This is a genomic window from Streptomyces sp. NBC_00442 (genome assembly GCF_036014195.1).
In the GTDB taxonomy this organism is placed as follows: domain Bacteria; phylum Actinomycetota; class Actinomycetes; order Streptomycetales; family Streptomycetaceae; genus Streptomyces.
The window spans coordinates 5,706,129-5,762,384 of sequence record NZ_CP107918.1; the positions used below are offsets into that span (position 1 = coordinate 5,706,129).

Consider the following 56,256-nt stretch of genomic DNA (forward strand, 5'->3'; position numbering starts at 1 on the left):
CCTCGCCCTGGCGGGGTGAGAAGGGCGCGCTCTGGGACGTCGGTCCGCACGCCCTTGCCGTGCTCGCCGGGGTGCTCGGCGAGGTGACCGCCCTGACGGCGGCGGCCGGGCCCGGCGACACCGCGCATCTGATCCTGCGGCACGCCTCGGGCACCTCCAGCACCGCCGACCTCAGCTTCACCGCGCCGCCGGCCGCCGCGGGCGTCGAGGTGGAGCTGCTCGGCGAGGGCGGCGCCGCGAGGATGCCGGAGTGGGGTGGTGCGCTCGACGCGTTCGGCGCCGCGATCGACGCCCTCCTCGAAGCCGCCCGCTCCGGAGCGCCGCACCCGTGCGACGCCCGGTTCGGGGCGCGGATCACCGAGCTGCTCGCCGACGCCGAGGCCCAGCTCGGCCGGGTTTGACGACGGGCCGACTGCCGTGTGGGACAGGCTACTTGCGCGTCAGCGCGTCCCGTACGGCGTCGTCGGTGCGGCCCACCACGGCCGTGCCGTCGTCCGCCGTGATGATCGGGCGCTGGATCAGCTTGGGGTGCTCGGCGAGCGCCGTCACCCAGCGCTCGCGGGCATCCGCGTCTCGCGGCCAGTCCTTCAGGCCGAGTTCCTTGGCGGCGGCCTCCTGGGTGCGCGTGATGTCCCAGGGTTCGAGACCGAGCCGGCCGAGGACGGCCCGGATCTCCTCGGGGGAGGGCACGTCTTCGAGGTAGCGGCGCACCGTGTAGTCGGCGCCCTCCGCGTCCAGCAGACTCACCGCGCTGCGGCACTTCGAACAGGCCGGGTTGATCCAGATCTCCATGCCCGCCAGGCTACCCGCGACGCCGCATCAAAGCCCGGCTGGCCAGGGGCGATTGTCAGTGGTCCCCAGTAAAATCGAGGCAGTAAGTGAGGGTTCCCGACCGCCCAGGAGGATGCCCATGACCGCTGCCGTACTGACCTCGCACGCCCCGAAACAGCTGTCCCTCCAGCCCCTCCGCAAGGTGCCGCTGCCCGCCGGGCGTCCGCGTGTGTGGTACGAGTCCCACAACCGGCGTCTGAAGGCCATGCGCCTGGCCATCGCCCTGCTCGACACCGGGGTGTACCGGCCCGAGCAGGCACCCGACCGCACCATACGTACCGTGGCCGCGCTCATCGGCGTACACCAGCCGTCGGAGGCGACCTGCCGGATGGTGCGCGCGCTGATCTACGACGGCCGCTGATCCGTGAAATCGCCCGGCCCCGCTCATGCCGTCGAGGCGTGGCCGGGGTCGGGCCCCGACGTCGTCACCGCGGGCCGGTCCGCGGGCCGGCCCGCATGCCGGTCCGCGTACTGGCCCGCGTACTGGTCGAGGAGGCGTGCGGTCGCCTCGTCCACCAGCCGGTAGCGCACCACCCGTCCCTCCTTCTCCCCAGCGACCGTCCCGGCGGCCCGCAGCAGCCGCAGGGCCTGCGAGACGGCCGGGTCGCGCATGCCCGTCGCCACCGCCAGGTCGGAGACGGCGAGCGGCCCGGTCCGGTGCAGGGCTATCAGCAGCGCGAGCCGATTGGGGTCGGCGAGCAGGGAGAACCGCTCGGCCCAGTCGCGTACGCGCTCGGGGTCGCCGATCGCGGCGATGGCGTCGCAGACCCGGTGGCCGTCGATGATGCGGTGGCCGGCGCGCTCGGCGGGGACGAGATGCATGCCCGCATCTTCGCAGGAGTGGGCCGGAGCGCTCCGTGTGATCTTCGATACCTGCACAGCTGTGCAGCTGTGCGGGCAACTGCGCAGCGTCTAGGGTGACCTGGCCGTGGTGTTCGGGAAGCCGGTGCGAAACCGGAGCGGCCCTCGCCACTGTGATCGGGCTCCCCGTCAAGCCTTTCCGGGGAGCGGCCGTTCCCCTGCGACGCCACTGGCCAGGATCCACCTGGCTGGGAAGGCCGGGGCGGCCGCATCCGCCCGTCAGCCAGGAGACCGGCCGCGGCATCTCACGAAGTGATCCACGAGGTGCTGGAGCGTGACCCTTATGACCCTGTCCACCCGCACGCCTTCCGAGGCGGGCTCCGCCACGCCGACGTTCCGCTGGCGCCGCGAGGACACCGTCCGTACCGGTGCCCTGCTCGCGGTCATAGCCGCCCTGCATGTCGTCGCCTTCGGCATCCTGTTCCTGCTGGTGGCCCCCGCCCACTACGCCGTCGGCACCAAGACGTACGGCATCGGCCTCGGCGTCACCGCCTACACGCTCGGCATGCGGCACGCCTTCGACGCCGACCACATCGCCGCCATCGACAACACCACCCGCAAGCTGATGGCCGACGGCAAGCGCCCGGTCTCCGTGGGCTTCTGGTTCGCGCTCGGCCACTCCAGCGTCGTCGTCGTCATGGCGGGCCTGGTGGCGGGCGGCGCCCACCTCGCGGGCACCCTCATGAACGAGGACTCCAGCACCCACCAGGTCCTCGGTGTCGTCGGCACCACCGCCTCCGGCGGGTTCCTCTACCTCATCGCCGCGCTCAACCTCGTTGCCCTGTTCGGCATTTTGAAGGTGTTCCGCGCGATGCGGGCGGGCGCGTACGACGAGAAGGAACTCGAAGCCCACCTGGACTCGCGGGGGTTCATGAACCGCATCCTGGGCCGCTTCACCAAGTCCATATCCCGGCCGGGCCAGATGTTCCCGCTGGGCTTCCTCTTCGGCCTCGGCTTCGACACCGCCACCGAGGTCACCCTGATGGTGATGGCCGGCACGGGCGCCGCGGCCGGGCTGCCCTGGTACGCCATCCTGTGCCTGCCGCTGCTGTTCGCCGCCGGCATGAGCCTGTTCGACACCCTCGACGGCACGTTCATGAACTTCGCCTACCAGTGGGCGTTCTCCAACCCCGTGCGCAAGGTCTACTACAACCTCACCATCACGGGCCTCTCGATCGCGGTGGCCTTCTTCATCGGCACCATCGAACTGGTCGGGGTCATGCACGAGAAGTTCGACCTCACCGACCCGGTCAGCGGCTGGATCGCCGACCTCGACCTGGACAACGTCGGCTTCGTCATCGTCGGCCTGTTCGTCGTGGTGTGGGCGGCGGCCCTGGCGTACTGGCGGCTGGGCAAGGTGGAGCAGAAGTGGGCGGCTTCGGGGGTGTGAGGCGTCCGTGGGCAGGGCGGGGGTGCCGGGCCCGCTCTCAGCGGCCCTCTCCCGCCGGGCCCGCCCCAACTCCCGCCGCCGGCCCGGCCATGCCGAACGCCCGCCGTCCGTACGCGAGCAACTCCCGTACCGCAGGGCCCTCGTTGGGCTTCCACACGAGGGAGAGGAAGGCAGGCGCGTCGACGTCGTCGATGGCACGGGCGGTGAGCAGGTCGCGGTAGTGCGCGGCCATCGAGTCGCTGAGCACGGCGACACCGAGGCCGCGTGCCGCGAGGCCGGCGATGGCGTCGGCGGCGCTCGCCTGAAGCGCGATCACGGGCTGGACGCCGCGCGCCGCGCAGGCCCGGTCGAAGACCGTACGCAGCCCCGTACCCGGCGGCATGCACACGATCGGGTACGCGCTCAGATCGCTCAGGGCGACCCGGCGCCGCTTCGCCAGCGGATGGCCGGCCGGGACCGCCGCGACCAGCCCCTCCTCGATGATCGTCAGCGAGTCGAGGCCGTCGTGGGCGGCGGTCGACGTCCCGATGAGGGCGAGATCGAGGGTCCCGGCGCGAACCCCGTCGACCAACCGGCCGGAGTTGTCCTCGAGGAGTGAGATCTCCACGCCGGGGTGGGCCCGGTGGAAGGCGGCGAGAGCGTCGAACAGCGGCGTGATGGTGCAGCCGATGACCATCCCGATGCTCAGCCGGCCCCGGATCAGGCCGGTGACCTCGTCCACCGACTGACCGACCGCCGCGGCGGCCAGGAGTGCGGCGCGGGCGTGGTCGAGCGCGGCCCGCCCCGCGGCGGTGAGGGTGGCAGCGCGGGCCGACCGGTCGAACAGCTCGGCACCGAGCTCCCGTTCCAGCTGGCGGATCTGCGCGCTGACGCCGGACTGGCTGATGTGCACCCGCTCGGCGGCCCGCGTGAAGTTCCGCTCCTCGGCGACCGCGACGAAGTATTCGAGCTGTCTCAGATCCATGACTGTGGATTCTACTTCCGATCAGTTCCATCTGTTGGACTTCTGATCGGGACGGGATCAGGCTGGGCAGTGCCGGAACACGAACGAGGGCGAACATGACCGCGGACGTGACCGCCACCGCCACCGTGGACGTGACCGGGAACGTGACCGCTCCGCAACCACAACCGCACGCCCGCAACCCCGACCGCACGCCCGCAACCCCGACCGCCAGGAGGAACCCATGCCGGAGTACACGCCGGAGCACACGCCGGAGTACGAGAAGGCCCTGCGGCCCGAGGACATCACCCGCCTGTTCGTCGAGCGCTCCAACGCCGGTGACGCCGCCGGGGTCGCCGCCCTCTACGAGGAGGACGCGGTCCTCGCCTACCCGCCGGGCAGCCGGACGGAGGGCCGCGAGGCGATCCGTGAGCTGTGGGCGAAGGTCCTCGCCAACCGTCCCCACTTCGAGCAGGAGCAGCCGCTGCCGACGCTGGTCAGCGGCGACATCGCCCTGACGTCGACGCCGCCGAAGGACGGTACGGGCGCCCGCGCCCAGGTGGTCCGCCGCCAGCCCGACGGCAGCTGGCTCCGCGTCCTGGACCAGCCGGAGTTCGTCCCGCCGGAGGGGTGAGCGGGGGCCCGCCGGCCCCACCCGCCAGGCCGGCGTCCGGGCCGTGCATCCGAGCTGCGGCAGGCGCGCCGGGCGGGGTGCGGTGGGGCCGGGTTAAGATCAACTGCCGTATCTCCGGGGGGAGGCACGGCAGTTGACGCCTGGGGGGGGCGATGTGATGAAGGACAACAGGCCTGCGCGCAGAACAGCGGGAGCGGTGTGGCGGGGGGCTCTGCTCGTCGTCGCGTCCGGGATGGTCATCGGGTTCGCGGTGGCCTTCCACTGGTTGGGCTGGACGTCGATGCCCGGCAACTCGTGCGGCGGCCGGTACGGCGCCTGCCCCGACGGGACCACCCCCACCATCCTGCTCGCGTTCCTGTGCACCTTCGCGGCACTGCCCCTCGTCAGCTGGCGCGTCGAGAGACTGACCAGGATCCGGCCCGGCAAGGCTCTGCCCGCCGTGCTCCTGGTGACGGGCACCGTCCTCGCTCTGTGGCCGGGGTGGCAGGCGTATGTCTGGATGCGCGAACCCGTCCTCGACCGTGCCTGGGACACGCCGCTCGACCGGCCGAACACCGTCAGGGGTGTGGGGAACTGGACCCTTGACGGGGCCGTCGTCCGGGTCCACACCACCGGGCTGAACAGCTACGACCTCGCCGACGGACGTCGGCGCTGGAGCATGGACGCCCCCGCGCGCGGATCGGCCTGCGCGATGAGCGACACCGTCGTCGACGGCACCGGCGTGATCGCCTTCGGCCGCGCGGGCCAGGCGTGCGACACGGTCTGGGGTGTGGACACCGCGAGCGGCCGCAAGCTCTGGGAGCAGAAGATCAGCGGCGATGCCGAGTTCGGGCCGGTCACCGACGGCAGGGTGGCCGCGGACACCGGCACCGCCGTCGCCCTGGAAGACACCGCCGTACGGGGCTTCGCCCTGCGCACCGGCGTCCCGCGCTGGTCACTGGCGCTCGACAAGGGCTGCACGCCGGTCCTCGTCTCCGCCGCGGCAGGCCGTACCCGCGTGGTCGTCCAGTGCATGACCGGCTCCGCCTTCAGCTCACTGAATCTGGTGTCGCTCGACACCGCGACCGGCACGCACGTACGCCGCACCGCGCTGCCGGCCGAGAGCCGCTGGGTGACGATCATGGCCGTGTCGGCGCGGCCGTTCGCGCTCTGGGTCAAGGAGAAGGACGACCGGGGAATCAACGCGGTGCTGGCCTTCGACGACCAGGACCGTCCGCGCGGATCGGTGGCGGTCTCGGGGCACGAGGAGGATCTGCGCATGCCCCCGGACATCATGCGGGGCTTCGCCGCGCGGCCCGCACTCCGTGCCGTGGTCGTCGGGGACGTGCTGGTGACGGCCGTGGCGAAGCCGGGGGATACCGTCCCCGACGGGGTGTCCGGATACGCGCTCGGCAGCGGACGACGGCTGTGGCACACCGGCGCGAGCGGGGCGGTCACGGCCCTCGCGCCACTGCCCGGAAACCGGCTCGCCGTCCTCGCGGGCGGCCGCATCGGGTCCCTCGACCCCCGCACCGGCCACCTCACCGAAGGCCCGCTGATCCGCGAGGGCATCGACGAGGTGGCCGAAGCCGCGCAACTCGTCCCCGGCCGCAACGCCGACTGGCTCCTGGTGAACCCCGATGGCACCGGCCCCACCCCACCCCTCCTCAAGGTCGCCCCCTGACGCTCGGACGTCGTCTCGGGGGCGGGGGATGGTGGCCCGGCGGGCAACCTCGTCGGTGAGGGCCGACGCCCTGCCGCTCGCCGCGCCGGCCGCCTGGCCGGCGCAGGCACGCCACCGGCCGGCGACGGAAGCGGCGAGCCCCGCCGCCCTGGAGGGGGCAGCGGGGCTCGGGGTGGCGCGGGGCCGGGGGCCTAGAGGTCGAAGTACAGCTCGAACTCGTGCGGGTGCGGGCGGAGCTGGATCGGGGCGATCTCGTGGGTGCGCTTGTAGTCGATCCACGTCTCGATCAGGTCGGAGGTGAAGACACCGCCGGCCTGGAGGTACTCGTTGTCCGCCTCAAGCGCGTCCAGGACGGCCGGGAGCGAGGTCGGGACCTGCTGGACGTTGGCGTGCTCCTCGGGAGCCAGCTCGTAGAGGTCCTTGTCGATCGGCTCGGCCGGCTCGATCTTGTTCTTGATGCCGTCCAGGCCCGCGAGCAGCAGCGCGGAGAACGCGAGGTACGGGTTCGACGACGGGTCCGGGGCGCGGAACTCGACGCGCTTGGCCTTCGGGTTGGAGCCCGTGATCGGGATGCGCATCGCGGCGGAGCGGTTGCGCTGCGAGTACACCATGTTGACCGGGGCCTCGAAGCCGGGGACCAGGCGGTGGTAGGAGTTCACCGTCGGGTTGGTGAAGGCGAGCAGCGACGGGGCGTGCTTGAGGATGCCGCCGATGTAGTAGCGCGCCATGTCCGAGAGGCCCGCGTAGCCCTGCTCGTCGTAGAACAGCGGGTCGCCGCCGGACCACAGGGACTGGTGGACGTGCATGCCCGAGCCGTTGTCGCCGAAGATCGGCTTCGGCATGAAGGTCGCGGTCTTGCCGTTGCGCCACGCGACGTTCTTCACGATGTACTTGAAGAGCATCAGGTCGTCGGCCGCGGCGAGCAGCGTGTTGAACTTGTAGTTGATCTCGGCCTGGCCGGCGGTGCCGACCTCGTGGTGCTGGCGCTCGACCTGGAGGCCGGAGTTCTCCAGCTCCAGGGAGATCTCGGCACGCAGGTCGGCGAAGTGGTCGACCGGCGGGGCCGGGAAGTAGCCGCCCTTGTAGCGGACCTTGTAGCCGCGGTTGTTCTCCTCGGACCCGGTGTTCCAGGCGCCGGCCTCGGAGTCGATGTGGTAGAAGGACTGGTTCGCGGACGTCTCGAACCGTACCGAGTCGAAGACGTAGAACTCGGCCTCGGGGCCGAAGTACGCGGTGTCCGCGATGCCGGTGGAGGCGAGGTAGGCCTCGGCCTTCTTGGCGATGTTGCGCGGGTCGCGGCTGTACTGCTCACCCGTGATCGGGTCATGGATGAAGAAGTTGATGTTGACCGTCTTGTCCCGCCGGAACGGGTCGACGCGCGCCGTCGACAGGTCCGCGCGGAGCGCCATGTCGGACTCGTGGATGGCCTGGAAGCCGCGGATCGACGAACCGTCGAAGGCGAGCTCCTCGGTGGGGTCGAACGCCTTCGCGGGGATCGTGAAGTGCTGCATCACGCCCGGCAGGTCGCAGAACCGGACGTCGACGAACTTCACGTCGTTGTCCGCGATGAACTTCTTCGCGTCGTCGGCGTTCTGGAACATCCAACTCCTCCTACTCCCACCCGGGAGGGGCGGGGTTGCAGCTCGGTCGTGCGGCCAGTGCGGTGGCACACGCTGGACCCGACCATAGGCAGACGGGATTTCTCCGGCGTGACCCGTTTGTTTCACCCAAGTTAACCGGCCTGGTGGTGAACGTGCCAAGGCCGACCCGGGCCGAAGTGATCGAAAACGGGCACAGTACCGTGGGACCGTGGACAACAGGCAAGCAATGGGATCGTGGCTCTCGGGGCCCCGCGCGGCCGCCGAAGACATGGGTGTCGACTTCGGCTACCGGGGCGAACGGCTCGGTCTGCCCAAGGACGGGCCCGGCTCGGTGGCCCCGCTCGGCCGCCGCTTCGGCGCCATCTTCATCGACTGGGCCCTGTGCGCCCTGATCGCCTACCAGCTGATCGCCCACGGCAATACGCACGCCGCGAACAACTGGGCGCTCCTCGTCTTCCTCGTGCTCGGCGTGCTGACGGTGGGAACCGTCGGCTTCACCCCCGGCAAGCGGCTGCTCGGCCTGCGCGTGGTCGCCGAGGAGGGTGGCCGGCTCGGAATCGTCCGGGTCGTCGTCCGCACCGTGCTGCTGTGCCTGGCGATCCCCGCGCTGATCTGGGACCGCGACGGCCGCGGCCTGCACGACCGCCTCGCCCGCGCGGTGCAGGTCAGGATCTGACCCGGATCCCTCCCGAACCTGCCCGGCACACGGAAAGGCGGCCCGGACCATCTCGGTCCGGGCCGCCTTCGTATGCGTGCGTTATGCGTACGAGGTGAGGGGGGTCAGCGCGTCTTTCCGCCGCGCGGCATCCGCATGCCCTTGGGCATCGGACCCTTCGGCAGCGGCATGTTGCTCATCAGGTCGCCCATGGCGCGCAGCCGGTCGTTGGCCGCGGTGACCTGCGGGCCGGACAGGACGCGGGGGAGCTTCAGGAGCGTGGTGCGCACCTTCTTCAGCGGCACCTGGCCCTCGCCGTCGCCGACGATCACGTCGTGGACGGGAACGTCCACCACGATGCGGGCCATCTTCTTCTTCTCGGCGGCCAGCAGGGACTTCACCCGGTTCGGGTTGCCCTCGGCCACGAGGACGACGCCGGCCCGGCCGACGGCCCGGTGGACGACGTCCTGGCTGCGGTTCATCGCCACCGCCGGGGTGGTGGTCCAGCCGCGCCCGATGTTCTGGAGCACGGCGGCGGCCGCACCCGGCTGGCCCTCCATCTGGCCGAAGGCCGCCCGCTCGGCTCGCCGTCCGAAGACGATCGCCATCGCGAGCACGGCCACAAGGAGGCCGAGAATGCCCAGGTAGATCGGGTGCCCGAGCAGGAAACCGATCGCGAGGAAGACGCCGATGACGACGATTCCCACGCCAGCGATGACAAGCCCGATCTTGGAATCGGCCTTGCGGGTCATCTTGTAGGTCAGGGCGATCTGCTTCAGTCGCCCCGCATTCGCATCGTTCGCAGCGCTCTCTGCGGTTGCCTTCCTCGCCATAGCAGGAAGTTTACGTGGCCTAGGAGCGACGGGTGGCCACGGCCTCCAGTACGTGCTGCGCCTCGACCCGGTCCTTGGCCCGGCGCCGGTCCTCGAGGACGGCGGTCCAGGCGTTGCGTCGGGCGGTGCGCTGGCCGGAACCCATGATCAGCGACTCCATGGCGCGCAGCGCGCCGGTGACGGACGGAAGCGTGGTGGCTCGCACGGTCTGCGGAGCGGTAGCGGCCTGCATCGTCGAGGTCCCCCCTCGGGACGGGATCGGGAACGGATTCGGAAACGGGCGAACGGGCGTGGGGGCATGCGCGGTGCGTAAAGCCATCGTCACTGATGGGTGTTACCAGGGCGTGTCCGAGCGGTCAAACCCCAATGAAACCTTGACGCGGGCGTGAAAAACGCCAACGCGGCCCGTACCCGCGCCCCGACCTGCGGGGACGGTACGAGCCGCGTCGTCGAGGCCATTACCGATCAGTAGCCGCTTGTGAGCGGCTTCACGCGCACTGCGCCCCGGTCAGGCGGTGGCGGCGGCGCTCCGGGCTTCCATCGCCTGCTGGTACAGGCGGCCGGCCCGGTAGGAGGAGCGGACCAGCGGGCCCGACATCACACCGGAGAAGCCGATCTCGTCGGCCTCCTCCTTCAGCTCCACGAACTCCTGCGGCTTCACCCAGCGCTCGACCGGGTGGTGCCGCACGGAGGGGCGCAGGTACTGCGTGATCGTGATGAGTTCGCAACCCGCGTCGTGCAGGTGCTGGAGCGCCTCGCTGACCTCCTCGCGGGTCTCGCCCATGCCGAGGATCAGGTTGGACTTGGTGATCAGGCCGTAGTCGCGGGCCTTGGTGATCACGTCGAGGGAGCGCTCGTAACGGAAGCCGGGGCGGATCCGCTTGAAGATCCGCGGCACGGTCTCGACGTTGTGCGCGAAGACCTCGGGGCGGGAGGAGAAGACCTCTTCCAGCTGCTCGGGGACCGCGTTGAAGTCGGGGGCCAGGAGCTCGACCTTGGTGCGGCCCTCGCCGCGCCCGGCGGTCTGCGCGTGGATCTGGCGCACCGTCTCCGCGTACAGCCAGGCGCCGCCGTCGGCCAGGTCGTCGCGGGCGACGCCGGTGATGGTGGCGTAGTTCAGGTCCATTGTGACGACGGACTCGCCGACGCGGCGGGGCTCGTCGCGGTCCAGCGCCTCGGGCTTGCCCGTGTCGATCTGGCAGAAGTCGCAGCGCCGGGTGCACTGGTCGCCGCCGATGAGGAAGGTCGCCTCGCGGTCCTCCCAGCACTCGAAGATGTTGGGACAGCCCGCCTCCTGGCAGACCGTGTGCAGCCCTTCGCTCTTCACCAGCTTCTGCAGCTGGTTGTACTCGGGGCCCATCTTCGCCCGGGTCTTGATCCACTCGGGCTTGCGCTCGATGGGGGTCTGGCTGTTCCGGACCTCCAGGCGCAGCATCTTGCGTCCGTCGGGTGCGACTGCGGACACGTCCGGCTCCCTGTGACTTCGATTCTTCGGCGGACCCTAGGGTACGCCCGTTGATTGAACGGCTGAGGTGCGGCCCACTGCCGTGGGGGCAACCCGCGCGGGCGCGCGGGCATTCCCCCCGCCGCCGGGTGGTCAGGCGGACGCGCGCTCGATCTCGCGAGGGGCCAGCTCCGCGTGCTCAAGGATGTCCTTGAGGTGGCGCTCCACCACGGGGAGCACCTCCTCGATCGTGACCTCGCGGCCCAGCTCGTACGAGAGCGACGTCACACCCGCGTCACGGATCCCGCAGGGCACGATCCGGTCGAACCAGGTGTTGTCCGGATTCACGTTGAACGAGAAGCCGTGCATCGTGACGCCCTTGGCGACGCGGATGCCGATCGCGGCCAGCTTGCGGTCCTCGCGGCGCTGGCCGGCGTTGGAGGGCGCGTACTCGGGGCCGTTGAGGCGGGCGTCGAACTCGTCGTCGCCCAGGCGCGGATCGAAGTCGAGGGACAGACCGCCGAGCTTGGGGCGCTGCTCCACCGGGTCGCCGAGCACCCACACCCCGCTGCGGCCCTCGATCCGGGTGGTCGCGAGGCCGAAATCGGCGGCGGTGCGGATCAGGGCCTCTTCGAGGCGGCGTACGTGCGCGACGACGTCGACGGGGCGGGGCAGTTTCTGGATCGGGTAGCCGACGAGCTGGCCGGGACCGTGCCAGGTGATCTTGCCGCCGCGGTCGACGTCGATGACCGGAGTGCCGTCGAGGGGGCGCTCGCTGGCCTCGGTGCGCCGGCCCGCCGTGTAGACCGGCTGGTGCTCAAGGAGCAGACAGGTGTCGGTGATCTCGTCGGCGAACCGGGCCGCGTGCACCCGGCGCTGCTCGTCCCAGGCCTCCTGGTACTCGACCGCGTCCTCGCCGAAACCCAGCCGGACAAATCGCAGCTCGTTCACGCCAGCTCCCCTGTCGAACCTCGTCGAACCTCTTGGACCGAACCTCTTGGATCCCCGTGGATGCGACCGGTGCGCGTCCTCATTCACTGTACGACCGTGTTCGACACCCCTCGCACGCCCCCTGGAGCCGGCAGAAACGGCACGTCACCACACGATCGGATGAATGCGGGGCGAAGGCGGCGGCACCGGCCGTATTGACCGCTAAATTCTCGCCGTTCCATGAGGGCTGCACGCTTTGGCCCGGAAGGCAGGAGAACGCAGAGCTGATGACGGAACGACCCTCGCAGCGCACCCCCAACCGCCAGCTCGCCGCACTCATCGCAGAAGCCGGGTTCTCCAATGCCGGGCTCGCCCGACGCGTTGACCAGCTCGGACTTGAGCACGGCCTGGACCTGCGCTACGACAAGACCTCGGTCACGCGGTGGCTGCGCGGCCAGCAACCGCGCGGCACCACACCCGCGCTGATCGCCGAGGTGTTCACCCGGCGGCTCGGCCGCCGGCTCTCCGCCCAGGACCTCGGGCTCGACGCCTGCGCGCCGGTGTACGCGGGCCTGGAGTTCGCGGCGACGCCGGAGGAGGCCGTCGACATCGTCAGCGGGCTCTGGCGCAAGGACTCGGGCAGCCACGCCGAACTCCGCAAGATCGCCTTCACCCCGGCAGGCCTGGTGGTCCCGAGCAGGGACTGGCTCATCGGGCGGGCCGACGACCGGGTGGGACGAGGCGAACCGAACCCCTCGGCGGGCGTGACCCGCATCCCGGTCCAGGGGCGCCCCTCCGTACCCCGCCAGCGGACCACCGACAGAGGCCCGGGACAGCGCGTGACCAGCGGGGACATCGCGGCGCTCCGCTCCGTCGGCGAACTGTTCCGCACGCTCGACCACGCCTATGGCGGCGGCCACGCGCGCCAGGCCCTGGTGCGCTATCTGGAACACGAGGCCGAGCCGATGCTGCGCGGCACCTACGGCGAGAACGTGGGGCGGCGCCTGTTCGCGGCCGCCGCGGACCTGACGAGACTGGCCGGCTGGACCTCGTACGACATCGCCGCACACGGGCTCGCCCAGCGGTACTTCGTGCAGGCGCTGCGGCTCTCGCAGGCCGCGGGCGACCGGGCGTACGGCAGTTACGTCCTGGTCACCATGAGCCGTCAGGCCGTCTACCTCGGGCACGGCCGCGAGGCGGTCCAGCTGGCCCGGGTCGCCCAGCAGGGCGTGGGAGCCGCGGCGCCGCCCGTCGTGCAGTCCCTCCTCAACGCCGTGGAGGCACGCGGGCACGGCGTGCTCGGCGAGGTCCGGGCGTGCACCGCCTCGCTCGTGCGGGCCGAGCGGGCCTTGGAAAGCGCCCGGCCCGGCGACGACGTGCCGCACTGGGGGCGCTTCTTCGACGAGGCGCAGCTCGCCGACGAGTTCGGCCACTGCCACCGCGACCTCCAGCAGTACCGCGCCTGCGCCCAGCACGCGGAGCGCTCCCTGCAGCTGCGCGCCCCCGGCTACGCCCGCTCGCGCCTGTTCAGCCGGATCGTGCTGGCCACGGCCCGGCTCGGCCTCGGCGAACTCGACCAGGCGTGCGCCCTCGGCGCGGAGGCGGCCCAGCAGGCCAGCGAGATGCGGTCGGCCCGAGCGGTCGAGTACGTACGCGACTTCGAGCGCCGCCTGGAGCCGTACCGCGACGCCGCCGCCGTCCGCACCTACCGGGACCGGGTGGCCGCGTTGGGGTGAGTCGGGGTGAGTCGGGGTGGGGCGAGGGGGAGGCCGGCCGGGACACGGTGACTGTCAGTGGGCGCCGCTAGCGTCTTCGTATGGGTATCACCTCGGCCTGGTCCATCACCGCCCACGACGACGCCTTCGTCGCGTCCCTGGCCCCCTGGCTGCTCCCGTTGATCGCAGCGGACCGGGACGCGCCGGGGGCGCGTGCGCGCTGGGAGCGCTGGCAGCGCGAGCCGCTGCCGGACTTCCGTACCTGGTGGGAGCCCTTCGGCTCGTCGGGCGGAGCGGAGGCGGACGCGCTGGACTCCTTCCATCAACTGACCCTGGCCGGTGACCATGTGCAGAAGCTGTACGACGGTCTCGGGCAGGGGCAGGGGGACACCTTCTCCCTGTTCACGGACGTGTGGGACCGGGTGGAGGGGGAGGAGGACATCTTCCTCTCGGTCCAGAGCAAGGAGTTCGCGCTCCGGGCCTTCCTCCACGCGACGGGCCCCCGGCGGGCGGGCCTGCTGCCCGGCTGGTGCGGCTGCTTCCTGCTCACCTCGGGTCAGGTGCGCGCGACGCTGCCCGCGGTCGAGCGCGCCCTTGGCTTCACCCCGCGCGAGCGCGCCGAAGCCGATGACCAGGACTGGCTGTTCTACGGCGACGGCGAGGAGAGCGTGCTGGACGGGCCACTGCGGATGTGGCGGCAGGCCGCGGCGGACGGCCGCGGCCTGTGCGGGGCGTCCGTGATCATCTACTGAGGCGTGGCGTCCACCGGGGCGGGCGCCACGGGTCGGCTCCGGGCTCGGGCCGCGTTGCTCCGGCCGCGTTGCTCAGGCCACGTTGCGCATCACCTCCGCCGTCGCCTGCCACGGGCGGACGCCCAGGTCGGAGAGGATCGCCTCGGCCGCGCGCCGGCCCGAGTACAGGGCGCCCTGCACGGTGCTGGTGTCGCGGTGGTCACCGCAGACGTACAGGCCGGCGAGCAGCCGGACCGGTCGGCGCAGATCGTGCGGGGCGGGCATCGAAGGAACGGCCTGGGGCGTGTGGTGGAGGGCGAGCAGCTCCCAGTCCGACGTGGACGTGGCGTACAGGGACGCCAGTTGGCGGCGTACGGCACGCTCCACGTCGTCGGGCGGGGTGCCGAGCACGGCCGAGGTGATCAGCGCCCGGCCGTGCGGGGCCCGGCTCGGGTCGACCTCGCTCATCACCGAGGTGTACGCGACGGGGCCGCTGCGGTCCGCGTCCAGGAGCAGCGCGGGGTCGGCGAGCGGGGAGCGGGGCGCGGTGTGGTGCAGCACGGTCAGCGGGTGGAAGGCGGGGATCCTGAGCCCCGGCAGGAGCTCGGCGGCGGCGGGCGCGTCGGTGGCCAGGAGGACGGAACGGCAGCCGAACACGCCGTGGTCGGCGGTGGTGACCGAGGTCGTGGCGACCGACGTCACCTTCACATCCGTACGTACCGTGCCGGGCGGCAGGGCGGCGGCGAGCAGCTCCGGCAGGGTGGCCGCGCCACCGGCCGGCACGCACAGCCGGCCGCGGGCGAAGCCGCGCAGCGCGAGGTCGGCGCAGCGGCTCGACGTGGTCAGGTCCGGGTCGCAGAGCAGGGCCGAGAGCAGGGGGCGTACGAATCCGTCGAGGGTGCGGGCGGGCAGGCCGCGGTCCAACAGGGCCTGTCCAATGGGGAGTTCGGGACGGGTGGCGATGCGCTCCAGGGAGGTGGCGGCCAGCTTGGCGAGCGCCTTGCCGAGCCGGGCCTGGTCCAGTGCGCCGCCGAGCGGGGTGACGGTGCCGCGGGGGGCGCTCGCTCGGGCGCGCGCCGCGGCCAGTGCGCCCCTGGCGCTCCCGGTGGCCCCCGCCCGGTAGTGCCGGCCCTCGCTGTGCACGAGGACGCCCGGCGAGAAGGGGCGCAGCGGCAGCTGTTCGAGGCCGGGGGTGCGGGTCAGTTCCGGGTACGACGTCGAAAGGAGCTGTCCGATCCGGTCGAGCCGGAACCCGTCGACCGAGCGGGTCGACATGCGGCCGCCCACGCGGGGGGCCGCCTCCAGGACGCTGACCGTGACTCCCGCGCCGGTCAGCCGATGAGCGGCTGACAGGCCCGCGAGCCCGGCTCCCACGATGAGTACGTCCGCATGGTGTGCGGTGCTGAGCACGTGGTCCTCCCCGAGGTAGGCGCGGTAGGTGGAGGCCTCATGCCCCCAACTGGCCCACGGAATGCCGGAGTTCGAGGAGAGAGTAGGGATGTTCTGCGGGGTGGCCCCGCGCGCAGGGGGGTGGACGTTGGGGCACGACGGGCGCACGGCTTCCCTCCGGGGGAGGTGGGCGTGGACATCCCGGGTGCCTCCCTCCCGGGGGGAGGTGGGTATGTACATCCCGGTGCCCGCGCAGTTCCCCGCGCCCCTGAAAACCCCGGTCCGCTTTCGGGCGCGGGCCCGTGCGTGGCTGGTCGCGCAGTTCCCCGCGCCCCCCAAACCCCCTTTCGTCTGCGGATCGTGCCCGCTTCTCGCGCAGTTCTTCGCGCCCCTAAAACCCGCTGTCGTCTGCGGATCGTGCCCGCTTCTCGCGCAGTTCCTCGCGCCCCTTAGGTATCCGGTGCCGGCCCGCATGGGCATCCTCAGCCCGTCATGGGGGTCCCCCCTGGCCCTTAAGGCCTTGGGGGAGTTTGAGGACGAGCGCCCTTCAGGCGCGAACCGGGGTCTGGGGCGGAGCCCCAGGGGAGCCGTGCGCTCAACGTGCCGCGCGGACCGCCGTCTCCACGTCGGGGAAGGCGAAGCCGAACCCCGCCGAGAGGAGCCGCGCCGGCACGACCCGCTGGCCGGCCAGCACATCCCCCGCCGCCTCGCCCAGAGCGACCCGCAGCGCCGCCGCCGGCACCGGCAGAAGTGCCGGGCGCCGCAGCACCCGGGACATCGCCGCCGTCACCTCCTGGTTCGTGACCGGCTCCGGCGCCGTCAGGTTCACCGGACCGGAAAGGGACTCCGTGTCCAGCAGGAACCGCAGCGCCGCCACCTCGTCGTGCAGCGCGATGAACGACCAGTACTGGCGCCCGCTGCCGAGCCGCCCGCCGAGCCCCGCCCGGAACAGCGGGATCAGCTTCGCCCACGCTCCCCCCTCGCGGGACACCACGAGACCCGTACGGGCGAACACGGTGCGGATGCCCGCCTCCTGGGCCGGGGCCGCGGCCTCCTCCCACTCCACGCACACCGAGGGGAGGAAACCGTCGCCCGGCGGCGCCGACTCGTCCACCACCCGTTCGCCCGTGTCGCCGTAGTAGCCGATCGCCGACCCGCTCACCAGCACCTTCGGCGGGACGTCGAGGGAGGCCAGCGCCTCGGCGAGCGCGGCCGTGCCGAGCACCCTGCTGTCCCGGATCTCCTTCTTGTACGCGGCGGTCCAGCGGTGCGAAGCCACCCCCGCCCCGGCCAGATGCACCACCGCCCCGCACCCGGCGAGGCCCGCCGTGTCCACGTACTGGCGCGCCGGGTCCCACGCGACCTCGTCGGGCGCCTCCGCCCCGCGCCGCACGAGGCGCAGCACCTCGTGGCCGTCCGCCCGCAGCGAGCGCACCAGCTCCGTACCGATCAGTCCTGTCGAACCCGTCACCGCGATCTTCATGGAACCCATCCTCGCCTCGTCCGCCGCACGTGGCACAGTGGCGGCATGGACGAGTCGTACCCCGAACCCCGTACTTCTCCGCCTCCGCTCATACGGGCCGCACGGCGGTCCGACGGTGACCGGCTCGCCGTGCTCACCCGTGAGGCGTGGTCACCGCTGCACGCCGTGGGGCCGCGGCCGGATCCGCCGTTCGAGCCCTTCTTCGACGATCTGCACCTGCCGTCGCACTTCCTCGTCGCCGAGCTGGACGGCGAGGTGGCGGGGTTCATCCGGCTGGTGCCGGCCACCTCGCTCGCCACCAACCGCCATGTGCGGCAGATCCAGGGGCTCGAAATCGCCGAGTCCGCGCGCCGCCGCGGCGTGGGCCGCGCCCTGTTGCGCGGCGCGTACGAGGCGGCCCGCCGCCAGGGCGCCACCCGGATCACGCTGCACGTCCTCGGCCACAACACGCCGGCCCGGTCGCTGTACGAGGCGGAGGGGTTCGCCGTCGAGGGCGTCCTGCCGGGAGAGTTCCTCATCGAGGGCGCGTACGTGGACGACGTCCTCATGGGCCGGTCCCTCACCGACGGCTGACACCTCCACCGCACCTCCCACCACATCTCGCACCGCACCCCCGAGACGAGAGCAGGGCAGGCACCGTGTCCCCTTCCACCCCCTCCGCCCAGGCCGCGGCCGGCACCGCCCGCACCGTCCTGCGCGGGCTCGACGCGATCCACGCCGACCTCGCCGGCCTGTACCGCGATCTGCACGCCCACCCCGAGCTGTCCTTCGCCGAGCACCGCACCGCCGCCGAAGTCGCCCGCAGGGCACGGGAGTACGGGTGTGAGGTGACCACGGGCGTCGGGCGCACCGGGGTCGTCGCCGTCCTGAGGAACGGGTCGGGCCCCACCGTGCTGCTGCGGGCCGACTTCGACGCGCTTCCGGTGACCGAGCGGACCGGGCTCGGCCACGCCTCCACCGTCGAGGGCGTCATGCACGCCTGCGGGCACGACATGCACACCACCTGTCTGCTCGGCACGCTCAAGCTGCTCGCCGACGCCCGCGCGCTGTGGAGCGGCACCGTCCTCGGGGTCTTCCAGCCCGCCGAGGAGATCGGCCGTGGCGCGCGGGCCATGCTCGACGACGGGCTCTACGAGCGGTTCGGCACGCCCGACGTCGTACTGGGCCAGCACGTGGGACCGTTCCCGGCCGGGATGGTCGGCGCGCACGCGGGCCCCGCCTTCGCCGGCGCGGATTCGCTCAGGGTCGTCCTGTACGGCAAGGGCGCGCACGGATCGCGGCCCGAGGCGTCCGTCGATCCGGTGGTGATGGCCGCCTCCACCGTGCTGCGGCTCCAGACGATCGTCTCGCGCGAGCTCCCGGCCAGTGAGACGGCGGTCGTCACCGTCGGCGCCCTGAACGCGGGGACCAAGGACAACATCATCCCGGACGAGGCCGAGCTGAAGCTCAACATCCGCACGTACAAGCAGGACGTACGCGAGAAGGTGCTCGCCGCCGTCGGGCGGATCGTGCGCGGCGAGGCGGCCGTCGCCGGGGCCGGGCGCGAACCCGACATCGAGACGGTCGACTCCTTCCCGGTGCTGGTCAACGACGACGACGCGGTGGCACGCACCATGGCCGCCGTCGGCGCGGTCGTCGGCGACGACCGGGTGTTCGACCCGGGCGCCGTGACGGGCAGCGAGGACGTCGGTCTGTTCGGCGAAGACGCCCAGGTCCCGCTCTGCTACTGGCTGTTCGGGGGAGCGGACCCCGAGGCGTTCGGCGCCGCGTTCGCCGCCGGCACCCTCGACAGGGACATCCCCTCCAATCACTCGCCCTTCTTCGCACCGGTGGTCGACCCCACGCTGACCACCGGCGTCACCGCCCTCACCACGGCGGCGCTGGCCTGGCTCGACGTCCGGTAAGCGCGGGGGGTCAGTGGCCCAACAGGCGCATGCCGCCGGTGAGTTCGCGCAGGCAGCGGACCGCGAGCTCGGCGGGGGAGCCGGGGCCCGAGGCCGGGGCGTCGGTGGCGGCCCACGCTTCGAGGGCCACCCGGATCGCGTCGGTGGCAGCGGCCGCGGCCAGGCGCACCTCAAGGGCGTCCGCCCCCGGGCCCACGAGGCGGGCGAGCACGGGCAGCAGCCGCTCCTCGGAGTCCTGGTTGACCCGGTACCAGACCGCGCGCAGGGCCGCGTCGTGCTCGGCCGCGCGCAGCAGCCCCCTGGTCCAGCGCAGCTGCTCCGCGGCGTGCGCGTCGGGCACCGCGAGGGCCTCGCGGACGGCGGCCTCCAGGGTCTTGGAGAGGGGGCCCGGCTCGGCGGCTTCGAGCAGCGCCCGCCAGCGTTCGGCGCCGCCCGAAAGGAGCGGGGCGACCGCGTCCTGCTTGGAGCGGAAGTAGCGGTAGAAGGTGCGCAGGGCGACCCCGGCGTGCCGGGCGATGGCCTCGGCGGTGGTGCCGTCGGGCCCGTGCTCGGCGAAGAGCGCGGCCGCGGCGCGGGCGATGTCGAGCTGGGTCGCGGCCTTGCGGCGCTCGGTCAGGGACGGCTTGGGCGGCGGGGCGGGCTGCGCGGCGGGCTGGATCACTGCGCAAGCGTACGCCCGCACCCTCCCCGTATGCGCGAATTGACGTCATGGCAAAACGTGCCATTCAGGCGTACGGTGGTTGCCGTTGCTCCCTGAACCCACCGGCCCGGCCCTCCCCCTCCCTGGACCCGCCGGCCCGATCTCAAGAAAGCTGGACCGCGATGAGCGTGCACACCGTCACCGACCGCTACGAAGGACGCCGGGCGCTGGTCACCGGTGGCGGCTCCGGCATCGGGCAGGCCACCGTGCTGCGCCTGCTGGCGGAGGGCGGCCACGTCGTCGCCGCGGACGTCAGCGAGGCCGGCCTGAAGGACACCGCGGACCGGGCGGGCGCCGGCATCGGACGGCTGACCACGCTCGTCGTCGACATAGCCGACGAGGCCTCGGTGCGCGAGGGCGTCGCCGCCGCGGTCTCCGCGCTCGGCGGCCTCGACGTGCTCGTCAACGCGGCCGGCATCCTGCGCTCCTGGCACACCCACGAGACGAGCCTGGCCGACTTCAACCGGGTCGTCGCGGTCAATCTGACCGGCACCTTCCTGATGATCCGCGAGGCGATCCCGGCGCTGCTCGAAGGCAACGGCGCGGCCGTCGTCAACTTCAGCTCGACCTCGGCGGTGTTCGCCCACCCGTACATGGCCGCGTACGCGGCCAGCAAGGGCGGCATCCAGTCGATGACGCACGCGCTCGCCGCCGAGTACGCGAAGCAGGGCATCCGGTTCACCGCGGTGCAGCCCGGCTCGATCTCCTCCGGCATGACCGACGGGAGCGGTGCCTCCCGCTCCAGCGTGGGCCCCGGCCTGCCCGCCGACGCCGACATGTCGCTCTTCACGAAGCTCGCCCCGGCCATCGGAGCGGGCTTCGCGGGACCGGAGACGGTGGCCTCGGTGGTCGCGATGCTCGCCAGCGACGACGGCCGCTTCATCACCGGCACCGAGGTCCGTGTCGACGGCGGCACGCACTTCTGAGCCCGGACCCCGTTCCGGCCGCAGGCCGGCTCAGGCCGTGCCGAACCGCTCCCACAGGCGGGGGTAGCGGTCCGCGAGCGCCGACTCGTCCTCGAAGTCCAGCGGAGTGCCCTCCGGCTCCTCGGGCTGGGGCGGGATGCCGAGGTCGGGCGCCACGACGCCGGTGAGCTGCTCGTACGCCTCGTCCGCCGCGTAGCCCAGCTCCTCGCCGTCGCCGTCGACCTCGTCGTCGAACTCGCCGAGGAGGCCGGCGAGGGCGTCGGGGTCGTGCACCGCGCCCTCGAAGACCTCGCGGCCCTGGCCGATGAGCCAGCAGCGGAAGTAGTCGAAGGCGTCGTCGCTCGCGCCGCCGAGCAGCACGGCGGCGGCGCCCCACAGGTCCCAGCGGTACGCGCGGTTGTAGCGCGCCTCGAAGTGCCGTGCGAAGTCGAGCACGGAGTCGGGGTCCAGCTGCAGCAGCCGGTCCACGAGCAGGTCGGCCTGTTCCTCGGGGTCGCCGTCGGCGGCCTCGCGGGTACGGTCGACGATCTCCCAGAACTCCGTCTCGTCCATCACGGAACCAGCATCGTGGGTAGGGGGTTGCGGCGCACGCGGAGCGGCGCTTTTCGTCCGGTTGCCGCCGATCGCCACCCCTGGCACAACTGTTGCCATCGGGCCCGGTGGCCCGTCGTGGCGGGGCCCGTCACTCGTCGAGCGGGCGCAGTGGCGTGGCGACCGTTTCCCAGCGCGAGTCGAACCAGGCCTGCACCTGCTGGAACTCCGCGCGCTCCAGGGAGCGTGCCCCGCCCCCTTCCGCCGTGGCCGGGAACAGGGTGTCGCTGTGCAGTTCGAGGACCTCTATCGAGGCGGCGTCGACCAGGATGCGGGTCGTGCGCAGGACGTAGTAGCCGGTCAGCATCTGGGTGCCGTTGATGAGGTAGCGCTTCTCGCCCGGCACCGTGGGCAGGCTGCGGATCTCCACGGACACCGAGCCCACCGTGCCCTCCTCGGCCAGCTGGGTGAGCGAGTGGTGCAGCGCCTCCGCGTACATCCGGATGACGCGGCGCAGCCTGCGCAGGGGGCGCAGGTCCTGCGGGTCGTCGACGTGGCGCGGATAGGGGTGGTGGGTCTCCAGGTCCGGGACCAGCACGCGCACCCGCACCGAACGCGGGGCGGCGCGGTCGCCGAGCCTGATGAGTTCGGCCTGCTGCTGGACGGCCCGGGAGAGCTCCTCGGTGTGCAGCGACCAGACGTCGAGCGAGACGTGGGGCGCCTCGAAGGCGCGGGAGATGTAATGGCCCAATGGCCGTCCGATGGCAGCCTGCCGGGCCACCCGGGCGCCCCGCCCCGACACCCCCGCCTCCAGGAGCTGCTCCTCGCGCAGCAGTTGCAGCGCCTTCTGTACGGTGCCGCGACCGCAGCGAAAACGCCGCATGAGCTGCTCCTGTTTGGGCAGCGCCTCACCGGGCGCCGGGACGCCGTTCTGGATGTCCTGGCGCAGCGCGTCGGCCACGAGGCGGTAGCGGGGGGTCTCCCCGGCGTCGTCCCGGTCCGCCCCCGAGGTGTGGGTCGTCACCCGGAGAGGCTACAACTCGCGTTCAGGACAGGACAGATGGCTGCGCGAAGCGGTCAACTTCGCTGCTTGACCCGTTGGTTGACCGCGCTGATCGCACAACTCGCCATTGGCATAGTCGTGTTGCTCAATATGCAGTCGGTTGGCCATAGATGGCAGCCATTCACGACGGGTAGGAGGAGGGAACACAATCGCCGGCCGATGAGGACACCGATCGTCCGTGTGTCCGGTCCGCGGCGGCGACTTCCCAAGGAGGTGTTCCATGGGCCTGGAGACGCGTGTGCGGATCGTCCTCGAACTGCTGTCGAACGCGGGCGTGGTGTCCCTGTTCGGCCCGTCGGGCCTGCTGGTGCTGGCCCTCGGGGTGCTGCTCACGAAGGGCGGCGGCGCGGAGCCCCGGGAGCCGGGGCCGGTTCCGGCCGGGCCGCGCACCAACCTGGTGTGCGTGGCCGCCGTGCTCGTGGTGCTCCTGCTGATCGCCGCGGTGTGAGCCGCCGGAGGGGCCCGGGGTGCCGGGCGGGGCCCAGCCGCCGGGCCGGGCCGAGCCGCCGGGCGGGGCGGGCGCGGCCCCGGGCGGGCTCAGTCCCCGTTCGGATCCAGGGGGCGGGCGATCGTGTTCCACAGCGAGTCGAACCACTGCTGGGTCTGCTCGACATAGCCGCGGGTCACATGGTCGTCGTCGACCACGGTGTGCCGGAAGAGCATGCCTTCGACGCCGAGCAGGTCGTAGATCTCGATCGGGCTCCGGTCGAGGTCCACCGTGCGCTCCGTCACCTGGTAGTGGCCGGCCAGGACCTCGCGGCCGTTGAGGATGTACACCTTCTGCGTCGGGGTGATCGACACCTTGCGCGCCTCGACGCTCACCTCGGGGACCAGGTCGCGGACCTTGAGCATGCGCAGCGAATGGCGCAGTGAGCCGTAGATGTGGTTGCTGGTGATCCGCAGCCGTTCGCGCGGCCGGAGATTGCCCAGGTCGCCGACGACCTGGGGGAGGGCCAGCGGGGCCTCGGCGTCCGGCAGCAGGATGCGCACCGCGACCCTGCGCGGGCCCGATCCCTCGGCCTGCACGGCGACGAGGGGGCCCGCGAGCGCGGAGGCGAGCGTCTCGCCATTGAGGCAGTACGCGTCGATGGTGACCTCGTCCTCACGGAAGCACTGCGCCACCCGTTCCCCCAGGAAGACCCCGGCGGGGCGGGGCGAGTGCCGGCGCGGACCCGGAACCCCGCGCCGGGGCGCGGGCGCCGCGGTCGGGCGGGCGACCATCGGCGGTGTGCCCTGCTGAGCCCGCCTGATCAGGCCTTCCCGCTCCAGGAGCTCGACGGCGCCACGGACCGCGCCCCGCGGCACGGCGAACCGCTCGCCGAGCTCCGCCTGGGTCGGCAGCCGCTCCCCGACCCGCAGCTCGCCCCCGGCGATCAGGGCGCGCAGGCCGTCGGCGACCACATCCCGCGGACGACGCCGTCCCTCGGTCGAAGCGCTGTTACCAGGCACGGCCCCAGCGTACAACGAGCTGCCAATGAGGGCGAGTTGTCCGCAGCAACCTGCCAATGCGGCACCCTACTCGTACAGTTCGCGCAGAGCGCGCGCGTTCCGCGCGAACCGTGCGCGGAGTTCGGGCGGCTCCAGCACCTCCAACTCGGCTCCGAGTCCCAGAAGTTGACCGAAGGCGACGTCCTGCGACTCGACGGGAAGGGTGAGGGTGAGCCAGCCGTTCACGTCCGGGGCGCCGGTCTGCTCCAGGGCTTCGCGCACCGCACCGTGGTCGGCGACGGCGTACGGCAGCCGTGCGGCGCCCGCGGGTGAGACCCGTACCCGGACGGTCTCGCGGAGCACCGAGCGCGCGAACTCCTGAGCCCGCTCCGCCCAGAACCGGGGCAGGTCGAACGCCGGGTCCCGTACGAAGCGGTCCTCGCCGGCGGCGACCGCCGTGAACCGGTCGAGCCGGTACACGCGGAAGCCGGCCCGCTCCCCGGGGTCCGCGGGGACACCCGGCCGCCCGGTGGCGGCCCGCGCGCACAGGTACCAGACGCCGGCCTTCAGAATCAGGCCGTACGGTTCGAGGTCGCGCTCCACCTCGGGGCGGTCGGGCCGCCGGTAGCCGACCCGCACCCGCCGGTCGTCCCACACCGCCTCGGCGACGGCGGGCAGCAGCTCGGGCGCCTCGGGCTCCTGCCACCAGCCGGGGGCGTCGAGATGGAAGCGCTGGGCGGCGGCGGACGGGGCATCCCTGAGGGAGGGGAGCAGCGCCGCCGACACCTTCAGGCGGGCGGCCGACGCGGCGTCCTCAAGTCCCATCTCCCGCAGAGCGCCCGGTACTCCGGACAGGAAGAGAACCTCGGCCTCGGAACGGGCCAGGCCCGTCAGGCGGGTGCGGTAACCGCCGACGAGACGGTAGCCGCCCGCCCGTCCCCGATCGGCGTGGACCGGCACTCCCGCCTCGGCCAGGGCCTGCGCGTCCCGGGTGACCGTCCGCTCCGAAACCTCCAGCTCGCGGCCCAGCTCGGCGGCGGTCATGACGGGCCGCGCCTGAAGCAGAAGCACCATCTTGATGAGGCGGGCGGCACGCATGTGCCCCATGATGCCGCCCCGGCCCGCTCCAGCCCCCTGGGCGGGGTGGCGTACCCGCACGAGAGCCGTCGTTGTCGCGTGCGGGTCGTCCCGGGCCGGTCGCGCAGTTCCCCGCGCCCCTTTGTGGCGGCGCGGTGCCGCACAGGGGCGCCCCGCGCCTCCGAGCGGCACGGGGCGGAGCCCGGGTGGAGCAGTGGCTACTCGGTCACCGCGATGACCGAGAACACCCCGCCCTGCGGGTCCCGCAGCAGTGCGAAGCGGCCCGGCGGGATCGAGGTGGGGGGAACGTGGACCTCGCCGCCCAGCTCACGCGCCCGCCGGGCCGTCGCGTCGCAGTCCTCGACCTGGACGTACACCATCCAGTGCGACGGCACCTCCGGCGGGAAGTCCGAGCCCATCCGCATCATGCCGCTGAAGCTCTCCCCGTCGAGCTTCCACTCTGTGTACGCGGAGGACGAGCCGTACGGGTTGGCTTCGCTGCCTTCCCAGCCGAAGACCGAGCGGTAGAACGTCTTCGCCCGGTCGTCGTCACGGGTGAGGAGTTCGAACCAGCACATGCCGCCCGGCCGGTCCACGACGCCGAAGCCCTTGTGTTCCTTGGGCTGCCAGACGGCGAACACCGCACCCCCTGGGTCGGCGAACACCGCGAGGCGGCCGGAGTCGAAGACGTCCATGGGGCCGGCCACGACGGAGCCGCCGTTGTCGGTCACCGTCGCCGCCGTCGCGTCGGCCGACTCGACCTGGAAGTACACCTGCCACGCCACCCGCTGCCCGGCCGCCATGAGGGGCCCGTACCCGCCGACGTACTGATCACCGAGCAGCCACATCCCGTACCCGCCGGCCTCCTCCATCGGCGCGTCCGCGCCCTGCCAGCCGAAGAGGCCCCCGTAGAAGGCCTTGGCGGCGGAGATGTCGGTCGTCGACAGGTCGGCCCAGGCCGGCGCCGAGGTGCTGTTGTAGATCTTCATGCGGTGCTCCCGGAGTCGTGCCGCCCCCGGTCGACCATTCACGCACGCGTGCCCCGCCCCGGCAATCGGGACGGGGCACGCGTGCGTGACGCCGGCGGCCTACAGGCCGTAGCGCTCGCGCGCTTCCTTCACGGCCGTGACCGGGACCTCGCCGCGCCGGGCGAGCTGGGCCAGCGCCGCGACGACGATCGACCGCGCGTCGACGCCGAAGTGGCGACGGGCCGCCTCACGGGTGTCGGACAGGCCGAAGCCGTCCGCACCGAGCGAGGACCAGTCCTGCTCGACCCACTGCGCGATCTGGTCCGGGACCTGGCGCATGTAGTCGGACACCGCGAGGACGGGGGAGTCCACGCCCTCAAGTGCCGTGCGGATGAAGGGAGTCCGCTCCTCGCCGCGCAGCAGGGCAGCGTCGGCTTCCAGCGCGTCGCGGCGCAGCTCGGTCCAGGAGGTGGCGGACCACACGTCGGCGGCCACGCCCCACTCCTCGGCGAGCAGCTTCTGTGCTTCGAGCGTCCAGTGGATCGCCGTGCCGGAGCCCAGGAGCTGGATGCGCGAGGCGTTCGCCGGGACCGTGTGGCCCGCGGACTCCGCCGTGTTGAAGCGGTACAGGCCCTTGACGATGCCCTCGTCGATGCCCGCGGGCTTCGCGGGCTGCGGCATCGGCTCGTTGTACACCGTCAGGTAGTAGAAGACGTCCCGGTCCTCGCCCGGGGCCGCGTCGCCGTACATCCGGCGCAGACCGTCCTTGACGATGGCCGCGACCTCGTAGGCGAAGGCCGGGTCGTAGGACATCGCGGCCGGGTTGGTCGCCGCGATCACCGGGGAGTGGCCGTCGGCGTGCTGGAGGCCCTCACCGGTCAGGGTCGTACGACCCGCGGTGGCGCCCACCAGGAAGCCGCGGCCCAGCTGGTCGCCGAGCTGCCACATCTGGTCGGCCGTGCGCTGCCAGCCGAACATCGAGTAGAAGATGTAGAACGGGATCATCGCTTCGCCGTGCGTGGAGTACGACGACGCGGCGGCGATGAAGTCGGCCATCGAGCCGGCCTCGGTGATGCCCTCGTTGAGGATCTGGCCGTCCTTGGCCTCGCGGTAGTACATCAGCTGGTCGCGGTCGACCGGCTCGTACGTCTGGCCCTTGGGCGAGTAGATGCCGAGCGAGGGGAACAGCGACTCCATGCCGAAGGTGCGGGCCTCGTCCGGGACGATCGGGACCCAGCGCTTGCCGGTCGTCTTGTCGCGGATCAGGTCCTTCATCAGCCGCACGAACGCCATGGTGGTGGCCATGGACTGGCTGCCGGAGCCCTTGTCGAAGGCCGCGAACGACTTGTCGGCCGGGGCCGGCAGCGCCTCGATCGCGTGGCTGCGGCGGGCCGGGGCCGGGCCGCCGAGCGCGGCGCGGCGCTCCTGGAGGTAGCGGACCTCGGGCGATTCGGCGCCGGGGTGGCCGTAGGGGACCACGCCGTCGACGAACTGGGCGTCCGAGATGGGCAGTTCAAGAAGGTCACGCATGTTCTTGAACTCGTCGTTGGTGAGCTTCTTCATCTGGTGGTTCGCGTTCTTGGACGCGAAGCCGTCGCCGAGGGTGAAGCCCTTGACCGTCTGGGCCAGGATGACGGTGGGCGCGCCCTTGTGGGACAGGGCGGCCTTGTAGGCGGCGTACACCTTGCGCGGCTCGTGGCCACCGCGCGAGAGGTGGAAGCACTCAAGGATCTTGTCGTCCGAGAGCAGCTTCGCCATCTCGACGAGCGCCGGGTCCTTGCCGAAGAAGTCCTCGCGTATGTAGGCCGCGTCGCGCGTCTGGTACGTCTGCACCTGGGCGTCGGGGACCTCGCGCAGGCGGCGGACGAGCGCGCCGGTGGTGTCGAGCTGGAAGAGCTCGTCCCAGGCGCCGCCCCACAGCGACTTCACGACGTTCCAGCCGGCGCCGCGGAACTGGGCCTCCAGCTCCTGCACGATCTTGAAGTTGGCGCGGACCGGGCCGTCGAGGCGCTGCAGGTTGCAGTTGATGACGAAGGTCAGGTTGTCGAGGCCTTCGCGGGCGGCGAGCGCGAGGGCCGCCGTCGACTCGGGCTCGTCCATCTCGCCGTCACCGAGGAACGCCCACACGTGGGAGTTGGAGACGTCCTTGATGTTCCGGTTGGTGAGGTACCGGTTGAAGCGCGCCTGGTAGATCGCGGAGAGCGGGCCCAGCCCCATGGAGACGGTCGGGAACTCCCACAGCCAGGGCAGGCGGCGCGGGTGCGGGTAGGAGGGCAGGCCGTCGCCGGCCGACTCCTGGCGGAACTTGTCGAGGTGCGCCTCGGTGAGGCGGCCGTCGAGGAAGGCGCGGGCGTAGATGCCGGGCGAGGCGTGGCCCTGGATGTAGAGCTGGTCGCCGGATCCGTCGCCCTCCTTCCCGCGGAAGAAGTGGTTGAAGCCGGTCTCGTACAGCCAGGCCGCGGACGCGAAGGTCGCGATGTGGCCGCCGACGCCGTACTTCGAGCCACGGGTCACCATGGCCGCCGCGTTCCAGCGGTTCCATGCGGTGATCCGGCGCTCCATCTCCTCGTCGCCGTCGATGACGGGCTCCGAGGAGGAGGGAATGGTGTTGACGTAGTCCGTCTCCAGCAGCTTCGGCAGGGCGAGGCCCGCGCCTTCGGCATGCTGGAGCGTGCGGCGCATCAGATACGCGGCCCTATGCGGGCCGGCGGCCTTGGCGACGGCATCGAGGGAGGCCGCCCATTCGGCGGTCTCCTCGGTGTCACGGTCCGGGAGCTGGTCGAGCTCACTCGGAAACTTGGCTACGGGGTCGATCACGATCGCCGCCTTCCGGACAGGAGGGGGGTGGAGAAAAAGGGGGCCTTTGTCTGGCAGGACGGGGCCTCGGACCGGTGAGTCCGCCGTTGACTGTAAGCCGACGATCGATGATCGATCAAAGTGTTGAGCCCAAAAACTTCTTCGAATCGGGAAAGTCGGCACAGGGTGCCGCTAAATCGGGCACCGCGTGCCTAGTTTTTGAAGGGCTCGCGCCGCTCCACGGCCCGCGGGCGGCCGGTCAGGCGCTCCGCGGCGCGCACCCCAGCACATGGGCCTTCACCATCAGTCCGATGGCCGGATCCCGCCGCCGGAACGCCGCGACGAGGTCTTCGTGCTCCTCCGCGTACGACTTCTGTACGGTGCCGAGCCAGCGGATCGAGAGTGCGGTGAACACCTCGATGCCGAGGCCTTCCCATGTGTGCAACAGCACACTGTTGTCGGCCGCCCGCACCAGCTCCCGGTGGAAGCCGACCGTGTGCCGCACCTGGGCGGTGCCGTCGGCCGCCCGGTCCGCCTCGTACAGGGCCGCCACGTGCGGTTCGAGGGCCGAGCAGTCCTCCGCCAGACGCCCGGCCGCCAGCTCGGCCGCGATCTGTTCGAGGCCGGCCCGCACCGGGTAGCTCTCCTCCAGGTCGGCCGCGCTCAGATTCCGTACCCGTACGCCCTTGTTGGGCGCCGACTCGATCAGGCGCAGGCTCTCCAGCTCCCGCAGGGCCTCGCGCACCGGCGTCTGGCTGACCTGCAGCTCCACCGCGATGCGCCGCTCCACGATCCGCTCACCGGGCTTCCAGCGCCCGCTGACGATCCCCTCCACGATGTGCTCGCGGATCTGCTCGCGCAGCGAGTGGACGACGGGCACGGTCATGAGGGCTCCTTAAGGCGAGCGGCGACTCCCAAACAATACGGCCGCGTCCCCGCCCGGAAGAGTCCGGGCGGGGACGCGGCCGCTGGTGAGACGAGTGTTACAGCCGTCCCACGGTGCCTTGGAGAGCCTTACAGGCCGAGCTCGACCTCGAACTCGCCGGCCTCCAGGATCGCCTTGACGGTCGTCAGGTAGCGGGCGGCGTCCGCGCCGTCCACCAGACGGTGGTCGTAGGAGAGCGCCAGGTACGTCATGTCACGGACGCCGATGACGGTGCCCTCGGCGGTCTCGATGACCGCCGGACGCTTGACCGTGGCACCGATGCCCAGGATGGCGACCTGGTTCGGCGGCACGATGACGGTGTCGAACAGCGCACCGCGCGAGCCGGTGTTGCTGATCGTGAACGTCGCGCCCGACAGCTCGTCCGGGGTGATCTTGTTGCCGCGGACCTTGCCGGCCAGCTCGGCCGTGGCCTTGGAGATGCCGGCCAGGTTGAGGTCGCCCGCACCCTTGATGACCGGGGTCATCAGGCCCTTCTCGGAGTCCACGGCGATGCCGATGTTCTCCGAGTCGAAGTAGGTGATGGTGCCCTCGTCCTCGTTGATCCGGGCGTTGACGACCGGGTGGGCCTTCAGCGCCTGGGCCGCCGCCTTCACGAAGAACGGCATCGGGGACAGCTTGACGCCCTCACGGGCGGCAAAGGCGTCCTTCGCCTGGTTGCGCAGCTTCATCAGCTTCGTGATGTCGACCTCGACGACCGTGGTCAGCTGGGCCTGCGAGTGCAGCGCCTTCATCATGTTGTCGCCGATGACCTTGCGCATGCGGGTCATCTTGACCGTCTGACCGCGCAGCGGGGACGCCTCGACGGACGGGGCGGCCTTCTTCGCGGCAGGGGCGGCGGCGGCCGGAGCGGGAGCCTTGGCGGCCTCCGCGGCGGCGATGACGTCCTGCTTGCGGATGCGACCGCCGACGCCGGTGCCCTTGACCGCGCCCAGGTCCACACCGGACTCGGAGGCGAGCTTGCGGACCAGCGGCGTGACGTACGCGCCGTCGTCACCGGAGGTGGCGGCGGGGGCGGCAGCCGGAGCCTGAGCGGCCGGGGCGGGCGCCGGGGCCGGAGCCGGAGCGGCGGCCGGAGCCTGGGGCGCCGGGGCCGGGGCCGGTGCCGGGGCGGCGGGGGCGGCCGGGGCCGGAGCGGCGGCCGGTGCGGGCGCCGGCGCTGCGGCCGGTGCCGGAGCGGGGGCGGCCGCGGGGGCCGGGGCGGCCGGAGCCTGAGCGGCGGCGGGAGCCGCGCCCGGGGCGCCGATGACGGCGAGCTTGGCGCCGACCTCGGCGGTCTCGTCCTCACCGACGACGATCTCCAGCAGCACACCGGCGACCGGGGCGGGGATCTCGGTGTCGACCTTGTCGGTCGAGACCTCGAGGAGCGGCTCGTCCTCGGCCACCTCCTCGCCGACCTCCTTGAGCCAGCGGGTGACGGTGCCCTCGGTCACGCTCTCGCCGAGCGCGGGGAGGACGACGTCGGTGCCCTCGGCGGAGCCACCGCCGGAGGCGGCCTCGGCCGTGGGGGCCGGGGCGGGGGTCTCCGCCTCGGTGGACGGCGCGGCCTGCGGCGCGGGGGCCTCCTGGGCCGGAGCCTCCTGCGCGGGGGCCTCCTGCGCGGGGGCCTCCTGCGCCGGAGCGGACTCGGCCGCCGGGGCGCCCGAGCCGTCGTCGATGATGGCGAGCTCGGCGCCGACCTCGACGGTCTCGTCCTCGGCCACCTTGATGGAGGCCAGGATGCCGGAGGCGGGGGCGGGGATCTCGGTGTCGACCTTGTCGGTCGAGACCTCGAGCAGCGGCTCGTCGGCCTCGACGCGCTCGCCCTCGGCCTTCAGCCAGCGGGTGACGGTGCCCTCGGTGACGCTCTCGCCGAGCGCCGGAAGGGTTACGGAAACCGACATGGTTTCGGTTGCTCCTTACGAATTGCGGGAAGTGGTCGTCGCGCCCGAGGGGCTGTCAGTCGTGGGAGTGCAGCGGCTTGCCGGCCAGGGCCAGGTGGGCCTCGCCGAGCGCCTCGTTCTGCGTCGGGTGCGCGTGGATGAGCTGCGCGACCTCGGCCGGCAGAGCCTCCCAGTTGTAGATCAGCTGGGCTTCGCCGACCTGCTCGCCCATACGGTCACCGACCATGTGGACGCCGACCACGGCGCCGTCCTTGACCTGGACGAGCTTGATCTCGCCCGCGGTCTTGAGGATCTTGCTCTTGCCGTTGCCCGCGAGGTTGTACTTCAGGGCGACGACCTTGTCCGCACCGTAGATCTCCTTGGCCTTGGCCTCGGTGATGCCCACGGAGGCGACCTCGGGGTGGCAGTACGTCACCCGGGGCACGCCGTCGTAGTCGATCGGGACGGTCTTGAGGCCGGCCAGACGCTCCGCCACCAGGATGCCCTCGGCGAAGCCGACGTGCGCGAGCTGCAGCGTCGGGACCAGGTCGCCGACGGCCGAGATGGTGGGCACGTTGGTGCGCATGTACTCGTCGGCCAGGACGTAGCCGCGGTCCATCGCGACGCCCTGCTCCTCGTAACCGAGGCCCTGCGAGACCGGGCCGCGTCCGATGGCGACGAGGAGGACCTCGGCCTCGAACTCCTTGCCGTCGGCCAGCGTGACCTTCACACCGTTGGCCGTGTACTCGGCCTTCTGGAAGAAGGTGCCCAGGTTGAACTTGATGCCGCGCTTGCGGAACGCGCGCTCAAGGATCTTGGAGCTGTTCTCGTCCTCGACCGGCACGAGGTGCTTGAGGCCCTCGATGACGGTGACGTCGGTGCCGAAGGACTTCCACGCCGAGGCGAACTCGACGCCGATGACGCCGCCGCCCAGGATGATCGCGGACTGCGGGACGCGGTCCAGGGTCAGCGCGTGGTCCGAGGAGATGATGCGGTTGCCGTCGATCTCCAGGCCCGGCAGCGACTTCGGCACGGAGCCGGTCGCCAGCAGGACGTGGCGGCCCTGGATGCGCTGGCCGTTGACGTCCACCGAGGTCGGCGAGGACAGACGCCCCTCACCCTCGATGTAGGTCACCTTGCGGGAGGCGACCAGGCCCTGCAGTCCCTTGTACAGGCCCGAGATGACCTCGTCCTTGTACGCGTGGACCGCGTTGATGTCGATGCCCTCGAAGGTGGCCTTGACGCCGAACTGGCCGGCTTCCCGTGCCTGGTCGGCGATCTCGCCGGCGTGCAGCAGGGCCTTCGTGGGGATGCAGCCGTTGTGCAGGCAGGTGCCGCCGAGCTTGTTCTTCTCGATCAGTGCGACGTCCAGGCCCAGCTGCGCTCCGCGCAGGGCCGCGGCGTAGCCGCCACTGCCACCGCCGAGGATCACTAGGTCGAAAACGGTGCTGGCGTCGTTCGCCACGTCACGTCCTCCATGCATGTGCGCCGGGCGCGGTCGTCGATGACCGGCGGCGGCTGGTATTCGGCCGCTTGTCTTCGGCCCTGTGGTGGGGGCCCTGTCCTGCCGAGAACCCATCTTCGCACTTGTTGACGGATGGCGGGACGCGGGGCCGGGGTCTGAGACCGCTGATCGCCGGAGCCGGCGGTTCCAGGAGTGCCTGTGCCACCGCGCCGCGGCGTACGGATTTCATCAACAGCGAAATCCGGCCGAAGCCCGGCGGTACGGAGCGTGAACACGGGCGGCCCCGGCGCACCTGCCCGGAGCCGCCCTGTGTGCCGGCTGTGTGCGGTGGCTCAGCCGAGGTCGCCCGCGGCGGCACGCTCCGCGAGGCGGACCAGGGTGCGCACCGAGGAGCCGGTGCCGCCCTTGGGGGTGTAGCCGTGCGGGGCGCCCTCGTTGAAGGCGGGGCCCGCGATGTCGAGGTGGGCCCAGGTGATGCCCTCGCCCACGAACTCCTTCAGGAAGACGCCGGCCACCAGACCGCCGCCCATCCGCACGCCCATGTTGGCGATGTCGGCGGTGGAGGAGTCGATGGTCATGCGCAGGTTCGAGGGGAGCGGCATCGGCCAGGAGCGCTCGCCGGCCTCCTCCGCGATCTCGTGGATCGCGGTGCGGAAGGCGTCGTCATTGGCCATGATCCCGAAGGTGTGGTCGCCGAGGGCCACCATCATCGCGCCGGTCAGCGTGGCCACGTCGACGATCGCGTCCGGCGTCTCCTCGGAGGCCTTCCACAGGGCGTCGGCCAGGACGAGCCGGCCCTCGGCGTCGGTGTTGAGGACCTCGACGGTCTTGCCGCTGTACATGCGCAGCACGTCGCCGGGGCGGGTGGCGGAGCCCGACGGCATGTTCTCGGCGAGCGCGAGCCAGCCGGTGACGTTGGCTTCGATGCCCAGGCGGGCCGCGGTGACGACGGCGGCGAACACGGCGGCGGCGCCGGCCATGTCGCACTTCATCGTCTCGTTGTGGCCGGCCGGCTTGAGCGAGATGCCGCCCGAGTCGTAGGTGATGCCCTTGCCGACGAAGGCCAGGTGCTTGGCGTTCTTGGCGTGCGTGTACGAGATCTTCACCAGGCGCGGCGGGTTCTGCGAGCCCATGCCGACGCCGAGGATGCCGCCGTAGCCGCCCTTGTCCAGCGCCTTCTCGTCGAGCACCTGCACCTTGAGGCCGTGCTCCTTGCCGGCGGCGGAGACGACCGCGGCGAAGGCCTCGGGGGTCAGGTCGTTCGGCGGGGTGTTGACCAGGTCGCGGGCGCGGTTGATCTCCTCGGTCAGCGCGAGGGAGCGCTCGACGGCGGCCTTGTGGGCCTTGTCGCGCGGCTTGCCGCCGAGCAGGGTGACCTCGGCGAGCGGGCCCTTGGCGTCGGCGCCGCGATCCTGATAGGCGGTGAAGGCGTACGCGCCGAGCAGGGCGCCCTCGCCGATCGCCTCGATGTCCTCGGCGGCCTCGACGGGCAGCGCGAACGCGGCCTTCTTGATGCCGTGCAGGGCGCGGGCGGCGTTGCCCGCGGCGGTGCGCAGCACCTCGGCCGCGTACGCCTCGTCCTCGGCCGGGGCGGTGCCGAGGCCGACCGCGAGCACGAACGGCGCCTTGAGCCCGGAGGGCGACGCGGCCTTGGTCACCTCACCCTCGGCACCACTGGCGCCGAGGGTCTCCAGGACGGCGGCGAGCTTCCCGCCGAACGCCTTGTCCACGGCCTCGGCGCCGGGAGCGACGACCAGCCCAGCCTTGGGGCCCGCGGCCTTGGCGACGCCGATGACGAGGGCGTCGGCGCGCAGCGTCGCCGCACCGGCAGTGCTGAGAGTCAGAGCAGTCACGGTGGTGAGATCTCTCTTCCTTGAGAATCCTGTGGAGTGTTCGACCGTCGGGTGGGCCGGCCGAGGCCCGGTCCATCGTATTTGGGGCGGGTCGACCACCAGCCACGAGCCTACGCGCGGTGACGACGTTCGATAGCGGTGGCTGTAATTCACTCATCCGTGGTGTCTCTTTCACGTTTGGCCCACACACTCCGTGAGAGCTCCGTCACACTCACCTCGATCGGGCACTGGGGGCGTCGTGCCCCTTTGCATCATCACCACAGGTCCTTCATGCGCACTTCGCGTACGGGGGCTCTATGAGGGGGGACAAATGAAGGCGAAGGCCTTGAACATGGGCAGAACCAGGCTGGCGCTCACCGCGCTCATGGCTGCCGGACTTCTGACCACGGCCATCCCGGCCGCTAATGCGGCCGCCGCGATCGCGCCACGCGTCGATCTGAAGGTGCTCGTCCTCGACGACGGCGGAAGCGCGGTCGGGGCTCTGGTCGCCGAGCTGAAGAACACCGGAGTGCCCTACCAGACCGTCGCGTTGGGGGCGGCGGGACGGCCGACGATCAACGCGGCCTTCCTGAGCGACGCCGTGAGCGGGCGTCCGCGGGCGAAGTTCCAGGGCGTGGTCGCGCCCAACGAGATCCCGTTCGGCTCGGCCGCCTCGCCCGAGCAGACCGCTCTGGCCGCGTACGAGAAGACCTTCGGGATCCGCCAGATCGACGCGTACACCTGGGCCCACCCCGAGGTGGGGCTCGACTACACCGACCAGCCCGGCGGCTTCTCCGGCCCCCTGGACGGCGTCACGACCCAGGTCAGCGCGGCCGGCAAGGCGGGGCCGTTCGGCTACCTCGACGGTCCGCTGACCTTCGAGGACAACGACCCCGCGGTGCCGGAGAGTTACGGCTACGCGGCCCACCCCGAGGCCGGCTTCACCAGCTACCTCGACGCGCCGTCCGGCGGCTCCATGCTGGGGCAGTACGCCCACGACGGCCGCAACGAACTGGTCGTCACCTTCGCCTACAACCAGTACCAGGAGCAGTTCCAGGCGCTGTCCAAGGGCATGGTGGAGTGGCTCACCCAGGGCATCCACCTGGGCCAGAGCCGCAACTACTTCTCGGTCCACGTGGACGACGTGTTCGCGCCCGACTCCCGCTGGGACAGCGTCAACAACTGCACCCCGGGCGACCTCGACTGCCCCGAGGGCGGCGCCAGCAGCCCGGACATCCGCATGACGGCCGCCGACGCCCAGTACGCGGCCCAGTGGGAGGCCACCAACGGCTTCACGCTCGACCTGGTGTTCAACGGCGGCGCGGGCGAGGAGTGGAAGTCCGAGAACGGCGGCACCGACGCGCTCGCCACCCAACTCATCGCCGACAAGGCCAAGTTCCGCTGGGTGAACCACACCTACACCCACGAGTTCCTCGGCTGCGTGCAGGACACCACCGTCGTGCCGTGGGTGTGCAAGAAGAACGCCGACGGCTCCACCCAGTGGATGAGCCGGGCCGACATCTCGTCCCAGATCTCGCAGAACTACAACTGGGCCGTCCAGAAGGGCCTTCCGGTCGACAAGAGCGAGCTCGTCACCGGCGAGCACTCCGGCATGAAGGTCCTCCCGCAGCAGCCCGACGACAACCCGAACCTGGCGGGCGCCTTCGCCGACAACGGGATCAAGTGGGCCGGCAGCGACGCCTCGCGCGAGCCGGACCAGCGCGCGGTGGGGGCCGCGCTGACGGTGCCGAGGCACCCGATGAACGTGTACTACAACGCCGGCAAGGCCGCCGAGATGACCGACGAGTACAACTGGCTCTACACGTCGAGGGCCAACGGCGGAAGCGGCGTCTGCGAGGACAACCCGGCCTCCACCTGCATGCCGGCGCCCCTCGACACCGCCACCGGCTACCAGTCCTACATCGTGCCCCGCGAGGCGAAGACCGCGCTGTCGCACGTCCTGTGGAACGACCCGCGGCCGACCTACGTCCACCAGGCCAACCTGGCCGAGGAGCGCATCCTCTACCCGGTCCTCGACAAGATCCTCGGCGACTACAAGGCGCTGTACGCCGACAACGCGCCGGTCGTGAACCTGCGCGAGAAGGACGCCGGAACCGAGTTCTCCCGCAGGGCGTCCTGGGACAAGGCACTGGCGGCCGGCACGGTGACCGCCTACCGGATCGGTGACGCCGTCACCGTCCAGGCGCCCAAGGGCGTGGTCGCACCCATCACGGCGCCGGAGGGCACCCGTAAGCAGCTGTTCATCGGCACCAGCGCGTTCGGCACCGCCTACGCCGGGCTGCGGTCCGACTGGTCCTCGCCCGAGCTGCTCCAGACGGCGATCACGCTGAAGCTGCCGGCCGTACCGACCGTCTGATCGCTCGTCAGCACCTCAGCACGTCAGCACGACCGTTTGTCCTGGGGGGACATCCATGCCGAGCAGTGGCCGTCATGTCACCATGCTCACGGAAGGTACGTATCCACATGTGCACGGGGGAGTGAGTACCTGGTGCGACCAGCTCGTCCGCGGCATACCGGAGGTCGACTTCACCGTCGTCGCCCTCACCGGCAGCGGCCGTGAGCCGGTCGCCTGGGAGCTCCCGGCCAACGTCCGCGAGCACACGGCCTTCCCGCTGTGGGGGCCGCGGCCCGGCGGGCGGCGGCCGCTCCTCGGCAAGGAAAGGCGCCGGTTCACCGACACCTACGAGCGCTTCCTGCTCGCCCTGCTCGACCCGGAGTCCGGCTGCGACTTCGCCTCGGCCCTGTACGGGCTCGCGGAGTTCGCACGGGCCGGGCGGCTCTCGGCGGCGCTCCGCTCCGAAGCGGCCCTGAAGTCGCTGATGTGGATCTGGACGATGCCGCACCTGGCCCTGTCCAAGGCGAAACCCACCGTGTACGACGCCCTGACGGCGACGGACCTCCTGGAACACGCACTGCGCCCGCTGTCCGCCCGCATCGCGGCGGACAGCGTGGCGCACGCGGTCAGCAGTGGCCTCGCCACGCTGCCCGCGCTCGCCGCGCAGTACTTCGACGGGGTGCCGTTCCTGCTGACCGAGCACGGCATCTACCTGCGCGAGCGCTACCTCGGATACCGCGCCGGCGAGCAGAACTGGCCGGTCAAGGCGGTCCTGTTGAGCTTCTACCGGGAGCTCAACTCCCTGGGATACCGCCAGGCCGATCTCATCACGCCGTGCAACCACTACAACCGCCGCTGGGAGGAGCGCGGAGGCGCGCCCGCCGAGCGGATCCGTACCGTCTACAACGGGGTCGACCCCGACCTCTTCCCGCACGCCGGACCCGACCCGGACGTGCCCACCCTGAGCTGGTGCGGTCGCATCGACCCCATCAAGGACCTGGAGACCCTGATCCGCTCGTACGCCATCGTGCGGGCCGAACTCCCCGACACCCGCCTGCGGTTGTACGGGGCCGTACCGGCCGGCGGCGAGGACTACCGCACCCGCCTGGAGAAGCTCGCCGCCGAACTGGGCGTCAGCGACGGAATTTCCTACGAGGGCCGGGTCAGCGACACCGCGAGTGCCTACGCCTCGGGCACCGTGGTGATGCTCTCCAGCATCAGCGAGGGCTTCCCCTTCTCGCTGATCGAGGCGATGAGCTGCGGACGCGCCACCGTGTCCACGGACGTCGGCGGCGTACGGGAGGCGGCGGGCGAGGCGGGACTCGTCGTACCGCCGCGCGAGCCCGCCGTGATGGCCGAGGCGGCGATCGGGCTGCTCCGCGACCAGGAACGGCGGACCGAACTCGGCGCCGCCGCACGGCAGCGCGTGATCGACGAGTTCACCCTGCACCGCTCGGTGGACGGCTTCCGCCGGATCTACCGCGAGCTGGCCGGGCTCCCCGTACCCGGACCGGCCCTCGCCCCGTTCACGCCCGAGCACGACTGGACGCTGCGGCTCGCCTCTCCCTGGTACCGCGAACCGTCCGACGGCGCGCGGGCCGCCACCCTCGGCGGGGTGCCGCGGTGAGCGGCTCCCTGTGGCTCGGCGGCGACGAGGGGCGGGACACCCTGCCCTTCATCCCGCGCCAACGCCCGCCGGGGGCCGCCGCCAACGATCCGGTCGCCCAACTCGCCCTGCGCCTGGCGGACGTGATCGCCGTCGCCGTCCATCCGGACGAGATAGCCGCGATCATCGAGTCCGACGGCATGAGCGACGAACGGATACGTGCCGCCTACGGGTACCCCGACTCCTTCTCGCTGGCCGAAGCGCTCTACCGCCGCGTTCCGCGCCGCTACCCCGCGGCCCCGGCGCCGCCCCGCGCCTCCTGGCACGCCCATCTCGGCTCCTGCCTCCTGCGGGGCCTGGTCTTCGCCCTCCCCGGGCTCGCCTACGTCCTGGGGGCGCGCCTCCTGACCGGCCCGCCCGCCGCGCTGGGCCTGCCCGCCGGAACGATGGCGCTGCTCGCCGGCACGGTGACCGGCTGGGTGTGGAACCAGTCGCTCTCGCACCGCGCCCACTCCTGGCTCAGCCTCGCCGACCGCCCGGCCGCCGTCCGCGCCCTGCGCCTGGGTGCCCCGCTCGGCGCGGCCCTCAGCACGCTGGCCGCGCTCGCCGCGTCCGGGCCGGGCGAGCTGCCCGCCGCCGCGTTCGCCGCGGGCCAGTGCTGCTATCTGGCGGCGGCCACCGCGCTCCTCGTCCTCGGCCGTGAACGGGCCCTGTTCTGGGCCCTGTTGCCCCTGATCCTCGGCGTCGTGCCGGGCCTGCCGTCCGCCGCCGGGCCGGCGCTGCTGCTCGTCTCGCTCGCCGCCGCCGTGGCGCTCGCCGTCCGCACCCTGTGTACCGAGACGGCCGGTCCCGCGCCGGGCGGCGCCGTCTCGCCCCGGCTCGTCACCTGCCTCCCGTACGGCCTGTTCGGGCTCGGCGCCGGGGTGCTGGTCCTGTACGCCGCGCTCGGCGACGTCTTCCGGCACGGCTCCACGGGCACGGTCGCCGGGCCGTCCGCGGTCGCCCTCACGCTCAGCATGGGCCCCGCCGAATGGCTGCTGCACCGCTTCCGGGCGCAGAGCCTGGCCGGGCTGCGGAGCTCGTCGAGCGCGCGGGGCTTCCGCGGTTCGGTGACCGCCACCGTGACCCTCTGCCTCGGCGCCTACCTCCTGGTCCTGGCCGCGCTCGCCGAGGCGGGCACCCGGCTGTGGCCGGACGCGCCGGCGCTGAGCGGCCCGCGCCTCGCGGCGCTGCTGCTGATCGGCGCGGTGCTGTGGACCGGACTCCTGCTCCAGTCGTTCGGGGCGGCGGTGGGCGCGGCCGTGGTGTGCTGTGCGGCGGCCGTCGCACAGACGCTCGCGCTGGTCCTCGCCGCGCCGCCGTCGACCGGTCTCGTGGTCTCGGGGAGCGCGGCCGCGTTGCTGGCCCTGCTGGCCTGTGTCCTCCTGGGAAGGGCGACCGCCCACCGCCCATGACCCCGCCAGGCCCCCCCGGGGGCCTCCCGAGCGCGCTGAGGAAGTGCATGAGCAAGCTCCTGGTGCCCTACTACGAGCACCCGGCCGAACGACCCGACGCCTGGGACGCGCTGATCGCCGCCGCGCCTTCGCTGTACGGCGTCGTCCTCAACCCGGCCGACGGGCCCGGACGTTCGCCCGACGCGGCCTTCGCGACGGTGGCCGCGCGGCTGCGCTCGGCCGGCGTACGGGTCCTCGGCTACGTGGACACCGCCTACGGCCGGCGCCCGCCGCAGGACGTCGTACGCGAGGCGGCCCGCCACCACGACTGGTACGGGGTGCACGGGCTCTTCCTCGACCAGGCGGCCACCAGCGCCCTGTACCTGCCGTACTACGCGGACCTGCGGACCGCGCTCGCCGCGACCCACGACACGTACGTCACGCTGGTCCTGAACCACGGCGCCGTCCCGCACCCCGGCTACGCCCGGATCGCCGACCTCGTGGTGACCTTCGAGGGGCCCTGGTCCGCATACCGGCCGGCCGGGCCCGCCGCGCCCGACACCTGCCACCTGGTGTACGAGGCGCCGCCGGACGCGGTCGCCCAGGCGCCGGTCCACTGCCTCGTGCCGGGCGGGCTCCCGCACCCCTGGGGCACACTGCCGCACCGACTGGAGCCCGCCCGGTGAGACGCGCGCTCCCGCTCCTCCTGCCGCTGCTCCTGCTCGCGGCGTGCACCGGCTCCCCGGACGCCCCCGACGACGGCGCCGGCGGTGACACTTCACCGCCCGCACCCTCCGGCCCCCATTGGCGGCCGAAACCGGGGCTGACCTGGCAATGGCAGCTCAAGGGCACGCTCGACCCGACCGTCGACGCCCAGGTGTACGACATCGACGCCGTCGACCAGAGCGCGGCTGCGGTGGCGGATCTGCACCGCAGGGGCCGCAAGGTCATCTGCTACGTCTCGACGGGCGCCTGGGAGAACTGGCGGCCGGACGCGGGCCGCTTCCCCAAGGCCGTGCTCGGCAACGGCAACGGCTGGGCGGGCGAGAAGTGGCTCGACATCCGCCGCACCGACGCCCTGGAACCGCTGATCGCCCAGCGCTTCGACCTGTGCCGGGCCAAGGGCTTCGACGCCGTCGAGCCGGACAACATGGACGGCTACCGCAATGACACCGGCTTCCCCCTCATGGCCGGCGACCAGCTCCGCTACAACGAGCTGATCGCCCGCCTCGCCCACGACCGGGGCCTCGCCGTGGGCCTGAAGAACGACCTCGACCAGATCCCGCGGCTGCTCGCCCACTACGACTTCGCGGTCGACGAGCAGTGCGCCCAGTACCAGGAGTGCGACCGGCTCACGCCGTTCGTGACGGCGGGCAAGGCCGTCTTCCACGCCGAGTACGAGCTGACGCCCGACCGCTTCTGCGCCGCGTCGAAGAAGCTCGGCCTCAGCTCCATCCAGAAGAAGTACGACCTGATGGCGTGGCGCCGGGCCTGCTGATGCCCGGGTCAGCCGAGGGCGAGCGCGGTCAGCGTCACCGTGGCCGCGCCCTCCGCGACCGCGCCGAACACATCGCCCGTCACCCCGCCGAACCGGCGCACACAGCGCGCGAGCAGCGCCTGGGCCGCGGCGAGTCCGGCCGCGACGGCCAACGCGAGGTGCAGCGCGGCCCACGGTCCGCCCGGCCCGCCCGCGGCCGCGCACAGGGCCATCACCACGACGGCCACCGCGACCGCCCGCCCGCCGGGCACCGTGCCCGCCACCACCGCGCCCAGACCGTCGGGGCGCGCCGCGGGGACCCCGTGCCGGGAGGCCAGGGTCAGGGCGGTGCGGGCGGCGAGCGCCGCGACGACGGCGGCGGTGGCGCCGCCGGCCCAGCCGTCCCGCTCGAACAGGCGGGACAGGGCGGCGACCTGGGCCAGGAGACAGAACAGCAGCGTGACGACCCCGAACGGGCCGATGTCACTCCGCTTCATGATGCGCAGCGCGTCATCGGCGGGCTTCGCGCTGCCGAGGCCGTCGGCGACGTCGGCGAGCCCGTCCAGATGCAGGCCCCGGGTCAGCAGGGCGGGCGCCGCCGTGGCCGCCACCGCGGCGAGCGGCGCCCCCGCCCCGAGCAGCCAGAACCCGGCGCCCGCGGCCGCCGCGCACAGGCCGACGGCGAGCCCGGCCAGCGGGGCCAGCGTCATGCCGGCGCGCGCGGCGGCACGGTCCCACCGGGTGATGCGGGCGGGGAAGACGGTGAGGGTGCCGAAGGCGAAACGTACGCCGTGCAGGGCCTTCCTTGCGTTCACCCGGCGCAGGCTATCTTGAGCGCCCGGCCCCCCGACGGCGTTAAATTGCGCATACCAGCGCAAACAGGAGCGGGTGGGATGGGTCACTGGTTCTACCGGAACATCACAGAGCCGGGCAAGCTCCCCATGCTGCTCGCGCTGGCCGCGTTCGTCCTGACGTTCCTCGTCACGCGCTCCATCACCCGGCTCATCCGGGCGGGACGCGGCCCCTTCGGCAACATCAGCCCCGGCGGGCTGCACATCCACCACGTCGTGCCCGGCGTCATCCTCACCATCGTCGGCGGCTTCGGCGCGGTCGGCAGCGGCCGGCACGGCATCGCGGCCTCCGTGTTCGCCGCGGTCTTCGGGGCGGGCGCGGGCCTGGTCCTCGACGAGTTCGCGCTGATCCTGCACCTGGACGACGTGTACTGGAGCGAGAACGGGCGCAAGAGCGTCGAGGTCGTGGTGCTCGCCGCCGCCCTCATGACGCTGGTGCTCGCCGGATTCTCGCCGCTCGGCGTCAACGACGTGAGCCCGGGGGAGCGGCAGGACCGCGCGTCGTTCATCACCACCATCGTGATCAACTTCTGTTTCGTGCTGATCGCCATGTTCAAGGGCAAGGTGCGGATGGCGCTGCTCGGCACCCTCGTGCCCTTCGTGGCCCTGTTCGGCGCCATCCGGCTCGCCAAGCCGGGCTCCCCGTGGGCCCAGCGCTTCTACCGCACACGTTCGCGGGCCAGGGCCAGGGCCTGGCTGCGGGCCTACCGCCACGACCGGCGCTGGTCGGCGCCGCGCCGACGCCTTCAGGACTGGATCGGCGGCGCACCCGACAAGCTCCCGGTGCGCCGCCCCTGATCGCGGCGGTCGCGCCGGCGCTTGCGGCGCACCCAGGTGATCCAGCAGATCACCGCGACGGTGAGGAGCGCCGCGATGTGCTCCTTGCCCGCGAGGTTGTTCTTGAGCACCACCTCGACGACCATCGCGCCCGCCACCACCCCGGCCGTCCAGTACGCCCGGTAGCGCCAGCACACGTACACGGCGAGGGCGACGACGGCCGCCGAAGGCCCGGTGTCGACCATCTCGGCCGCGGAGGCGGGCAGCCCGAAGACGCTGTCCGGGCCGATGTGGATGCCGATCCGTGCGTACAGGGTGCCGGCCAGCGTCGCGGCGTAGGCGATGAGCACTATCCGGCCCCGCCCGATGCAGATCTCGGCGATGCCGAAGACGAGCAGTACCTGCGCGAGCGCTCCCCACACCGGCAGGTCGAGCGCCGGCACGAAGAGCGAGAACGGGGTGCGAAGGAGCGAGATCCACAGCGGGTACTCGGCTTTCACCGAGCCGATGATCTGGATCGGCCGGAAGCCCCAGGGCTGGTTCTGCACGACCTGGAAGAGCGAGGTGAGGGCGACGGCCGAGAGCGTCAGCGGGATCGCCTTCCAGCGCCCGGTGTACAGCGCGTACCACACGGTCCTGAAAAGGGGCCCCCACTCGCGTTCCGCGAACCGGCGCACCCCCCGGAGCGCCGCACCGCTCATCTCTGCGACTCCAGGTGTCTGCGGTGCAGCCACTTGGGCAGGCCCGGGGCTTCGAGGAACCCCTCGGCGCGAGCGGACGCGATGGCGATGCGCGGCAGGTCCGCGCTCTTCTCGAACAAGGTGAACCGTGGCTCCCAGATCGGCCGGTACTTGGCGTTGGACCGGTACAGCGACTCGATCTGCCACCAGCGGGAGAAGAAGCTGAGCAGCGAGCGCCACAGCCTCAGCACGGGTCCCGCCCCGAGCTTCGAGCCGCGCTCGAAGACGGAACGGAACATCGCGAAGTTCAGTGAGACCTGAGTGATCTGGATCTCCTTGGCGCGCTGGAGGAGTTCGATCACCATGAACTCGATCAGGCCGTTCTCGGAGTCGCGGTCACGGCGCATCAGGTCGAGTGACACCCCGTGCGGGCCCCAGGGCACGAAGCTGAGCAGCGCCCGCAACTCGCCCTCGCCGTCGAAGCATTCGAGCATCATGCACTGGCCGTCGGCGGGGTCGCCGAGCCGGCCGAGCGCCATGGAGAAGCCGCGTTCGGTGGCGCCGTCGCGCCAGTCGTCGGCCTTGCGCAGGAGTTCGTTCATCTCAGGGGCAGGAATGTCCGCGTGACGGCGGATCCGCACCTCGTACCCGGCCCGCTTCACCCGGTTGTACGCCTGGCGCACGGTCCGCATCGCGCGGCCCTCCAGGGTGAACTCGGCGGTCTCCACGATCGCCTCGTCGCCCATCTCCAGGGCGTCGAGGCCGTGCCGGGCATAGATCTGCCCCGCTTCCTCGCTGGCTCCGGTCACGGCCGGGATCCAGCCGTGCTCGCGGGCCTCGGCCAGCCACGGCTCGATCGCGCCCGGCCACGCCTCGGGATCGCCGATCGGGTCGCCCGAGGCCAGCGAGACGCTGTTGATGACGCGGTAGGTGACGGCGGCCTTGCCGGTCGGCGACCAGATGACGGCCTTCTCGCGGCGCAGCGCGAAGTAGCCGAGGGAGTCGCGTTCGCCCTGCTTGTCGAGGAGGGCCCGCAGCCTCTCCTCGTCCTCGACGGTGAGCGGGTCGACGGCCCTGCGGTTGCGGAACGCCGCGTAGATGACGGCGATCAGGAGCAGCGTGGCCATCACGTTGATGACGACGTTGACCCAGCCCGGCGTGGTGACGCCCTGGGTGTGCCGGTCGTCGGGGACCAGGAACACCAGGCGCATCAGGCCGTAACGCCAGCGTTGCAGGAACGACGACTGGTCGGTGCCGTCATAGGTGTTGGTCGCGCTGACCAGGACCGCCGCGATCAGCGAGGTGACGAGCAGGCCGCCGACGGCGGTGACCACCGCGGCCAGCGGGTTGGAGCGGTCGCCCTTGGCGTAGAACTCGCGGCGGCCGACCACGAGGGCCGCCACGAAGGCCGTGGTGAGCCCCAGGGAGATCCAGTTCTGCGCGTAGCGGTGGAAGCCGGGCAGCGCCATGACGTAGGCGAACAGCAGCCAGAAGAGCCCGCCGAGCACCATGTTGAGGATCCAGGCCGCACGCTTGCGCCGGCGCATGGTGACGGCGAGGAAGAGCGTGACGACGCCCGAGGTGAAGCCGGCTTCGAGCAGATACGGCGTGAAGTAGTCGTCCGTGTTGTGACGCCGAAGCCCCTGGCCGAGGGTGACCCACGCGGCACTGAGGAAATTGATGAACGTCACGATGCGCAGGTACCAGACGGCGAACGCCGCGCCGTGCCGCGACCGGGGGGTGCTCCGGTCCGTTCCTTCGGTGGTACTCAAGCGGACTTCTCCCATGAAACGCGATGATATGGGGGCAAAGCGTTCCACAGTGATCGCCGACGGAGCCGAGGGGGGCAGCCCCCCGGCTCAGCCGGGACTCACTCGTCGCCGCTCTCCTCCACGGACTCCGTGCGCTGGTCGGTGCGCTCGGGCAGCTCCGCGGCGAGTGCCGCCGCGGCTTGTACGAGGGGAAGAGCGAGCAGTGCCCCGGTGCCTTCGCCCACTGTGACGCCATGGTCGAGCAGAGGGTTGAGCGCCATCCGGTCCAGCGCCTTCGACTGGCCCGGCTCGCCGCTCGACTGACCCGCCAGCCACCAGTCCGGAGCCCGGAAGGCCGCCCGCTGCGCCACCAGCGCACAGGCCGACGAGACGACCCCGTCGAGGATCACCGGCAGCCTGCGCACCGCACACTGCAACAGGAAACCGGTGGTGGCGGCAAGGTCCGCGCCGCCCACCGCGGCCAGAAGTTCGAGCTGATCGCCGAGGACCGGCCGCGCCCGGCGCAACGCGTCGCGGATCGCCGCGCACTTGCGCATCCAGGCGAGGTCGTCGATGCCGGCGCCGCCGCGACCGGTGACCACCGAGGCGTCCGTGCCGCACAGCGCGGCGATCAGCACCGCCGCCGGCGTGGTGCCGCCCACGCTGAGGTCGCCGAGCACCACCAGATCGGTGCCGGAGTCGGCCTCCTCGTCGGCGATCCTCACGCCGAGCCGGACCGCCGCCTCCGCCTCGTCGACGGTCATGGCGTCCTCGACGTCGATCCGGCCGCTGCCGCGCCGCACCCGGTGGCGCACCACGTCCTCGGGCAGCAGCGCCGGGTCGCAGTCGAGGCCGGCGTCGACGACGCGGACCGGGACGCCCTGGCGGCGGCCGAGCACCGCGACCGGGCTCGCGCCGTCCAGGGCGGACCGTACGAGGGTGTGCGCCGAGGAGGCGGGGCGGGCCGAGACACCGAGTCCGGCCACGCCGTGGTCGCCCGCGAACAGGACCACGCGGGGCCGCTCGACGGCCCGCACCGGGCTCGCGCCCTGCGCCGCCGACAGCCAGGTGGCCAGCTCGTCGAGCCGGCCGAGCGCGCCGGGCGGCACGCTCTGCCGCTCCCGGCGTTCCTCGGCGTCACGCCGCACACCGTTGTCGGGGCGTTCGATCAGATCGGAGAAGTCGTCCAGGTTCAGCCTGCTCATCTGCCGAACAGTACCGCCAGCGGGCGGACATCAGCCGCGCAGTGCGAGCGCCTGGCCCGCGACGACGAGCAGCACCTGCTCGCACTCGGCCGCGAACGCGGCGTTCAGGCGGCCCAGTTCGTCACGGAAGCGCCGCCCCGACGACGTCGCGGGCACCACGCCCGACCCCACCTCGTTGCTCACCGCGACCACCGTCCGCGCCGTGCCCCGTACCGCCGCGACGAGTTCGTCCGTACGCTCCTTCAGCGCGCGCTCGCCGCCGGACGCCCACTTCTCGTCGTCCCACGCGCCGACCCGGTCCATCGCGTCGGTCAGCCACAGCGCCAGACAGTCGATCAGGAGCGGCGGGCCCGACGCGTCGAGGAGCGGCGCGAGGTCGCAGGTCTCCTCGGTGCGCCAGCTGGAGGGCCGCCGCTCGCGGTGCAGCCCGACCCGCGCGGCCCACTCGGTGTCGCCCTCGCGGGAGCCGCCCGTCGCCACGTACACCACCCCGGGGAAGGCCGCCAGGCGCCGCTCGGCCTCCACCGACTTGCCCGAGCGCGCGCCACCGAGCACGAGCGTGCGGCGCGGCAGGTCGGGCACCGCGTGGTACTCGCCGACGACCAGCGTCGTGCCGTCCGGCACGGCGCGCGCGCCGAGCGCCGCGAGCCGGCGCTCCAACTCCCGGCCGGGCGGCACGTCGTGGTCGATGTGCACCGCGATCACATCGGTCGCCGGGCCGATGCCGCCGGCCGCCCGCAGCCGCGCGAGCGCGTCGGGCCGGCCGCAGACGTCGGCCACCACCATGTCGTACGGGCGCATCGCCGACGCCCCGGCGGGCGCACCACCCGGCGGCAGATAGAGCAGCCGCTCGCCGTCGGGCGACGTCACCTCGTACCCCGTGCCCGGCGCGTCGAGCGGCACGGCGAGCACCCGGTGGCCGCTGATCAGCGTCAGCCGGCGGCCGTCCGGTACCCGCCCGGCCGCCGGAAGCCCGGCCGGCAGCTCGACCGCCGGCCCGTCGTGCGGATGGGTGAGCAGCACCTGGCGCACACCGGCGAGCGAGTGCCCGGCCCGTGCGGCGGCGAGCGCCGCGCCCGGGGTCAGGTCGAGCAGCAGCGCGCCGTCGACGAGCAGGGCGGTCGCGGCGCGCGCGTCGCCGCCGCGTGCGACGGCGCACGCGGCGCAGGGACAGTCGGGGCGCGGCAGGCCGGCGGGGGCCCCGGTGCCGAGGAGAGTCAGTTCCACAACCACGATCCTGCCGCGTAACCGGCCCTCTTGCGCGCCCGGTTACGCTGCGGGCAGCAATGGGACCCAGGAGGCGGACATGGCGTGGACGTGGCGTTTCGAGAAGTCGGACGGTACGGAGGTCGAGCCGGCGGTGGCGCCGGAGGAGTTCACGACCCAGGGCGATGCGGAGTCCTGGATCGGTGAGGTGTGGAAGGACCTGCTCGAAGGCGGGGCCGACCAGGTCTTCCTCTTCGAGGACGGCACGAAGATCTACGGCCCGATGAGCCTGCACGCCGAGCAGGCCTGACGGCCCGGCCGGGGGTGCGCACGGCGTCCCCGGCCGGCCCTCGTGCCGCGGCTCCGCTCAGATCTCGCCGAGGGTGACCTCGGCGGTCTTCTTCGCGCCGTCGCGGGTGTACGTCACCTGGACCTTCTGGCCCGGCTTGTCCGCGGCCAGCGCCTCGGTGAGCGCGGTGATCGACGTGATGCCGGTCTGGCCGAGCTTCGTGATGATGTCGCCCGTCCTGAGACCCGCCTTGGCCGCGGCTCCGTTGGGCGGGGCCGCCACCACCGCGACGCCGGCCGGCTGGTAGCCGGCGTCGACCACGGTCCGGCCGGTGATGCCGAGCGCCGCCCGGCCCGAATCGGTGACCTTGCCGCTCTTGATGATCTGGTCGGCCACCGTCCTCACCATCGACACCGGGATCGCGAAGCCGATGCCGGGGGCCGCGCTGCCGCTCATGTCCGGGTCGGTCGCGGCGAGCGTCGGAATGCCGATGATCTCGTCGTCGAGGTTGACCAGGGCGCCGCCGCTGTTGCCGGGGTTGATCGCGGCCGATGTCTGCACCATGTTGGCGATGGTCGCGCCGGTACCGCCGCCGTCCCGGCCCTCGGACACGGTGCGGCCGGTCGCGGACACGATGCCCTGGGTGACGCTGGAGGAGAGCCCGAGCGGCGACCCCATCGCCAGGACGATCTGGCCCATCTCCACCTTCGAGGAGTCCCCGAACGTGGCCGGCTTCAGCCCGCTGGGCACGGAATCCAGCTTGATCACCGCGAGGTCCTGCTCGGGATAGGCGGCGACCAGCCTGGCGGTGATCGCCGAACTGCTGCCGGACGCCGTCACCTTGAACGTCCGCTCGTTGCCGACGACATGGGCGTTGGTGACGATGTGCCCCTGGCCGTCGTAGACGATGCCCGAGCCGAGGCTGTTGGAGGCATCGATCTGCACGACCGAGGGCAGCACGTCCTTGATGACCCGCTGATAGTCGCTCTGCAGGCTGTCGGTCCCGCCGGAGCCGTTGCGCTGGGGCGCCGGCGAACTCGCCGACGCGCTGCGGGACGACGCCTTCGGGGCGGCCGCGGGGTCCGCGCCCGAACAGCCCCCGACGAGAGCGGCGGTGACGGCGGCGGCGGTCAGCGGCCGGGCCGCACGGCGCACCCGGCCGGGGCGAAGAGATGCATCCATGGCAGGAGTATCCCTTTGGTCCGATATGACGGCCTGCCGGTGGGCCCGATCAGGTACCGGGGACCCCGGGCCGGGGCCCACCGGCGCGATACCCGCGCCCGTCCACCCGTCCCGGTCCCGTACCGCGTTCCAGCCCCGTACCGCGTTCCAGCCCCGTACCGCGTCTCAGTCCCGTACGCCGAAGAGGTGCAGCAGCGCCGCCACGTGGCGGTATGGGTCGGTGCGCCCGGCACGGTCCTCGGCGGTCAGCAGGCGCTCCAGCTCGTCGGGGGCCGGCAGGTCCACGTCGTTGGGCACGGTGTCGGTGAACACCCGCACCCCGTACCAGGTGTGCAGCGGCGCCGCGATCCCGTCGAGGGTGCGGGTCAGCGCGGCGAGCCGGTCGGCGCGGACCGGCAGACCGAGCCGGTTGGTGTACGCGTCGGTGTCGAAGGCCGCGAGGGCGCCCGCCCAGTCGCCGGCGAGGCCGGGCCGCACGGCCAGCGCGTCGGCGTTCCGCACGAGCAGCGAGAGCAGGCCGCCGGGGGCGAGCATCCGGGCGAGCCCGGCGAGCATCGCGTCGGGCTCCTCGACGTACATCAGGACGCCGTGGCACAGCACCACGTCGAAGGCGCCGGGCAGGAAGTGCACGCCGGTCTCGCGGCCGTCGCCCTCGATCAGACGCACCCGCTCGCGGATGCCCTCGGGCTCGGTCGACAGCGCCTCGCGGGCCACCTGGAGCATCGCCGGGTCGGATTCGAGCCCGGTCACCGAGTGCCCGGCGCGGGCCAGGCGCAGGGCCTGGGTGCCCTGGCCCATGCCGACGTCCAGGACGCGAAGACGCCGGCCCACCGGGAAACGCCCGGCTATCTGCTCGTCGAGGTGACGGGCCACGAGCTCTTGGCGGACCACGTTGCGCAGCCCGCCGAGACCCTTCAGCCAGGCGCCGGAGGCGCCGGTGAACCCGGACGGCTTCCCGCTCAGGGCTTCTCTCCGCGCTTGACCTGCGGCTTGGGCAGCCGCAGCCGGCGCATCTGGAGCGTGCGCATCAGACCGTAGGCGACGGCGCCCTTCCTCGGCTCGTCCGGGAAGCGGGCGGCGAGCGCCTTCTTCAGCCGGAAGGCGAGGCCGAGCGAGTCGAGCACGATGAGCACGATCACCACGAGCCACAGCAGCAGCGAGAGGTTCTGCAGGCTGCCGATCCGGATCATCGAGAGCACCAGGATGATCACCGCGAGCGGCAGGAACATCTCGGCGACCGAGAACCGGGAGTCGACGAAGTCGCGGGCGAACTTGCGCACCGGGCCCTTGTCGCGGGCCGGCAGGTAGCGCTGGTCGCCATTGGCGAGCGCTTCGCGCTGCTTGGCCATGTCGACCCGGCGCGCCTCGCGCTGACGCTTGGAGGCCTCCTTGCGGTCGGTCGGCACGGTCGAGGCACGGCGGCGCTGAGTCTGGGCCTCACTCCGCTTGGGAGTGGGGCGCCCCTTGGGGGCCTCGGGGTCGCGGGGCGCTTTGGAGAGGTCCGCCGTCACCTTGTCGGTGGGGGCCTTCTCTGCGTTGGAACGGCTACGGAACACAATCCCCAAGGGTACGGGGTGCCCGGCATGGACCCCAGGCCGGTGGGGAACGATCCCACAACGCCTTGCGTCCCTGAAGGCGGGCGATGCACTGTTCCCCCGAGGTTCACCTACTCCCTGCGCCGGATCAACGGCGGACGTAGTCGTCCTTGGGGATGAGCGCATCGGCGCCCGAACAGTGCGGTAATGGATGCAGGGCCCGTACTGTGGGTTCTGTTGCAGCAGCTGGAGCTGGAGTCCGTCAGAAGGGGGCGCGCGAAGCCCATGAGCGGTGTCATGAAGCGTATGGGGATGATCTTCCGCGCGAAGGCGAACAAGGCCCTTGACCGGGCCGAGGACCCTCGCGAGACCCTCGATTACTCGTACCAGAAGCAGCTGGAGCTGCTCCAGAAGGTGCGCAGGGGAGTCGCCGACGTGGCGACCTCCCGCAAGCGTCTGGAGCTGCAGCTCAACCAGCTGCAGAGCCAGTCCTCCAAGCTGGAGGACCAGGGCCGCAAGGCCCTCTCGCTCGGCCGTGAGGATCTGGCCCGCGAGGCCCTGTCCCGCCGCGCCTCGTTGCAGCAGCAGGTCACCGACCTGGAGACGCAGCACCAGACGTTGCAGGGCGAGGAGGAGAAGCTCACCCTTGCGGCCCAGCGCCTCCAGGCCAAGGTCGACGCCTTCCGCACCAAGAAGGAAACGATCAAGGCGACCTACACGGCGGCCCAGGCGCAGACCCGGATCGCCGAGTCCTTCTCGGGCATCTCCGAGGAGATGAGCGACGTCGGCATGGCCATCCAGCGGGCCGAGGACAAGACCGCGCAGCTCCAGGCGCGGGCCGGCGCGATCGACGAGCTGCTCGCATCCGGTGCCCTCAACGACCAGTCGGGCCTGGCCAAGGACGACATCCAGACCGAGCTCGACCGCCTGTCCGGTGGTACGGATGTAGAGCTGGAACTGCAGCGGATGAAGGCCGAGCTGATGGGCGGCGGGTCCGCAGGGAAGCAGGCCATCGAGGGCGGCACCGCCGCTCCCGAGGACAAGGCCCCGCAGCAGAGCCCGCGCTTCGACAAGCAGTGACGAACGGCAGGAGACGTTCATGATCGTCCGGATCATGGGGGAGGGGCAGGTGAAGCTGGCCGACGGCCACTTCACCGAGCTCAACAAGCTCGACGACGAGCTTCTCGCCCGGATGGAGGAGGGTGACGAGGACGGCTTCCGCCACACCCTCGTCGCCCTGCTCGACGCGGTGCGCCGGCTGGGGGAGCCCCTTGCCGACGACTCCCTGGAACCTTCCGAGCTGATCCTTCCGAGCCCGGACGCGAGCCTGGACGAGGTCAGGGAGATGCTCAGCGACGACGGCCTGATCCCGGGCTGACCCGACAGCCCCCGCCCCGGGCCCGCCACCGGCCCGGGGGCTCGCGGTCCCGTGGGCCCCGGCACCCTTACGGTAGGTGACCGTGACCCCCATCGACCGGGCCCGCCCCTGGCTCAGGGCGCATCCGCTGGTCCCCGATGCCGCCCTCGCCCTCGGCGTACTGATCTGCATGGTCCTCGGCTCCTTCGCCGACCCGCACGGGCCCAACGGGCCGACCTTCGGCACCCGTACGCCCGGTCTGCGTTCGCTCGTCCTGATGACGCTGGCCGCCGCCGTCCTCGTACTGCGGCGGCGCCGGCCCATGGTCACGCTCGCCTGCACCAGCGCCCTCGCCATGGTGGAGCTCTCGCTGGGGGACCCGCCCTCGCCGGTCGCGATGAGCGCGGTCGTCGCGCTCTACACGGTCGCCGCCCACACCGACCGGCCCACCACCTACCGCGTCGGCGTGCTCACCATCGTCGTGCTCACCGGCACGGCCATGCTGCTCGGCACCCCGCCCTGGTACTCCCAGGAACACCTCGGGATCTTCGCCTGGACCGGCATGGCCGCGGCCGCGGGGGACGCCGTGCGCAGCCGGCGCGCCTTCGTCGACGCGATCCGCGAGCGGGCCGAACGGGCCGAGCACGGACGCGAGGAGGAGGCCAGGCGCCGGGTGGCCGAGGAACGGCTGCGGATCGCCCGCGAGCTCCACGACGTGGTCGCCCACCACATCGCCCTGGTCAACGTCCAGGCGGGCGTCGCGGCCCACGTCATGGACAAGCGGCCCGACCAGGCCAAGGAGGCCCTCGCCCACGTACGGGAGGCCAGCCGCTCCGCGTTGAACGAACTCCGTTCCACCGTCGGCCTGTTGCGCCAGTCCGGCGACCCCGCAGCCCCCACCGAGCCCGCCCCCGGCCTCGGCCTCCTCGACGATCTGCTCGCCGGTTTCCGGCGGGCGGGGCTTCCCGTGGAGCTCGCCCGCACCGACGACGCCCCGCTGCCCGCCTCCGTCGACCTCGCCGCCTACCGGGTCATCCAGGAGGCGCTCACCAACGTCCACAAGCACGCGGGCCCCGGCGCCAAGGCCGAGGTGAGCGTCGTACGGGTCGGGCCGAACACCGAGATCACCGTCATCGACAACGGCACCGGCACCGGCGCGGCGGGAGACGGCGGCGGCCACGGGCTGCTCGGCATGCGCGAGCGGGTCACGGCGCTCGGCGGCAGCTGCACGGCGGGACCCCGCTACGGCGGCGGCTTCCGCGTGCAGGCGATACTGCCGGTCAAGGCCGCGGAGACCGGGGCCACGGGGGAAGGCACGTCATGACCATCAGGGTGGTACTCGCCGACGACCAGGCGCTGCTGCGCTCGGCCTTCCGCGTCCTGGTCGACTCCGAGCCCGACATGGAGGTCGTGGGCGAGGCGGCCGACGGGGCCGCGGTCGTCGACGTGGTCCGCGAGACCCTGCCGGACGTCGTCCTGATGGACATCCGGATGCCCGGCACCGACGGCCTCGCCGCCACCCGGGCCATCACCGCCGACCCAGCCCTGTGCACGGTCCACGTCGTGATGCTCACGACCTTCGAGGTCGACGAGTACGTGGTGCAGTCGCTGCGGGCCGGAGCCTCCGGCTTCCTCGGCAAGGGCGCCGAGCCCGAGGAGCTGCTCGGCGCGATCCGTGTCGCCGCGGCCGGCGAGGCGCTGCTGTCCCCGGCCGCGACCAAGGGACTGATCACCACCTTCCTCGCGCAGGGCGGCAGTTGGGAGGCCGGCGAGGAGGACCTGCGCCGGCACGGTGAGCGGCTCGCCGCCCTCACGGTCCGCGAACGCGAGGTGCTGGTCCAGGTCGCGGGCGGCCACTCCAACGACGAGATCGCCGAGCGCCTCTCCGTCAGCCCGCTCACCGTGAAGACCCATGTGAACCGCGCGATGGCCAAATTGGGCGCACGCGACCGTGCCCAATTGGTGGTCATCGCGTACGAATCCGGCCTTGTCCGCCCACGGGTGGACTGAAGGGTGGAGCGCGGCGTACTGCGACTGCGGTATGCGCGGGATAAGGAAAGAGACCTGGGAGCGAGGCATCCGACCCGCCCCATGACAGAGGGTTATAGGCGGGGGCCGGGTCTTCCCGGGTGATGCGCCGCGTGATCACGGGCCGGTCCTGTCTGCTCCTTCCGACTCGTACCGCTGCTCGCACGCCACAGAAGAGAGACCCCACCCATGTCCTGGCTGTCCAGATTCAGCCTCGCACAACGGGCCCTGATAGGCCTGATGTCGATCGTCGCGATCGTCTTCGGGGCGATCGCCATTCCGCAGCTCAAGCAGCAACTGCTGCCCACCATCGAACTGCCGATGGTGTCGGTGCTCGCCCCCTACCAGGGTGCCTCGCCCGATGTGGTCGAGAAGCAGGTCGTCGAGCCGCTCGAAAAGAACATCAAGGCCGTCAGCGGAGTCAAGGGCATCACGTCCACGGCGTCCGAGGGCAACGCCGTGATCATGGCGACCTTCGAGTACGGCACGGGTACGAAGCAGCTCGTCGCCGACATCCAGCAGGCCGTCAACCGGTCCCGCACCCAGATCCCCGCCGAGGTCGACCCGCAGGTCGTCGCCGGCTCCACCGACGACATGCCGACCGTGGTGCTCGCGGTGACCTCCGACAAGGACCAGCAGGCGCTCGCCGACCAGCTGGACCGCACGGTCGTCCCGGCTCTGGAGGACATCAAGGGCGTCGGCCGCGTCAGCGTCGACGGCGTCCAGGACCTCCAGGTGAACGTCACGCCCGACGCGAAGAAGCTGGCCCAGGCCGGCCTCACCACCATGACGCTCGGCGACGCCCTGAAGGCGGGCGGCGCGACGATACCCGGCGGCTCGTTCTCCGAGGACGGCAAGAGCCGCACCGTCCAGGTCGGCGCCCCCTATACCTCCCTGAAGCAGATCGAGGACCTGCGGATCAAGCCGCAGCAGGGCTCACCGGTCCGCCTCGGTGACATCGCCACCGTCAAGCAGGAGCCCTCGCAGCGGGTGTCCATCACCCGCACCAACGGCAAGCCCAGCCTCGCCGTGATGGCCACCATGGACCACGACGGCAGTGCCGTCGCGATCTCCCAGGCCGTCAAGGACAAGCTGCCCGACCTGAAGAAGGACCTCGGCGCGGGCGCGGACCTCACCGTCGTCTCCGACCAGGGCCCGCAGGTCTCCAAGGCCATCTCCGGCCTGACCACCGAGGGCGCGCTCGGCCTGCTCTTCGCCGTGATCGTGATCCTGCTCTTCCTCGCGTCGATCCGCTCCACGCTGGTGACCGCGGTCTCCATCCCGATGTCCGTGGTCCTCGCGCTGATCGTGCTGTGGACGCAGGACCTCTCGCTCAACATGCTGACCCTGGGCGCGCTGACGATCGCGATCGGCCGTGTCGTCGACGACTCGATCGTGGTCCTGGAGAACATCAAGCGCCACCTCGGCTACGGCGAGGAGCGCCACTCGGCGATCCTGACGGCCGTCAAGGAGGTCGCCGGCGCGGTGACCGCCTCGACGCTCACCACCGTCGCGGTCTTCCTCCCGATCGCCTTCGTGGGCGGCATGGTCGGCGAGCTCTTCGGCTCGTTCAGCCTCACCGTCACCGCGGCCCTGCTCGCCTCGCTGCTCGTCTCGCTGACCGTCGTGCCGGTCCTGTCGTTCTGGTTCCTGCGCGCGCCGAAGGCGATCGCGGGCATCGACCCGGACGAGGCGCGCCGCAAGGCGGAGGAGAAGGAGAACAAGTCCCGCCTCCAGCGCATCTACGTTCCCGTCCTGCGCTTCGCGACCCGGCGCCGCATCACCAGCGTGGTCCTCGCGGTGGTCATCCTGGTCGGCACGTTCGGCATGGCCGGTCTCCTGAAGACCAACTTCTTCGACCAGGGCGAGCAGGACACCCTCTCGATCAAGCAGGAACTGCCCGCGGGCACCAGCCTGGACGCGGCGGA

At 72.0% G+C, this 56,256-nt stretch carries 52 protein-coding genes, 1 pseudogene and 1 riboswitch (2 of these 54 running past the window's edge); of the genes and pseudogenes, 24 read left to right on the forward strand and 29 right to left on the reverse strand.

Going from position 1 to position 56,256, the window contains the following annotated elements; translation table 11 throughout:
* Positions 1 to 401, forward strand: partial view of a Gfo/Idh/MocA family protein gene (locus OG432_RS25560; RefSeq protein ID WP_328313303.1) — the end only. The gene continues 505 nt to the left of window position 1, outside the view; the window shows 401 of its 906 coding nt (coding positions 506-906); the start codon falls outside the window, past its left edge; its stop codon occupies positions 399 to 401.
* Between the two features lie 28 nt (positions 402 to 429).
* Here OG432_RS25560 and OG432_RS25565 read toward each other — a convergent pair whose 3' ends face one another.
* Complete coding sequence (locus tag OG432_RS25565; RefSeq protein WP_328313304.1) at positions 430 to 792, reverse strand: arsenate reductase family protein; 363 nt, start codon at positions 790 to 792, stop codon at positions 430 to 432.
* Positions 793 to 910: 118 nt separating this feature from the next.
* On the opposite strand from OG432_RS25565, the gene OG432_RS25570 reads away from it, so the two are divergent.
* Entirely contained in the window at positions 911 to 1,192 is a 282-nt protein-coding gene (locus OG432_RS25570; protein ID WP_328313305.1) for a hypothetical protein, read from the forward strand.
* Positions 1,193 to 1,314: 122 nt separating this feature from the next.
* Here OG432_RS25570 and OG432_RS25575 read toward each other — a convergent pair.
* A pseudogene (locus OG432_RS25575) lies at positions 1,315 to 1,653 on the reverse strand (ArsR/SmtB family transcription factor); the annotation flags it as partial.
* A 90-nt stretch (positions 1,654 to 1,743) separates the two neighbouring features.
* Positions 1,744 to 1,946, forward strand: a riboswitch (cobalamin riboswitch).
* A gap of 29 nt (positions 1,947 to 1,975) precedes the next feature.
* On the opposite strand from OG432_RS25575, the gene OG432_RS25580 reads away from it, so the two are divergent.
* Entirely contained in the window at positions 1,976 to 3,082 is a 1,107-nt protein-coding gene (locus OG432_RS25580) for a HoxN/HupN/NixA family nickel/cobalt transporter (RefSeq protein ID WP_328315236.1), read from the forward strand.
* A gap of 37 nt (positions 3,083 to 3,119) precedes the next feature.
* On the opposite strand, the gene OG432_RS25585 is transcribed toward OG432_RS25580, so the two are convergent.
* The gene (locus OG432_RS25585) at positions 3,120 to 4,046 is read right to left on the reverse strand and encodes a LysR family transcriptional regulator (protein WP_328313306.1); all 927 of its coding nucleotides are present in this window, start codon (positions 4,044 to 4,046) and stop codon (positions 3,120 to 3,122) included.
* A 220-nt stretch (positions 4,047 to 4,266) separates the two neighbouring features.
* Here OG432_RS25585 and OG432_RS25590 point away from each other — a divergent pair, with 220 nt between their 5' ends.
* Both OG432_RS25590 and OG432_RS25595 read left to right on the forward strand, forming a co-directional pair.
* Positions 4,267 to 4,656 (forward strand): YybH family protein, encoded by a 390-nt coding sequence (locus tag OG432_RS25590; RefSeq protein WP_328313307.1) that lies wholly within the window; start codon positions 4,267 to 4,269, stop codon positions 4,654 to 4,656.
* A 157-nt stretch (positions 4,657 to 4,813) separates the two neighbouring features.
* On the forward strand, positions 4,814 to 6,319 hold the full coding sequence (locus OG432_RS25595; protein ID WP_328313308.1) for an outer membrane protein assembly factor BamB family protein: 1,506 nt from the start codon (positions 4,814 to 4,816) through the stop codon (positions 6,317 to 6,319).
* Between the two features lie 191 nt (positions 6,320 to 6,510).
* Here OG432_RS25595 and glnA read toward each other — a convergent pair whose 3' ends face one another.
* A complete protein-coding gene (glnA, locus tag OG432_RS25600; protein WP_328313309.1) occupies positions 6,511 to 7,920 on the reverse strand; it encodes a type I glutamate--ammonia ligase in 1,410 nt (469 codons plus the stop codon).
* 208 nt (positions 7,921 to 8,128) lie between these two features.
* Between glnA and OG432_RS25605 the strand changes: the two genes are divergently transcribed.
* Entirely contained in the window at positions 8,129 to 8,596 is a 468-nt protein-coding gene (locus OG432_RS25605; protein ID WP_328313310.1) for an RDD family protein, read from the forward strand.
* 104 nt (positions 8,597 to 8,700) lie between these two features.
* Here OG432_RS25605 and OG432_RS25610 read toward each other — a convergent pair whose 3' ends face one another.
* From OG432_RS25610 to lipB, 4 genes are all read right to left on the reverse strand, one after another.
* Entirely contained in the window at positions 8,701 to 9,408 is a 708-nt protein-coding gene (locus OG432_RS25610) for a DUF4191 domain-containing protein (protein ID WP_328313311.1), read from the reverse strand.
* Positions 9,409 to 9,427: 19 nt separating this feature from the next.
* On the reverse strand, positions 9,428 to 9,640 hold the full coding sequence (locus OG432_RS25615) for an SCO2195 family GlnR-regulated protein (RefSeq protein WP_053723984.1): 213 nt from the start codon (positions 9,638 to 9,640) through the stop codon (positions 9,428 to 9,430).
* 276 nt (positions 9,641 to 9,916) lie between these two features.
* The gene (lipA, locus tag OG432_RS25620) at positions 9,917 to 10,873 is read right to left on the reverse strand and encodes a lipoyl synthase (protein WP_328313312.1); all 957 of its coding nucleotides are present in this window, start codon (positions 10,871 to 10,873) and stop codon (positions 9,917 to 9,919) included.
* 132 nt (positions 10,874 to 11,005) lie between these two features.
* Complete coding sequence (gene lipB / locus OG432_RS25625) at positions 11,006 to 11,803, reverse strand: lipoyl(octanoyl) transferase LipB (protein WP_328313313.1); 798 nt, start codon at positions 11,801 to 11,803, stop codon at positions 11,006 to 11,008.
* Between the two features lie 266 nt (positions 11,804 to 12,069).
* Between lipB and OG432_RS25630 the strand changes: the two genes are divergently transcribed.
* Both OG432_RS25630 and OG432_RS25635 read left to right on the forward strand, forming a co-directional pair.
* A complete protein-coding gene (locus OG432_RS25630; RefSeq protein WP_328313314.1) occupies positions 12,070 to 13,518 on the forward strand; it encodes a regulator in 1,449 nt (482 codons plus the stop codon).
* An 80-nt stretch (positions 13,519 to 13,598) separates the two neighbouring features.
* Complete coding sequence (locus OG432_RS25635) at positions 13,599 to 14,249, forward strand: hypothetical protein (RefSeq protein ID WP_328313315.1); 651 nt, start codon at positions 13,599 to 13,601, stop codon at positions 14,247 to 14,249.
* 72 nt (positions 14,250 to 14,321) lie between these two features.
* Here OG432_RS25635 and OG432_RS25640 read toward each other — a convergent pair whose 3' ends face one another.
* Both OG432_RS25640 and OG432_RS25645 read right to left on the reverse strand, forming a co-directional pair.
* A complete protein-coding gene (locus OG432_RS25640) occupies positions 14,322 to 15,638 on the reverse strand; it encodes an NAD(P)/FAD-dependent oxidoreductase (RefSeq protein WP_328313316.1) in 1,317 nt (438 codons plus the stop codon).
* A 574-nt stretch (positions 15,639 to 16,212) separates the two neighbouring features.
* Positions 16,213 to 17,109 (reverse strand): TIGR01777 family oxidoreductase, encoded by an 897-nt coding sequence (locus OG432_RS25645; protein WP_328313317.1) that lies wholly within the window; start codon positions 17,107 to 17,109, stop codon positions 16,213 to 16,215.
* A 36-nt stretch (positions 17,110 to 17,145) separates the two neighbouring features.
* Here OG432_RS25645 and OG432_RS25650 point away from each other — a divergent pair, with 36 nt between their 5' ends.
* Both OG432_RS25650 and OG432_RS25655 read left to right on the forward strand, forming a co-directional pair.
* Complete coding sequence (locus OG432_RS25650; protein WP_328313318.1) at positions 17,146 to 17,673, forward strand: GNAT family N-acetyltransferase; 528 nt, start codon at positions 17,146 to 17,148, stop codon at positions 17,671 to 17,673.
* 65 nt (positions 17,674 to 17,738) lie between these two features.
* Complete coding sequence (locus OG432_RS25655) at positions 17,739 to 19,004, forward strand: amidohydrolase (RefSeq protein ID WP_328313319.1); 1,266 nt, start codon at positions 17,739 to 17,741, stop codon at positions 19,002 to 19,004.
* A gap of 10 nt (positions 19,005 to 19,014) precedes the next feature.
* Here OG432_RS25655 and OG432_RS25660 read toward each other — a convergent pair whose 3' ends face one another.
* Positions 19,015 to 19,665 carry a TetR/AcrR family transcriptional regulator gene (locus OG432_RS25660; protein ID WP_328313320.1) on the reverse strand — a complete coding sequence of 217 codons (651 nt, stop codon included), beginning with the start codon at positions 19,663 to 19,665 and terminating at the stop codon, positions 19,015 to 19,017.
* A 161-nt stretch (positions 19,666 to 19,826) separates the two neighbouring features.
* Between OG432_RS25660 and OG432_RS25665 the strand changes: the two genes are divergently transcribed.
* Positions 19,827 to 20,630 carry an SDR family NAD(P)-dependent oxidoreductase gene (locus OG432_RS25665; RefSeq protein WP_328313321.1) on the forward strand — a complete coding sequence of 268 codons (804 nt, stop codon included), beginning with the start codon at positions 19,827 to 19,829 and terminating at the stop codon, positions 20,628 to 20,630.
* 30 nt (positions 20,631 to 20,660) lie between these two features.
* Here the strand turns inward: OG432_RS25665 and OG432_RS25670 are convergent, their stop codons facing one another.
* Both OG432_RS25670 and OG432_RS25675 read right to left on the reverse strand, forming a co-directional pair.
* A complete protein-coding gene (locus tag OG432_RS25670) occupies positions 20,661 to 21,182 on the reverse strand; it encodes a DUF4240 domain-containing protein (protein ID WP_328315237.1) in 522 nt (173 codons plus the stop codon).
* A 130-nt stretch (positions 21,183 to 21,312) separates the two neighbouring features.
* On the reverse strand, positions 21,313 to 22,185 hold the full coding sequence (locus OG432_RS25675; protein ID WP_328313322.1) for a GntR family transcriptional regulator: 873 nt from the start codon (positions 22,183 to 22,185) through the stop codon (positions 21,313 to 21,315).
* Between the two features lie 259 nt (positions 22,186 to 22,444).
* On the opposite strand from OG432_RS25675, the gene OG432_RS25680 reads away from it, so the two are divergent.
* Entirely contained in the window at positions 22,445 to 22,672 is a 228-nt protein-coding gene (locus tag OG432_RS25680; protein ID WP_328313323.1) for a hypothetical protein, read from the forward strand.
* Between the two features lie 89 nt (positions 22,673 to 22,761).
* On the opposite strand, the gene OG432_RS25685 is transcribed toward OG432_RS25680, so the two are convergent.
* The 8 genes from OG432_RS25685 to OG432_RS25720 all read right to left on the reverse strand — a co-directional run bounded on the left by OG432_RS25685 (position 22,762) and on the right by OG432_RS25720 (position 34,616).
* A complete protein-coding gene (locus OG432_RS25685; RefSeq protein WP_328313324.1) occupies positions 22,762 to 23,673 on the reverse strand; it encodes a FadR/GntR family transcriptional regulator in 912 nt (303 codons plus the stop codon).
* A gap of 66 nt (positions 23,674 to 23,739) precedes the next feature.
* Entirely contained in the window at positions 23,740 to 24,750 is a 1,011-nt protein-coding gene (locus OG432_RS25690; protein ID WP_328313325.1) for a helix-turn-helix transcriptional regulator, read from the reverse strand.
* Between the two features lie 197 nt (positions 24,751 to 24,947).
* A complete protein-coding gene (locus OG432_RS25695) occupies positions 24,948 to 25,718 on the reverse strand; it encodes a VOC family protein (RefSeq protein WP_328313326.1) in 771 nt (256 codons plus the stop codon).
* A gap of 99 nt (positions 25,719 to 25,817) precedes the next feature.
* Entirely contained in the window at positions 25,818 to 28,514 is a 2,697-nt protein-coding gene (gene aceE / locus OG432_RS25700) for a pyruvate dehydrogenase (acetyl-transferring), homodimeric type (protein WP_328313327.1), read from the reverse strand.
* A gap of 238 nt (positions 28,515 to 28,752) precedes the next feature.
* Positions 28,753 to 29,379: a GntR family transcriptional regulator gene (locus OG432_RS25705; RefSeq protein WP_328313328.1), complete on the reverse strand. Its 627-nt coding sequence runs from the start codon at positions 29,377 to 29,379 to the stop codon at positions 28,753 to 28,755.
* A 128-nt stretch (positions 29,380 to 29,507) separates the two neighbouring features.
* Positions 29,508 to 31,319, reverse strand: a complete 1,812-nt coding sequence (gene sucB, locus OG432_RS25710) for a 2-oxoglutarate dehydrogenase, E2 component, dihydrolipoamide succinyltransferase (protein WP_328313329.1) — start codon at positions 31,317 to 31,319, stop codon at positions 29,508 to 29,510.
* A gap of 55 nt (positions 31,320 to 31,374) precedes the next feature.
* A complete protein-coding gene (gene lpdA, locus OG432_RS25715; RefSeq protein ID WP_328313330.1) occupies positions 31,375 to 32,763 on the reverse strand; it encodes a dihydrolipoyl dehydrogenase in 1,389 nt (462 codons plus the stop codon).
* A 332-nt stretch (positions 32,764 to 33,095) separates the two neighbouring features.
* Positions 33,096 to 34,616 (reverse strand): leucyl aminopeptidase, encoded by a 1,521-nt coding sequence (locus tag OG432_RS25720; protein ID WP_328313331.1) that lies wholly within the window; start codon positions 34,614 to 34,616, stop codon positions 33,096 to 33,098.
* Between the two features lie 331 nt (positions 34,617 to 34,947).
* On the opposite strand from OG432_RS25720, the gene OG432_RS25725 reads away from it, so the two are divergent.
* Genes OG432_RS25725 through OG432_RS25745 form a run of 5 tightly spaced genes read left to right on the forward strand, consistent with a single transcriptional unit; the run spans position 34,948 to position 41,488 of the window.
* A complete protein-coding gene (locus OG432_RS25725; protein ID WP_328313332.1) occupies positions 34,948 to 36,972 on the forward strand; it encodes a hypothetical protein in 2,025 nt (674 codons plus the stop codon).
* A 55-nt stretch (positions 36,973 to 37,027) separates the two neighbouring features.
* Entirely contained in the window at positions 37,028 to 38,578 is a 1,551-nt protein-coding gene (gene pelF, locus OG432_RS25730) for a GT4 family glycosyltransferase PelF (protein WP_328313333.1), read from the forward strand.
* Positions 38,575 to 40,011 (forward strand): hypothetical protein, encoded by a 1,437-nt coding sequence (locus OG432_RS25735; protein ID WP_328313334.1) that lies wholly within the window; start codon positions 38,575 to 38,577, stop codon positions 40,009 to 40,011. The genes pelF and OG432_RS25735 overlap by 4 nt, the downstream gene beginning before the upstream one ends.
* A 47-nt stretch (positions 40,012 to 40,058) precedes the next feature.
* Positions 40,059 to 40,676 (forward strand): spherulation-specific family 4 protein, encoded by a 618-nt coding sequence (locus OG432_RS25740; RefSeq protein ID WP_328313335.1) that lies wholly within the window; start codon positions 40,059 to 40,061, stop codon positions 40,674 to 40,676.
* Entirely contained in the window at positions 40,673 to 41,488 is an 816-nt protein-coding gene (locus OG432_RS25745; protein WP_328313336.1) for an endo alpha-1,4 polygalactosaminidase, read from the forward strand. The genes OG432_RS25740 and OG432_RS25745 overlap by 4 nt, the downstream gene beginning before the upstream one ends.
* An 8-nt stretch (positions 41,489 to 41,496) precedes the next feature.
* Here OG432_RS25745 and OG432_RS25750 read toward each other — a convergent pair whose 3' ends face one another.
* Positions 41,497 to 42,282, reverse strand: a complete 786-nt coding sequence (locus OG432_RS25750; RefSeq protein ID WP_328313337.1) for an adenosylcobinamide-GDP ribazoletransferase — start codon at positions 42,280 to 42,282, stop codon at positions 41,497 to 41,499.
* 78 nt (positions 42,283 to 42,360) lie between these two features.
* Here OG432_RS25750 and OG432_RS25755 point away from each other — a divergent pair, with 78 nt between their 5' ends.
* On the forward strand, positions 42,361 to 43,116 hold the full coding sequence (locus OG432_RS25755; protein ID WP_328313338.1) for a hypothetical protein: 756 nt from the start codon (positions 42,361 to 42,363) through the stop codon (positions 43,114 to 43,116).
* On the opposite strand, the gene OG432_RS25760 is transcribed toward OG432_RS25755, so the two are convergent.
* The 4 genes from OG432_RS25760 to OG432_RS25775 all read right to left on the reverse strand — a co-directional run bounded on the left by OG432_RS25760 (position 43,065) and on the right by OG432_RS25775 (position 47,958).
* A complete protein-coding gene (locus OG432_RS25760; RefSeq protein WP_328313339.1) occupies positions 43,065 to 43,796 on the reverse strand; it encodes a hypothetical protein in 732 nt (243 codons plus the stop codon). The two genes, OG432_RS25755 and OG432_RS25760, sit on opposite strands and share 52 nt — an antisense overlap.
* Positions 43,793 to 45,562, reverse strand: a complete 1,770-nt coding sequence (locus tag OG432_RS25765; protein WP_328313340.1) for a phosphatidylglycerol lysyltransferase domain-containing protein — start codon at positions 45,560 to 45,562, stop codon at positions 43,793 to 43,795. Before OG432_RS25765 ends, OG432_RS25760 begins: the two co-directional genes overlap by 4 nt.
* A gap of 83 nt (positions 45,563 to 45,645) precedes the next feature.
* Positions 45,646 to 46,731 (reverse strand): nicotinate-nucleotide--dimethylbenzimidazole phosphoribosyltransferase, encoded by a 1,086-nt coding sequence (gene cobT, locus OG432_RS25770; protein WP_328313341.1) that lies wholly within the window; start codon positions 46,729 to 46,731, stop codon positions 45,646 to 45,648.
* 30 nt (positions 46,732 to 46,761) lie between these two features.
* Entirely contained in the window at positions 46,762 to 47,958 is a 1,197-nt protein-coding gene (locus OG432_RS25775) for a bifunctional adenosylcobinamide kinase/adenosylcobinamide-phosphate guanylyltransferase (RefSeq protein ID WP_328313342.1), read from the reverse strand.
* Between the two features lie 79 nt (positions 47,959 to 48,037).
* Here OG432_RS25775 and OG432_RS25780 point away from each other — a divergent pair, with 79 nt between their 5' ends.
* Positions 48,038 to 48,247 carry a hypothetical protein gene (locus OG432_RS25780; protein ID WP_328313343.1) on the forward strand — a complete coding sequence of 70 codons (210 nt, stop codon included), beginning with the start codon at positions 48,038 to 48,040 and terminating at the stop codon, positions 48,245 to 48,247.
* A gap of 57 nt (positions 48,248 to 48,304) precedes the next feature.
* Here the strand turns inward: OG432_RS25780 and OG432_RS25785 are convergent, their stop codons facing one another.
* From OG432_RS25785 to OG432_RS25795, 3 genes are all read right to left on the reverse strand, one after another.
* Positions 48,305 to 49,408 carry a S1C family serine protease gene (locus OG432_RS25785; protein ID WP_328313344.1) on the reverse strand — a complete coding sequence of 368 codons (1,104 nt, stop codon included), beginning with the start codon at positions 49,406 to 49,408 and terminating at the stop codon, positions 48,305 to 48,307.
* Between the two features lie 165 nt (positions 49,409 to 49,573).
* Entirely contained in the window at positions 49,574 to 50,281 is a 708-nt protein-coding gene (locus OG432_RS25790; protein WP_328315238.1) for a class I SAM-dependent methyltransferase, read from the reverse strand.
* Positions 50,282 to 50,367: 86 nt separating this feature from the next.
* Positions 50,368 to 50,964 (reverse strand): DUF3043 domain-containing protein, encoded by a 597-nt coding sequence (locus OG432_RS25795; protein WP_328313345.1) that lies wholly within the window; start codon positions 50,962 to 50,964, stop codon positions 50,368 to 50,370.
* Positions 50,965 to 51,228: 264 nt separating this feature from the next.
* On the opposite strand from OG432_RS25795, the gene OG432_RS25800 reads away from it, so the two are divergent.
* The 5 genes from OG432_RS25800 to OG432_RS25820 form a co-directional block, all read left to right on the forward strand.
* The gene (locus tag OG432_RS25800) at positions 51,229 to 52,023 is read left to right on the forward strand and encodes a PspA/IM30 family protein (RefSeq protein ID WP_328313346.1); all 795 of its coding nucleotides are present in this window, start codon (positions 51,229 to 51,231) and stop codon (positions 52,021 to 52,023) included.
* Between the two features lie 19 nt (positions 52,024 to 52,042).
* The gene (gene pspAA / locus OG432_RS25805) at positions 52,043 to 52,321 is read left to right on the forward strand and encodes a PspA-associated protein PspAA (protein ID WP_328313347.1); all 279 of its coding nucleotides are present in this window, start codon (positions 52,043 to 52,045) and stop codon (positions 52,319 to 52,321) included.
* 82 nt (positions 52,322 to 52,403) lie between these two features.
* A complete protein-coding gene (locus tag OG432_RS25810) occupies positions 52,404 to 53,624 on the forward strand; it encodes a sensor histidine kinase (protein ID WP_328315239.1) in 1,221 nt (406 codons plus the stop codon).
* Positions 53,621 to 54,310, forward strand: a complete 690-nt coding sequence (locus tag OG432_RS25815; protein ID WP_328313348.1) for a response regulator transcription factor — start codon at positions 53,621 to 53,623, stop codon at positions 54,308 to 54,310. Before OG432_RS25810 ends, OG432_RS25815 begins: the two co-directional genes overlap by 4 nt.
* Positions 54,311 to 54,517: 207 nt before the next feature.
* Positions 54,518 to 56,256 carry the 5' portion of an efflux RND transporter permease subunit gene (locus tag OG432_RS25820; protein ID WP_328313349.1) on the forward strand. The gene runs 1,381 nt beyond the window's last position, so the window shows 1,739 of its 3,120 coding nt (coding positions 1-1,739); its start codon is at positions 54,518 to 54,520; the stop codon falls past the right edge of the window.

What these genes read in the sequence shown, in the direction of transcription:
- OG432_RS25565 (WP_328313304.1), bottom strand. Translation starts at nt 792, where the DNA reads ATGGAGATCTGGATCAACCCGGCCTGTTCGAAGTGCCGCAGCGCGGTG.
- OG432_RS25570 (WP_328313305.1), top strand. Translation starts at nt 911, where the DNA reads ATGACCGCTGCCGTACTGACCTCGCACGCCCCGAAACAGCTGTCCCTC.
- OG432_RS25580 (WP_328315236.1), top strand. Translation starts at nt 1,976, where the DNA reads ATGACCCTGTCCACCCGCACGCCTTCCGAGGCGGGCTCCGCCACGCCG.
- OG432_RS25585 (WP_328313306.1), bottom strand. Translation starts at nt 4,046, where the DNA reads ATGGATCTGAGACAGCTCGAATACTTCGTCGCGGTCGCCGAGGAGCGG.
- OG432_RS25590 (WP_328313307.1), top strand. Translation starts at nt 4,267, where the DNA reads ATGCCGGAGTACACGCCGGAGCACACGCCGGAGTACGAGAAGGCCCTG.
- OG432_RS25595 (WP_328313308.1), top strand. Translation starts at nt 4,814, where the DNA reads ATGAAGGACAACAGGCCTGCGCGCAGAACAGCGGGAGCGGTGTGGCGG.
- glnA (WP_328313309.1), bottom strand. Translation starts at nt 7,920, where the DNA reads ATGTTCCAGAACGCCGACGACGCGAAGAAGTTCATCGCGGACAACGAC.
- OG432_RS25610 (WP_328313311.1), bottom strand. Translation starts at nt 9,408, where the DNA reads ATGGCGAGGAAGGCAACCGCAGAGAGCGCTGCGAACGATGCGAATGCG.
- OG432_RS25615 (WP_053723984.1), bottom strand. Translation starts at nt 9,640, where the DNA reads ATGCAGGCCGCTACCGCTCCGCAGACCGTGCGAGCCACCACGCTTCCG.
- OG432_RS25630 (WP_328313314.1), top strand. Translation starts at nt 12,070, where the DNA reads ATGACGGAACGACCCTCGCAGCGCACCCCCAACCGCCAGCTCGCCGCA.
- OG432_RS25635 (WP_328313315.1), top strand. Translation starts at nt 13,599, where the DNA reads ATGGGTATCACCTCGGCCTGGTCCATCACCGCCCACGACGACGCCTTC.
- OG432_RS25645 (WP_328313317.1), bottom strand. Translation starts at nt 17,109, where the DNA reads ATGGGTTCCATGAAGATCGCGGTGACGGGTTCGACAGGACTGATCGGT.
- OG432_RS25650 (WP_328313318.1), top strand. Translation starts at nt 17,146, where the DNA reads ATGGACGAGTCGTACCCCGAACCCCGTACTTCTCCGCCTCCGCTCATA.
- OG432_RS25665 (WP_328313321.1), top strand. Translation starts at nt 19,827, where the DNA reads ATGAGCGTGCACACCGTCACCGACCGCTACGAAGGACGCCGGGCGCTG.
- OG432_RS25670 (WP_328315237.1), bottom strand. Translation starts at nt 21,182, where the DNA reads ATGGACGAGACGGAGTTCTGGGAGATCGTCGACCGTACCCGCGAGGCC.
- OG432_RS25680 (WP_328313323.1), top strand. Translation starts at nt 22,445, where the DNA reads ATGGGCCTGGAGACGCGTGTGCGGATCGTCCTCGAACTGCTGTCGAAC.
- OG432_RS25690 (WP_328313325.1), bottom strand. Translation starts at nt 24,750, where the DNA reads ATGCGTGCCGCCCGCCTCATCAAGATGGTGCTTCTGCTTCAGGCGCGG.
- OG432_RS25695 (WP_328313326.1), bottom strand. Translation starts at nt 25,718, where the DNA reads ATGAAGATCTACAACAGCACCTCGGCGCCGGCCTGGGCCGACCTGTCG.
- OG432_RS25705 (WP_328313328.1), bottom strand. Translation starts at nt 29,379, where the DNA reads ATGACCGTGCCCGTCGTCCACTCGCTGCGCGAGCAGATCCGCGAGCAC.
- sucB (WP_328313329.1), bottom strand. Translation starts at nt 31,319, where the DNA reads ATGTCGGTTTCCGTAACCCTTCCGGCGCTCGGCGAGAGCGTCACCGAG.
- OG432_RS25725 (WP_328313332.1), top strand. Translation starts at nt 34,948, where the DNA reads ATGGGCAGAACCAGGCTGGCGCTCACCGCGCTCATGGCTGCCGGACTT.
- pelF (WP_328313333.1), top strand. Translation starts at nt 37,028, where the DNA reads ATGCCGAGCAGTGGCCGTCATGTCACCATGCTCACGGAAGGTACGTAT.
- OG432_RS25740 (WP_328313335.1), top strand. Translation starts at nt 40,059, where the DNA reads ATGAGCAAGCTCCTGGTGCCCTACTACGAGCACCCGGCCGAACGACCC.
- OG432_RS25755 (WP_328313338.1), top strand. Translation starts at nt 42,361, where the DNA reads ATGGGTCACTGGTTCTACCGGAACATCACAGAGCCGGGCAAGCTCCCC.
- OG432_RS25760 (WP_328313339.1), bottom strand. Translation starts at nt 43,796, where the DNA reads ATGAGCGGTGCGGCGCTCCGGGGGGTGCGCCGGTTCGCGGAACGCGAG.
- OG432_RS25765 (WP_328313340.1), bottom strand. Translation starts at nt 45,562, where the DNA reads ATGGGAGAAGTCCGCTTGAGTACCACCGAAGGAACGGACCGGAGCACC.
- cobT (WP_328313341.1), bottom strand. Translation starts at nt 46,731, where the DNA reads ATGAGCAGGCTGAACCTGGACGACTTCTCCGATCTGATCGAACGCCCC.
- OG432_RS25780 (WP_328313343.1), top strand. Translation starts at nt 48,038, where the DNA reads ATGGCGTGGACGTGGCGTTTCGAGAAGTCGGACGGTACGGAGGTCGAG.
- OG432_RS25785 (WP_328313344.1), bottom strand. Translation starts at nt 49,408, where the DNA reads ATGGATGCATCTCTTCGCCCCGGCCGGGTGCGCCGTGCGGCCCGGCCG.
- OG432_RS25800 (WP_328313346.1), top strand. Translation starts at nt 51,229, where the DNA reads ATGAGCGGTGTCATGAAGCGTATGGGGATGATCTTCCGCGCGAAGGCG.
- pspAA (WP_328313347.1), top strand. Translation starts at nt 52,043, where the DNA reads ATGATCGTCCGGATCATGGGGGAGGGGCAGGTGAAGCTGGCCGACGGC.
- OG432_RS25815 (WP_328313348.1), top strand. Translation starts at nt 53,621, where the DNA reads ATGACCATCAGGGTGGTACTCGCCGACGACCAGGCGCTGCTGCGCTCG.